The organism is Pseudomonas sp. TREG-RG-20F-10-E-6-01 (assembly GCF_022662455.1).
GTDB lineage: Bacteria > Pseudomonadota > Gammaproteobacteria > Pseudomonadales > Pseudomonadaceae > Aquipseudomonas.
Genome location: NZ_JAKNQP010000007.1, coordinates 1 through 56,763 on the forward strand (window position 1 = coordinate 1; position 56,763 = coordinate 56,763).

The 56,763-nt window shown below is 62.2% G+C and carries 51 protein-coding genes and 1 pseudogene (1 of these 52 only partly in view); 21 read left to right on the plus strand and 31 right to left on the minus strand.

Annotated elements, in window-relative coordinates; all coding sequences use genetic code 11:
- The 11 genes from L8K08_RS19885 to tssA all read right to left on the minus strand — a co-directional run.
- Positions 1–318 (minus strand): hypothetical protein (locus tag L8K08_RS19885; protein WP_242199540.1); only part of this gene is annotated, 318 nt, incomplete at its 3' end.
- Between the two features lie 12 nt (positions 319–330).
- Positions 331–765, minus strand: coding sequence for a DcrB-related protein (locus L8K08_RS19890; protein ID WP_145158212.1), 435 nt, complete (start codon positions 763–765; stop codon positions 331–333).
- Positions 766–780: 15 nt separating this feature from the next.
- Positions 781–2,721 carry a type VI secretion system Vgr family protein gene (locus L8K08_RS19895; protein ID WP_242199542.1) on the minus strand — a complete coding sequence of 647 codons (1,941 nt, stop codon included), beginning with the start codon at positions 2,719–2,721 and terminating at the stop codon, positions 781–783.
- Positions 2,722–2,879: 158 nt separating this feature from the next.
- Positions 2,880–5,543, minus strand: a complete 2,664-nt coding sequence (gene tssH / locus L8K08_RS19900; RefSeq protein WP_242199544.1) for a type VI secretion system ATPase TssH — start codon at positions 5,541–5,543, stop codon at positions 2,880–2,882.
- On the minus strand, positions 5,536–6,579 hold the full coding sequence (tssG, locus tag L8K08_RS19905) for a type VI secretion system baseplate subunit TssG (RefSeq protein ID WP_119737185.1): 1,044 nt from the start codon (positions 6,577–6,579) through the stop codon (positions 5,536–5,538). The genes tssH and tssG overlap by 8 nt, the downstream gene beginning before the upstream one ends.
- Positions 6,543–8,402, minus strand: coding sequence for a type VI secretion system baseplate subunit TssF (gene tssF / locus L8K08_RS19910; RefSeq protein ID WP_242199546.1), 1,860 nt, complete (start codon positions 8,400–8,402; stop codon positions 6,543–6,545). Before tssF ends, tssG begins: the two co-directional genes overlap by 37 nt.
- Positions 8,399–8,914 carry a type VI secretion system baseplate subunit TssE gene (gene tssE / locus L8K08_RS19915; protein ID WP_242199548.1) on the minus strand — a complete coding sequence of 172 codons (516 nt, stop codon included), beginning with the start codon at positions 8,912–8,914 and terminating at the stop codon, positions 8,399–8,401. The genes tssF and tssE overlap by 4 nt, the downstream gene beginning before the upstream one ends.
- Before the next feature lie 93 nt (positions 8,915–9,007).
- Positions 9,008–9,496 (minus strand): type VI secretion system tube protein Hcp, encoded by a 489-nt coding sequence (locus L8K08_RS19920; RefSeq protein WP_005792512.1) that lies wholly within the window; start codon positions 9,494–9,496, stop codon positions 9,008–9,010.
- Between the two features lie 171 nt (positions 9,497–9,667).
- A complete protein-coding gene (tssC, locus tag L8K08_RS19925) occupies positions 9,668–11,164 on the minus strand; it encodes a type VI secretion system contractile sheath large subunit (RefSeq protein ID WP_119737190.1) in 1,497 nt (498 codons plus the stop codon).
- A gap of 2 nt (positions 11,165–11,166) precedes the next feature.
- Positions 11,167–11,673, minus strand: coding sequence for a type VI secretion system contractile sheath small subunit (gene tssB, locus L8K08_RS19930; RefSeq protein WP_017135823.1), 507 nt, complete (start codon positions 11,671–11,673; stop codon positions 11,167–11,169).
- A 54-nt stretch (positions 11,674–11,727) separates the two neighbouring features.
- Positions 11,728–12,747, minus strand: a complete 1,020-nt coding sequence (gene tssA / locus L8K08_RS19935) for a type VI secretion system protein TssA (RefSeq protein ID WP_242199550.1) — start codon at positions 12,745–12,747, stop codon at positions 11,728–11,730.
- Between the two features lie 404 nt (positions 12,748–13,151).
- On the opposite strand from tssA, the gene tagH reads away from it, so the two are divergent.
- The 13 genes from tagH (at position 13,152) to L8K08_RS20000 (ending at position 30,682) form a co-directional block, all read left to right on the plus strand.
- Positions 13,152–14,516, plus strand: a complete 1,365-nt coding sequence (gene tagH, locus L8K08_RS19940) for a type VI secretion system-associated FHA domain protein TagH (RefSeq protein ID WP_242199552.1) — start codon at positions 13,152–13,154, stop codon at positions 14,514–14,516.
- 56 nt (positions 14,517–14,572) lie between these two features.
- Entirely contained in the window at positions 14,573–15,082 is a 510-nt protein-coding gene (gene tssJ / locus L8K08_RS19945) for a type VI secretion system lipoprotein TssJ (RefSeq protein WP_242199554.1), read from the plus strand.
- Between the two features lie 18 nt (positions 15,083–15,100).
- A complete protein-coding gene (gene tssK, locus L8K08_RS19950; protein ID WP_242199555.1) occupies positions 15,101–16,435 on the plus strand; it encodes a type VI secretion system baseplate subunit TssK in 1,335 nt (444 codons plus the stop codon).
- 6 nt (positions 16,436–16,441) lie between these two features.
- Positions 16,442–17,731 carry a DotU family type VI secretion system protein gene (locus L8K08_RS19955; protein WP_242199558.1) on the plus strand — a complete coding sequence of 430 codons (1,290 nt, stop codon included), beginning with the start codon at positions 16,442–16,444 and terminating at the stop codon, positions 17,729–17,731.
- Entirely contained in the window at positions 17,728–21,228 is a 3,501-nt protein-coding gene (gene tssM / locus L8K08_RS19960) for a type VI secretion system membrane subunit TssM (RefSeq protein ID WP_242199560.1), read from the plus strand. Before L8K08_RS19955 ends, tssM begins: the two co-directional genes overlap by 4 nt.
- Positions 21,225–21,878 (plus strand): type VI secretion system-associated protein TagF, encoded by a 654-nt coding sequence (tagF, locus tag L8K08_RS19965; protein WP_242199561.1) that lies wholly within the window; start codon positions 21,225–21,227, stop codon positions 21,876–21,878. Before tssM ends, tagF begins: the two co-directional genes overlap by 4 nt.
- The gene (locus tag L8K08_RS19970) at positions 21,879–22,598 is read left to right on the plus strand and encodes a protein phosphatase 2C domain-containing protein (RefSeq protein WP_106575876.1); all 720 of its coding nucleotides are present in this window, start codon (positions 21,879–21,881) and stop codon (positions 22,596–22,598) included.
- Complete coding sequence (locus L8K08_RS19975) at positions 22,595–25,582, plus strand: serine/threonine-protein kinase (protein ID WP_242199562.1); 2,988 nt, start codon at positions 22,595–22,597, stop codon at positions 25,580–25,582. The genes L8K08_RS19970 and L8K08_RS19975 overlap by 4 nt, the downstream gene beginning before the upstream one ends.
- Positions 25,582–26,286 carry an ABC transporter ATP-binding protein gene (locus tag L8K08_RS19980; protein ID WP_242199859.1) on the plus strand — a complete coding sequence of 235 codons (705 nt, stop codon included), beginning with the start codon at positions 25,582–25,584 and terminating at the stop codon, positions 26,284–26,286. Before L8K08_RS19975 ends, L8K08_RS19980 begins: the two co-directional genes overlap by 1 nt.
- Positions 26,286–27,470 carry an ABC transporter permease gene (locus L8K08_RS19985; RefSeq protein ID WP_242199563.1) on the plus strand — a complete coding sequence of 395 codons (1,185 nt, stop codon included), beginning with the start codon at positions 26,286–26,288 and terminating at the stop codon, positions 27,468–27,470. Before L8K08_RS19980 ends, L8K08_RS19985 begins: the two co-directional genes overlap by 1 nt.
- On the plus strand, positions 27,463–29,175 hold the full coding sequence (locus tag L8K08_RS19990) for an SUMF1/EgtB/PvdO family nonheme iron enzyme (RefSeq protein ID WP_242199564.1): 1,713 nt from the start codon (positions 27,463–27,465) through the stop codon (positions 29,173–29,175). The genes L8K08_RS19985 and L8K08_RS19990 overlap by 8 nt, the downstream gene beginning before the upstream one ends.
- Before the next feature lie 84 nt (positions 29,176–29,259).
- Positions 29,260–30,183: a type VI secretion system-associated lipoprotein TagQ gene (gene tagQ, locus L8K08_RS19995; protein WP_106575871.1), complete on the plus strand. Its 924-nt coding sequence runs from the start codon at positions 29,260–29,262 to the stop codon at positions 30,181–30,183.
- A 124-nt stretch (positions 30,184–30,307) separates the two neighbouring features.
- Positions 30,308–30,682, plus strand: a complete 375-nt coding sequence (locus L8K08_RS20000) for a helicase (protein ID WP_106575870.1) — start codon at positions 30,308–30,310, stop codon at positions 30,680–30,682.
- 131 nt (positions 30,683–30,813) lie between these two features.
- Here L8K08_RS20000 and L8K08_RS20005 read toward each other — a convergent pair whose 3' ends face one another.
- The 6 genes from L8K08_RS20005 to exbB form a co-directional block, all read right to left on the minus strand.
- Positions 30,814–32,214 (minus strand): aminoacyl-tRNA deacylase and HDOD domain-containing protein, encoded by a 1,401-nt coding sequence (locus L8K08_RS20005; RefSeq protein ID WP_242199565.1) that lies wholly within the window; start codon positions 32,212–32,214, stop codon positions 30,814–30,816.
- Positions 32,215–32,291: 77 nt separating this feature from the next.
- Positions 32,292–34,367 carry an ATP-dependent DNA helicase RecG gene (recG, locus tag L8K08_RS20010; RefSeq protein WP_119737210.1) on the minus strand — a complete coding sequence of 692 codons (2,076 nt, stop codon included), beginning with the start codon at positions 34,365–34,367 and terminating at the stop codon, positions 32,292–32,294.
- Between the two features lie 8 nt (positions 34,368–34,375).
- A complete protein-coding gene (locus tag L8K08_RS20015; protein WP_015886540.1) occupies positions 34,376–35,296 on the minus strand; it encodes a hydrogen peroxide-inducible genes activator in 921 nt (306 codons plus the stop codon).
- Positions 35,297–35,542: 246 nt separating this feature from the next.
- Complete coding sequence (locus L8K08_RS20020; RefSeq protein ID WP_106575867.1) at positions 35,543–36,292, minus strand: energy transducer TonB; 750 nt, start codon at positions 36,290–36,292, stop codon at positions 35,543–35,545.
- Positions 36,289–36,714, minus strand: a complete 426-nt coding sequence (exbD, locus tag L8K08_RS20025) for a TonB system transport protein ExbD (RefSeq protein ID WP_003195519.1) — start codon at positions 36,712–36,714, stop codon at positions 36,289–36,291. Before exbD ends, L8K08_RS20020 begins: the two co-directional genes overlap by 4 nt.
- A 6-nt stretch (positions 36,715–36,720) precedes the next feature.
- A complete protein-coding gene (gene exbB / locus L8K08_RS20030; protein ID WP_242199566.1) occupies positions 36,721–37,701 on the minus strand; it encodes a tonB-system energizer ExbB in 981 nt (326 codons plus the stop codon).
- A gap of 189 nt (positions 37,702–37,890) precedes the next feature.
- On the opposite strand from exbB, the gene L8K08_RS20035 reads away from it, so the two are divergent.
- Entirely contained in the window at positions 37,891–38,748 is an 858-nt protein-coding gene (locus L8K08_RS20035) for an SDR family oxidoreductase (protein WP_242199568.1), read from the plus strand.
- Positions 38,749–38,781: 33 nt separating this feature from the next.
- Here L8K08_RS20035 and L8K08_RS20040 read toward each other — a convergent pair whose 3' ends face one another.
- The 7 genes from L8K08_RS20040 to L8K08_RS20070 all read right to left on the minus strand — a co-directional run bounded on the left by L8K08_RS20040 (position 38,782) and on the right by L8K08_RS20070 (position 44,892).
- The gene (locus L8K08_RS20040) at positions 38,782–39,519 is read right to left on the minus strand and encodes a hypothetical protein (protein ID WP_242199570.1); all 738 of its coding nucleotides are present in this window, start codon (positions 39,517–39,519) and stop codon (positions 38,782–38,784) included.
- A gap of 77 nt (positions 39,520–39,596) precedes the next feature.
- The gene (locus L8K08_RS20045; protein WP_242199571.1) at positions 39,597–40,340 is read right to left on the minus strand and encodes a hypothetical protein; all 744 of its coding nucleotides are present in this window, start codon (positions 40,338–40,340) and stop codon (positions 39,597–39,599) included.
- A 56-nt stretch (positions 40,341–40,396) separates the two neighbouring features.
- Positions 40,397–40,777: a RidA family protein gene (locus tag L8K08_RS20050; protein WP_003176922.1), complete on the minus strand. Its 381-nt coding sequence runs from the start codon at positions 40,775–40,777 to the stop codon at positions 40,397–40,399.
- A 24-nt stretch (positions 40,778–40,801) separates the two neighbouring features.
- Positions 40,802–42,907, minus strand: a complete 2,106-nt coding sequence (gene spoT, locus L8K08_RS20055) for a bifunctional GTP diphosphokinase/guanosine-3',5'-bis pyrophosphate 3'-pyrophosphohydrolase (protein WP_083356111.1) — start codon at positions 42,905–42,907, stop codon at positions 40,802–40,804.
- A gap of 60 nt (positions 42,908–42,967) precedes the next feature.
- Positions 42,968–43,231, minus strand: a complete 264-nt coding sequence (rpoZ, locus tag L8K08_RS20060) for a DNA-directed RNA polymerase subunit omega (RefSeq protein ID WP_003176920.1) — start codon at positions 43,229–43,231, stop codon at positions 42,968–42,970.
- 166 nt (positions 43,232–43,397) lie between these two features.
- Entirely contained in the window at positions 43,398–44,018 is a 621-nt protein-coding gene (gene gmk, locus L8K08_RS20065) for a guanylate kinase (protein ID WP_106575862.1), read from the minus strand.
- Between the two features lie 10 nt (positions 44,019–44,028).
- A complete protein-coding gene (locus tag L8K08_RS20070) occupies positions 44,029–44,892 on the minus strand; it encodes a YicC/YloC family endoribonuclease (protein WP_242199573.1) in 864 nt (287 codons plus the stop codon).
- Positions 44,893–45,109: 217 nt separating this feature from the next.
- Here L8K08_RS20070 and rph point away from each other — a divergent pair, with 217 nt between their 5' ends.
- Together rph and L8K08_RS20080 are read left to right on the plus strand one after the other, a co-directional pair.
- Complete coding sequence (gene rph, locus L8K08_RS20075) at positions 45,110–45,832, plus strand: ribonuclease PH (protein WP_106575860.1); 723 nt, start codon at positions 45,110–45,112, stop codon at positions 45,830–45,832.
- Between the two features lie 22 nt (positions 45,833–45,854).
- Positions 45,855–46,223, plus strand: coding sequence for a DUF4870 domain-containing protein (locus L8K08_RS20080; RefSeq protein ID WP_145158149.1), 369 nt, complete (start codon positions 45,855–45,857; stop codon positions 46,221–46,223).
- A 58-nt stretch (positions 46,224–46,281) separates the two neighbouring features.
- On the opposite strand, the gene L8K08_RS20085 is transcribed toward L8K08_RS20080, so the two are convergent.
- Complete coding sequence (locus L8K08_RS20085) at positions 46,282–47,061, minus strand: exodeoxyribonuclease III (RefSeq protein ID WP_003195493.1); 780 nt, start codon at positions 47,059–47,061, stop codon at positions 46,282–46,284.
- An 82-nt stretch (positions 47,062–47,143) separates the two neighbouring features.
- Here L8K08_RS20085 and pyrE point away from each other — a divergent pair, with 82 nt between their 5' ends.
- Positions 47,144–47,788: an orotate phosphoribosyltransferase gene (gene pyrE, locus L8K08_RS20090; RefSeq protein ID WP_063033848.1), complete on the plus strand. Its 645-nt coding sequence runs from the start codon at positions 47,144–47,146 to the stop codon at positions 47,786–47,788.
- Between the two features lie 186 nt (positions 47,789–47,974).
- Here the strand turns inward: pyrE and argB are convergent, their stop codons facing one another.
- The 4 genes and pseudogenes from argB to coaBC form a co-directional block, all read right to left on the minus strand.
- Positions 47,975–48,880, minus strand: coding sequence for an acetylglutamate kinase (gene argB / locus L8K08_RS20095; RefSeq protein ID WP_017735763.1), 906 nt, complete (start codon positions 48,878–48,880; stop codon positions 47,975–47,977).
- A gap of 19 nt (positions 48,881–48,899) precedes the next feature.
- Positions 48,900–50,321 (minus strand): annotated as a pseudogene (locus tag L8K08_RS20100) (phosphomannomutase/phosphoglucomutase); the annotation flags it as partial.
- Positions 50,322–50,561: 240 nt separating this feature from the next.
- Positions 50,562–51,017 (minus strand): dUTP diphosphatase, encoded by a 456-nt coding sequence (dut, locus tag L8K08_RS20105; RefSeq protein ID WP_106575855.1) that lies wholly within the window; start codon positions 51,015–51,017, stop codon positions 50,562–50,564.
- 5 nt (positions 51,018–51,022) lie between these two features.
- Positions 51,023–52,231, minus strand: a complete 1,209-nt coding sequence (coaBC, locus tag L8K08_RS20110) for a bifunctional phosphopantothenoylcysteine decarboxylase/phosphopantothenate--cysteine ligase CoaBC (protein ID WP_145158141.1) — start codon at positions 52,229–52,231, stop codon at positions 51,023–51,025.
- A gap of 143 nt (positions 52,232–52,374) precedes the next feature.
- On the opposite strand from coaBC, the gene radC reads away from it, so the two are divergent.
- Entirely contained in the window at positions 52,375–53,049 is a 675-nt protein-coding gene (gene radC / locus L8K08_RS20115; protein WP_119737230.1) for a DNA repair protein RadC, read from the plus strand.
- Positions 53,050–53,076: 27 nt separating this feature from the next.
- Here radC and L8K08_RS20120 read toward each other — a convergent pair whose 3' ends face one another.
- On the minus strand, positions 53,077–54,669 hold the full coding sequence (locus L8K08_RS20120) for an ABC transporter substrate-binding protein (protein ID WP_242199576.1): 1,593 nt from the start codon (positions 54,667–54,669) through the stop codon (positions 53,077–53,079).
- A gap of 458 nt (positions 54,670–55,127) precedes the next feature.
- Here L8K08_RS20120 and rpmB point away from each other — a divergent pair, with 458 nt between their 5' ends.
- Together rpmB and rpmG are read left to right on the plus strand one after the other, a co-directional pair.
- Complete coding sequence (gene rpmB / locus L8K08_RS20125; protein ID WP_003176907.1) at positions 55,128–55,361, plus strand: 50S ribosomal protein L28; 234 nt, start codon at positions 55,128–55,130, stop codon at positions 55,359–55,361.
- Positions 55,362–55,372: 11 nt separating this feature from the next.
- Complete coding sequence (gene rpmG, locus L8K08_RS20130; protein WP_003176906.1) at positions 55,373–55,528, plus strand: 50S ribosomal protein L33; 156 nt, start codon at positions 55,373–55,375, stop codon at positions 55,526–55,528.
- Between the two features lie 71 nt (positions 55,529–55,599).
- Here rpmG and L8K08_RS20135 read toward each other — a convergent pair whose 3' ends face one another.
- Positions 55,600–55,962 carry a cupin domain-containing protein gene (locus L8K08_RS20135; protein ID WP_145158135.1) on the minus strand — a complete coding sequence of 121 codons (363 nt, stop codon included), beginning with the start codon at positions 55,960–55,962 and terminating at the stop codon, positions 55,600–55,602.
- A gap of 230 nt (positions 55,963–56,192) precedes the next feature.
- Here L8K08_RS20135 and L8K08_RS20140 point away from each other — a divergent pair, with 230 nt between their 5' ends.
- On the plus strand, positions 56,193–56,763 hold the beginning of the coding sequence (locus L8K08_RS20140; RefSeq protein WP_145158132.1) for an aldehyde dehydrogenase. 923 nt of this gene lie beyond the right edge of the window; only the first 571 of its 1,494 coding nucleotides appear in the window; the start codon lies at positions 56,193–56,195; its stop codon lies beyond the right edge, outside the window.

Here is a 56,763-nt window from a genome sequence, read left to right on the forward strand (position 1 = left end):
CCCGGTGAGAATATTCGCCTGCACCGTGGGCGGAAACAGGGCGTTACTGAAGGCATCGCATATCTTGGTCAGCCCTTTGTCCGCGCCACTCTTGCTCATGGCCAGGCCGACAATCGTGCCCACCACCGCACCCAGCAGGAAGCAGCCGAGGCCGCTGGTGGCCACGGTGATGCCGGTGGCCGCAACCACGGCAGCCGTTGCCACGGCAGTGATCGCGATATTGGCCGCCACTTCCAGCACACCGCCGAGGATGTCCGCCATCATCGAGGTGTGGGACAGCGCATCGCCCATCCGGGCAGCCCATAGAGCGTCAGACATGCAGGTTGCTCATCAAGAAACAGCGTCGAACGACAGCGAATTTTTTATCAATGCCCAATGCGCCGCCTCGGCATCCCCAAGCTTCTCCGCCTTCACATAACTCAAGGCGAGCATCTTGCGCGTGCCCGGCAGCACCAGCGCCAGCTGGTACTGGAACACCTTGTCATTGCCCTTGTTGAACTGGCTGCGCAGCTCGATGCCTTCCACCTCTTGGGCGGCGCCCAAACGCACGGTCACGCTCGGTTGGCAGCGCAAGTCCTGCACCTGTTTTTCCAGGCGCTTGAGCTGGTCATCGAAGTTGCTGTGCAGGGTCTCGCCTTCGGTGAGAAAGCTGCGGCTGATGATCAATGACGTGCCCAGTTCAGGGAACTTGAGGATATTGATCGACGCGTCCTGAAGCTCGGCGGCCGGCAGTTGGAACTGGAATTCGTTGATTCGGTACGTCATGGCAAACAGGTCTCGTCAGGAGCTTTTAGGCGCGGGGAATGCGGCGTTGATATTGGCGTCGATGCTGGCTTTCATGCCCTGGCCATCGGGCGTCGCGCCGGGGCCGCCGCCGTTGTTCAGGTGCAGCACGCCGCCGGTATTGAATTCGGCATCGCCGCTGGCGTGGAAGCTGATATTGACGCCGCTCAGGTTGATCTGCCCGCTGGCGTTCAACTCCAGGATGCTTTTGCCGCAGACCAGGCGCAGGTTTTCGCCCACTTCAATCACGTAGCTCTGGCTGATGCTGTCGGTCTTTCTCAGGCCCACCGAAAGGATGTCCTCGTGCTTGACGACCCGCACACGGTTATTCCCAATCGTCACCGTCTCGTTATGCCCAATGCTCTTATTGCGGTCATTCCCCACCGAGTGGCTTTCATCCACCTCCACCACGATGTCCTGATTGCGCTCGGCATGGATGTACAACTGCTCCAGCCCCTTCTTGTCCTCCATGCGGATTTCATTGAAGTTGGCTGGTGTGCCGCCCTTGCTCGAACGGCTTTTCATGCCGCTCTGGGTCGCGTTTTCCGGCAGGTCGTAAGGCACCGTTTGCTCGGCGTTGTACACCCGACCGGTGATGATCGGCCGGTCCGGGTCACCTTCCAGGAAGCTCACAATCACTTCCTGGCCGATGCGGGGAATCTGCATCGAGCCCCAGTTTTTCCCGGCCCAGGATTGCGACACGCGAATCCAGCACGAGCTGTTTTCGTTGGATTGGTCGTGGCGGTCCCAGTAGAAGTGCACCTTCACGCGGCCGTATTGGTCGGTCCAGATTTCCTCGCCTTTGGGGCCGACCACCAAGGCGGTCTGCGGGCCTTTGACGATGGGCCTGTGGGTGTTCGCCAGCGGGCGGAAGCTTTGCTGGGCGTCGATGCACGTGAGGCTGCTTTCGAATTGCGCCGAACCCGAGCCGCCGCCGCTTTCCAGGCTTTCCTGAACGATGTAATAGCGACAGCCGACGATCAGGTATTCGCGGTTCTGGTCCTGGCGGCTGAAGCCGGTGAGGCTGAACAAGTGGCCTGAGCCGAGGCCACGGGCGTTGCCGCTGAACTCGATCTGTTCATGCAAGGTTTGCAAGGCTTCGATGCGAGTGCGTGCGTAGTGTTCGCCGTCTTCGCTTTGCACATAGGTGCCGGGGTAGTCGTACAGCGGATAGTCACCGGCGGTGTGCGGGCGCGGCATCGCCGAGCGTACATCGATGCTGGCGCTGGGGCGCTGGAAGTCATAGTCGTTGAGCTCCAGTGAGCCCGGTTGCACTTCGTGCGCCAGGTGCCAGTTGTGCATGTGGTCGCGTTCGCGTTGCTGCTCGTCCTTGGGGTAATACGGAATCGACGCGTAGCCCGGCACCGTGGTGTGGGCGCCATAGGCGTCGGCCAGCACCAGCACATGGCGGTCCGGTTCATGGCGGAAGAAGTAGTAGATGCCTTCCTGTTCCATCAAGCGGCTGACGAAATCGAAGCTGGTCTCGCGGTACTGCACGCAGTACTCCCACTCGCGGTACGGCCGGCTCAGGGCATCTTCGAAGTCGGAAAAACCCAGGTCGCGAAACACCTGCTTGATGATCTGCGGGATGCTCAGGTTCTGGAAAATCCGGCAGTCCGAGGTGCGGCTGAGCAACCAGAACCACGGGCGCAGCGTCACCTGATAACTGGCGAACTGGCCTTGGTCGATGTTCTGGCTGCACCGCGCGACGATGCCGTGGAAGTGCCGCTCGCCACCGTCCGCCAGTTGCAGGCCCACGCTCATCGGCTTGCCCAGCAACTGGTTGAGGTCGATGTTGGCGTCCAGCGAGGTCAGTTGCAGCTCATAGTTGAACAACCTGCCCAGCTCTTCGCCGCCGCCCATTTCATTGAGCAGCAGCACATCCGGCCCCAGAGGGCTGGTGACTTTGGCCAGGCGTGAGGCTTGGTTGAATAGCATCGGTTAACCCGTAAATTGCCTAGTAACTGAAGAAACCAGCTCTAAATGTGGGAGGGGGACTTGCCCCCGATAGCAGTGTGTCAGTTGATGCATGCAGTGACTGACTCACCGCCATCGGGGGCTTGCCCCCTTCCACATTTGGACTGCATCTCGTCAGATCAATCGGCGTCGCTGAAGTCGTAGTGCAATTCATTATCCCGGGTGCTGATACGCACACCCGCCAGCGCCTTGCCTTCGAGCATGCGCGTGAGGAATTCACGGCTCATGTCCGGCAGCAGGCTGTTGGTCAGGATGGTGTCGATCATGCGCCCGCCGCTTTCGGTTTCGGTGCAGCGCGAGACGATCAAATCGACCACCGCGTCGTCGTAGTCGAAGGCGACTTTGTGCGTCGTCTCCACACGTTTTTTGATGCGGCCCAGTTGCAGGCGGGTGATCGCCTTGAGCATCTCGTCGCTCAGCGGGTAGTAAGGAATCGTCACCAACCGGCCGAGCAGGGCCGGCGGGAAAATTTCCAGCAATGGCTGGCGTAACGCCTTGGCGATTTCTTCCGGCTCGGGAACATTCGCCGGGTCTTTGCACACCTGGGAAATCAACTCGGTGCCGGCGTTGGTCGTCAGCAGAATCAGGGTGTTCTTGAAGTCGATCACGCGGCCTTCGCCGTCCTCCATCACGCCCTTGTCGAACACCTGGAAGAAGATCTCGTGCACGTCCGGGTGGGCTTTTTCCACCTCGTCCAGCAGCACCACGCTGTAGGGTTTGCGCCGTACCGCTTCGGTCAGCACACCGCCTTCGCCGTAGCCGATATAGCCCGGAGGCGCGCCCTTGAGGGTCGACACGGTGTGGGCTTCCTGGAACTCGCTCATGTTGATGGTGATGACGTTCTGCTCGCCGCCGTACATGGCTTCAGCCAGCGCCAGCGCGGTTTCGGTCTTGCCCACACCCGAGGTGCCGGCGAGCATGAACACGCCAATCGGCTTGCTCGGGTTGTCGAGGCCGGCGCGGGACGTCTGGATGCGCTTGGCGATCATCTGCAGGGCGTGGTCCTGGCCGATGATGCGTTTTTTCAGGTGCTGGTCGAGGTTGAGCACCGTCTCCAGTTCGTTGCGCGCCATGCGGCCCACCGGGATGCCGGTCCAGTCGGCGACCACCGAGGCCACCGCCTGGTAATCCACGGTCGGCAGGATCAGCGGGGTTTCGCCTTGCAGGGCGGTGAGGCGTTGTTGCAGGTTCACAAGCTGTGCGCGCAACTCATCGTTGCCGCTGTCCACAACACCGGCTTTCTCGCGCAGGGTTGCACGGGTGGCGAGCAGCTCATCGACCAGGGTTTTCTCTTCGGCCCAGCGGCTTTCCAGGGTTGCCAGGCGTTCACGTTCGGCACTCAGCAAGGCTTCGCTGTTGCTCTGGCGTGCGCCGATGGCGATGCCGATGGCATGCTCGCGGGCGATGATTTGCAGCTCGGTTTCCAGCGCTTCGATGCGACGGCGGCTGTCGTCGACTTCGGCCGGCACGGCGTGCAGGCTGATGGCGACGCGGGCGCAGGCGGTGTCCAGCAGGCTCACGGATTTATCCGGCAGCTGGCGCGCCGGAATGTAGCGGTGCGACAGCTTCACCGAAGCTTCCAGGGCTTCGTCGAGGATCTGCACCTGGTGGTGTTTTTCCATGGTCGAGGCCACGCCGCGCATCATCAGCAGCGCCTTGTCTTCCGACGGCTCAGCCACCTGCACCACTTGGAAACGGCGGGTCAGGGCCGGGTCTTTTTCGATGTGTTTTTTGTACTCGGCCCAGGTCGTGGCGGCCACGGTACGCAAGGTGCCACGGGCGAGGGCTGGCTTGAGCAAGTTGGCGGCGTCACCGGTCCCCGCGGCGCCACCGGCACCGACCAAGGTGTGGGCTTCGTCGATGAACAGGATGATCGGCTTGGGCGAGGCCTGGACGTCTTCGATGACCTGGCGCAGGCGCTGTTCGAACTCGCCTTTCATGCTGGCGCCGGCTTGCAGCAGGCCCACGTCGAGGCTGCGCAGCTCCACGTCTTTGAGCGCGGGCGGCACGTCACCGGCGACGATGCGCAAGGCAAAACCTTCAACCACGGCAGTCTTGCCCACACCGGCCTCGCCAGTGAGGATCGGGTTGTTCTGGCGACGGCGCATGAGGATATCCACCAGTTGGCGGATCTCTTCATCACGCCCGACGATAGGGTCGAGCTTGCCGCTGCGCGCCTGTTCGGTCAGGTCCACGGTAAAACGCTTGAGGGCTTCCTGCTTGCCCATCGCGCTCGGTGCCATGGCGCCGCTGGCTTCGCCGGGTACAGCGCCGGCATTGAAGCCGTCGCTGGCACTCAACGCATTTTCGGGCGAGTCGCCGACGTATTCGTCGAAGCGTTCGCTCAGTGCTTCAGCTTTGATTTTGTCGAACTCGGAAGACAAGCCCAGCAGCGCGTGGCGCAGGCTCGGGGTCTTGAGAATGCCGAGCACCAGGTAACCGGTGCGCACCTGGCTTTCGCCGAACATCAGGCTGCCATAGACCCAGCCGCGTTCCACGGCTTCTTCCACATGGGACGACAGGTCGGTGATCGACGTCGAGCCCCGTGGCAGGCGGTCCAGCGCTTCGGTCAGGTCTCGGGCCAGGCGCGCCGGTTCCACGTTGAACTGGCGAATGATGCGGTGCAGGTCCGAGTCCTGCAGTTGCAGCAACTGGTGAAACCAGTGGGCCAGTTCCACGTACGGGTTGCCCCGCAGTTTGCAGAACACAGTGGCGGCTTCGATGGCCTTGTAGGCCACGCTGTTGAGTTTGCCGAACAGTGCGGCGCGACTGATTTCACCCATGCTCTGGATTCCTTGAGGTGGTGGCGTGGTCGGCGTAATGCCGAGCCAGGATTAGGTCGTTGGCGTCATGCTCGGGTCGGCCGAGCCAGGTGTTGAAGCCCAGGCGGAACTGGCCATTGAGCTGCAGCGCCGGTACTTCGGGTTGTTGCAAAACCAGGTTCAGGTCCCAGTCCAGTTCATGGCCCAGGTACTCGGCCACCCACGCCACCAGCTCATTGAACGGCTGGCTGCCGGGCAGCATGCCCATGTAGTCATCCAGCGTGAGCGGGCCGAGGCGGATGCGGAATTTATGCTGGCGGTCCCACACGTGGCTGCCCAGGCAGAAGTCCACGCCCAGTTGGTTGGCGCTGACACTCACGCGGCTGCGCTCGGGCAATTCCAGCCATTGGCCGACGTATTCTTCGATCTCCACCGGCAGGCCGAAATACTCGCTCAGAATCGCCTTCAGGCCATCCGGGTAGCGGGTTTGCGCTGACAGGTGGCCGCTGTAATGCAGCTTCGCGGTGTCAGGAATCAGCCCCTGATTGAGCAGGCTTGGCATGCCCCGGCCGCTCAGCGCAGCGAGGCGTGCGGACCAGTAATCATCGTCGGGGCGGTCGTGGCTGACCGTTGGCCGCGCCTCGGCCCAGGCCCGGTAAAACAAGCTGAGCAGGCGATGGTGGAACACGTCCAAAAACTGTTTGCTGGTGCTGTCGGCGTTGTTGCGCTGGCGCTCGCGCACGTACTCGGTGATGTGCAGCGGCAACGGGCCGTTGGGGCCGCCGAGGCCGAAGAAGAACTGCTCCAGCCGCGCCGGTTTGCCGTCGCCACCGGGATCGACCGAGGCCAAAGTGGCCGGGGCGAAGGTGCAATCGGCCTGTTGCCCCAGGCGCAACGGGTCATCCGCCAGGCGCAGGGAATGGCCCAGGCGCGGCAGCTGCGGCGATTCGCACTCGATACGCCGCAGCGCCTGGAAGAAATCGTATTCCCAGGGCTCCTGATGCATCGCATCCAGTGTGTTCACAGGGTCGGACGCCGCCCGGGCTTGGCTTTCCATCGCATGATCTCGCCGCGTTCGGTGGTACGGATCACCGTCTCGGTAAAACTGTTGATCGACACGTAACGTGCCAGGAAGCGCTCCAGCACCGCACCGAGCAGAAACACGCCGGTGCCGCGAAACGCGTTTTCATCGAACTCCAGGGTAATTTCCAACCCGCGACCAAACACAATCGGGCCAGGCATCGGCAGGCGCCGGGTCACGGCTTTGCTGCTGACTTCGCGCAGGCCTTCGATCTGCAATTGCAGCGCCGCGTCGTTGCTGTCGCCATACAGGCGCAGCAGTTCACGCAAGGCGCCGGCGCCCTGGCCCTGTTCGCTCAGCGACAGGTAATTGAGCGACAACTGGCTGATCAGGCGCCAGGCCTTGGCGTCATGCGCGTGGCTGGCGCGTGGGCGGCTCGGGCCCGCGACGCAGCGCACTGACAACACGGGCGCGCTGTCGGCCAAGGTGAAGTCGGTCTTGCCGTTGCCCACGCTCATGAACAACGGCAGATCGCGGTTAGTGCACAGCGCGGTCACGCCGAGTTGGCGCAGGTCGTGGCGGTAGGGCGCTTGCTGGCTGTCGACCAGGCTGACAAAGGTTTCGCTGCCCACGTAGGTAGAGCGCGGGCCGTTGCGGCGCTGGTCGCTGGACAACACGCGCGGCTCGCGGCGCAGCGTGTAGTAAGCCTGATCGCGGCCATAGCGTGACGGGTCGCGCACCGCGTAGAACGGCAGGAACGGCTGCTCCGGCCCGGTGCCGTGGCCGGTGATGCCGCTCAGCGAGTGAACCTCGAAATCCATTGGCCGCGTGCGGTCGGCAATCACGTGGTGTTCGTTGACGCGGTCAGACAAATGAATACGGTCCACGCGTTTGGGGAACAGGTTGATCGCCGGCGTGCAGAACGGCATGAACTGCGCCGCGCCAACACTGCCTTCCAGGCTCGGCTCGTGGCGGTCGAACAGCACGATCAGTTCCAGCTCCTGGCCGTCGCAGCGTTTGACCGCGCGGCTCAGTTCGGCGAATTCGACGAACAGGAAGCGGTGGGGCAGGGCGAAGTATTCCTGCAACAGCCGATAGCCCTGGAATGCGCGGGCCACCACCGGCATGGCCGCGTCGGCGTCGTCAAAGCCGCGCGAACGCAACGCGTCCTGCGGCAGGCGCTCGACCCAATCACCGCCAGGCTTGCGCGCAAACACCGCGCAGGCATTGCCCAGCAGTTGTTCGTAGAGGCGAAACGGCTGCTCATCGGCACCGCTGAGGTACAGCGGCAGGCTGTCGAGGTCGAGGCTGTTGAACGGCAATTCGGCGCCGGTGCGCAGGGTCAGGCGCAAACCGGCCTTGGCCTTCGGCTCGCTGGCGGCCAGGCGGCCGAGCACGGCGGCGGGGTTGCCGAAGTACTCGGCGCCGCTGACCTGCAACGGCCACAGCGTCACCGGGTGCGCGGTGCGGTACTCGCAGCAGGTCTGGGTTTCGCGGCCCAGTGCTGCGCGCAACACGATGTCGCGCGGCAGCGGGAAACCGCTGGCCAGCGAGCCTTCATCCGGGTCGGTCTGCAATTGCACCACGGTCATCGACGGCGTCGGCGCCAGGTAGTGCGGGTAGGCGATTTCCAGCAGGTTGTGGGTGAACGTCGGGTACTCGGCGTCGAACTTGAGCTGCACGCGGGCGGTGAGGTAGGCAAAACCTTCGAGCAGGCGTTCGACGTACGGGTCGGCGCAGTCCATACCGGACAGGGTCAGCCGACTGGCGATCTTCGGGTATTCCTTGGCGAACTCGGCGGCGCTTTCGCGCACGTGGTGCAGTTCCTGGTTGTACAGCTCCAGCAGGCGCGGGTTCATGGGCGCCTCCGCTGGTCGGCATTCACCACGCGCACATGGCCGGATTCCAGGTCGAGGTCAGTTTGCAGCAGCAGGCGCAATGGCACCGGCTGCGCCCACAGGTCGCCTTCGATCTCGAAGCTCAGCGCGTTGTGGTTCATCTCGCCGTGGCCGATGCGGGCTTTGACGCGCAACGTGTGGCGCAGAATACGCGGCTCAAAGGTGGCGATGGCCTGGTAGATCAGCGCTTCCAGTGCCTTGATGTCCACGCTGGACACGCTGTTGCCCGCCAGTGCCGGCAGGCCGTAATTGACCACCGACGTACCGGCCGGGGTATGCAGCGTTGCATCGGCGTCCAGCAACGACGTGGTGTTGAGCAGCCACGCCAGGTCGCGCAGCACCGAGGCTTTCAATTGGGTCAGGGACAGCACGCGTTTGTCGGCGCTTTCCTTGGGATTGGTTGGGTCGTCGTCGGTCAACCGGTCCAGCAGGGACGGTTGCAGACGGTCGCGGGAAGCGATTTCAGTTACCACCAAAGCAGCTCCACGGACGGGTTGTGAGAGGGACGGTTTCTGCGAGGGGCCGATGCCTGGGGCCGTGGCGGCGAGCCACGGCCACCGGGTTTATCAGCGCTTGGTGTTGGAACGGATGTTCCAGCCAAACTTGATCGCGCCGCCGTCTTTGGTGCCGTCGGCTTTCTGCGGCTGGTAGTCGACCATCACTTGGGCGAAGTTCAGGGTGACGTTTTCGGTCAGGCGATCATCGGTGCCCGAGCCGCCGGTGCTCAGGGACGTGACCAGCACTTCTTCCAGGTTGATCACCATGTACTCGACCTGGCTTTCGCCACCGGCCTTGCGCACGGTCAGCTTGACCTTGTCGATGTGCTTGCCGCTGGCGCAGTGCATCATCAGGTTTGGCGACGCCTTGTCGACGTACTTGGTCAGCGACAGGTCCTGAATATTCACCTTGCCCGCACCGCCGCCACCGCCAACGTGCATGTTGCCGGACTGGGCCATGCCCCAGCTCCAGTTCAGCACGTCGATTTCGTCCTTGTGGGCCTTGTCCATGGACTCGCCCTTGATGTCGCCGATCTTGATGAAAATATCAACAGCCATGTTTTCTCCCTGTGTGGCTCTTGCCACTGAATTTGAGTAACTCCAAATGGGCAGTGCCTTTGTGTGGGAGGGGGCTTGCCCCCGATGCAGGCACCTCGGTGTGTCAGTCACACCCCAGTGATGCTATCGGGGGCAAGCTCCCTCCCACAGAAGAGCCAGCTCATCCGTGGGTTAGGCGCTTTTCGCCGAAGGCAACTTCGATACCAGGCGCAACGACACGGTCAGCCCTTCGAGCTGATAGTGCGGGCGCAGGTAGAACTTGGAGTTGTAGTAACCCGGGTTGCCTTCGACGTCTTCCACGATCACTTCGGCGGCAGCCAACGGGTGCTGGGCCTTGGTGGTTTCGGTGGAGTGCGCCGGGTCGCCGTCGACGTAGTTGAGGATCCAGTCCTGCAACCAGCGCTGCATCTCGTCCTTCTCTTTGAAGGAACCGATCTTGTCGCGCACGATGCACTTCAAGTAGTGCGCGAAACGGCAGGTGGCGAACAGGTACGGCAGGCGCGCGGCCAGGTTGGCGTTGGCAGTGGCGTCCGGGTCGTCGTATTCGGCCGGTTTCTGCAACGACTGGGCACCGATGAAGGCGGCAAAGTCGGTGTTTTTCTTGTGCAGCAGCGGCATGAAACCGTTCTTCGCCAGTTCCGCTTCACGGCGGTCGCTGATGGCGATTTCGGTCGGGCACTTCATGTCCACGCCACCGTCATCGGTCGGGAACGTGTGGGCCGGCAGGTTTTCCACCTCACCGCCGGACTCGACGCCACGGATGCGCGAGCACCAGCCGTAGTGCTTGAACGAACGGTTGATGTTCACCGCCATCGCGTAGGCGGCGTTGGCCCAGGTGTACTTGGAGCTGTCGGCGCCGTCGGTGTTTTCTTCGAAGGCGAAGGCTTCCACCGGATCGGTCTTGGCGCCATACGGCAGGCGCGCCAGGAAGCGCGGCATGGTCAGGCCGATGTAGCGCGAGTCTTCCGATTCACGCAGCGAACGCCAGCCGGCGTATTCCGGCGTGGTGAAGATTTTGGTCAGGTCGCGCGGGTTCGACAGTTCCTGCCACGAGCCCATGCCCATCACGGTCGGCGAGGCCGCAGCGATGAACGGGGAGTGCATGGCGGCGCAGACTTTCGACAGCTCGCCCAGCAGTTCCACGTCGGGTGGCGACTGGTCGAAGTAGTAGTCGCCGACCAGGCAGCCGTAAGGTTCGCCGCCGAACTGGCCGTATTCTTCTTCGTACATCTTTTTGAAGATCGGGCTCTGGTCCCACGCGGTGCCCTTGAATTTCTTCAGGGTCTTGTGCAGGTCCGGCTTGGAGATGTTGAGCACGCGAATCTTCAGTTGCTCGTCGCTCTCGGTGTTGTTGACCAGGTAGTGCAGGCCACGCCAGGCGCTTTCCAGCTGCTGGAAATCCGGGTGATGGATGATCTGGTTGACCTGGGCGGTGAGCTTGGCGTCGATGGCGGCGATGATCGATTCAATCGACTTGATCGCGTCATTGGACACCAGGTCCGTCTGTGCCAAAGCCTGTTCGGCCAGGGTGCGCACGGCGGTTTCCACAGCTTCGCGGGCACGCTCGGTCTTGGGTTTGAATTCTTGCAGCAGCAGGTTGGCGAACTCGCTGGCTTCTTCGGTGGCACCCAGGATCTGGGAGCCTTCGCGGGCGGTGTTGTCGGTCATGATTACTGGTCCCCTGCAGGCTTAGGCGCGCTGGCAAGTGCCTGAAGCAATGCCGGGTCCTTGATCGCCTTCATGATGATTTCTTCAGCGCCAGTCTTGCCGTCCATGTAGGTCAGCAGGTTGGCCAGCTGGGTGCGGGCTTCGAGCAGTTGCTTGAGCGAATCGACCTTGCGGGCCACGGCGGCCGGGCTGAAGTCGTCCATGCTTTCGAACGTGATGTCCAGGCTCAGGTTGCCTTCGCCGGTCAGCTCGTTCGGTACATGGAACGCTACGCGTGGCTGCATGGCCTTGAGGCGCGAGTCGAAGTTGTCGACGTCCACTTCAAGGAACTTGCGGTCGGCCACGGGTGCGAGCGGTTCGGCAGGCTTGCCGGCGAGGTCGGCCATCACACCCATCACGAAGGGCAGCTGGACCTTTTTCTCGGCGCCGTAAAGCTCGACGTCGTACTCGATCTGCACTCGAGGCGCACGGTTGCGCGCGATGAATTTCTGAGAACTTTGCTTCGCCACGTTGCTGCTCCTGGTCGCTTGAGCGACGGTGTTGTTACTGCACAGCCGGGCGGCTTACTCGCCGTCCGGGCCGCGCAGGTTTTCAAATTGGGACATGCCGTCGGGAATCAGATTGCGCACGATGGCCGCGAAGTCGGCGTGCACCAGATTCTTCGCCCGGTTCAACAGCACCGGCAGCGGGCTCGAAGGCTCGTGACGGGTGTAGTACGCAAGGATCTTGTCGAGGCTGCGCAGCACGTCATCGCGGCTGGCGATGTCGCCAGTGGGGCGCGGTGCGGCGGGGGCAGCGGCGAAATCGACCGAGGGGGCATTGTCGTCACTGACGGCCTCGGGTTCGCTGCTGGTATCGCTGTTCGGTACAAATTGGTTGAGGACTTGCAGCGCCTGCTTGAGCGGTTGCTTCAACAGGCTGAGGTCCACGCCCTGGGCCGAACCGACCTGGTCGCTGACCTGTTGTTCGATGGCTTCGCAGGCGGCGCGCGCGGCGCTCAAGGCATCGCGCGTGGCTTGCAATTGTTCGGGATCGCTGTCCAGAAATGCGGCGTTGAGTTGCTGGGCACCGAGCTGTTCGTCGGGGAAACTCATCAAGCCGCTGGCGTTCAGCGCAGCACGCAGGCTCACCGGCCCGAACGTGCGCGAGCGCGTGAGGATGCTTTCGCGCAGCAGACGAATGGTCGCGTCGCTGGTCAGGCCAGATAAGGCATTGATGCGTACGGTGGGGTCATTATCGTCGTCGGCATCCAGGCGCGGGTGCAGGTCAGTCCAGTACTCGCGCAGCAGCGCGTTGATCAGCGTGAGGACTTCGGCCAGCCCGGCCACACCCTGAAGGGCGAGGGAGCTTTGCAACAGAAAATGGGTGATGCGCAGGTCTTTGCTGCGCTGCAACAAGTCGAGGCTTTGCTGCTGGATGCTGCGCCATTCCGGTGGCTCAGCCGGCAGGATAGCGTCGCCCATGCTGCGCTCGGGTTGGCCCTTGGCGTCACGCTCCAGTTGGAGAAATTGCGCGTCATATTCCATGTCTTCGCCACAGGGCGAAGTCGCGGAAACGGCGGCGAGCAGCAACGGCACATCCACTTGATTCGATCTCCCTATCAGCCCGTTAGATGCCGGGCAATGCATGCATTAGTTGCGCGATGAACTTTGCATGTTTTCTTGGTCATATAGCCAGAGTGCCACTACCGTGCCATCACTGATGTTCAAGAAGTTGTGCATTTTTGGTGTAGTAGTTACGCCTTGTCAAGGTAAGCTATTCGCCCTCTGTGACAGATGTGCGGTGCTTAACACCCTGCGCGACTGGCGGGTCGAACGGCGCACCAGGACAGGATTTTTGTCATAGAAGCCAGTTAAGATCACCGATCATGCTGGTAAAAGCCTATTTTTACGGTCGTTAACGCGACTGGCGGTATCTCTTGGGAAGCCTGGCTCCTTCAGGTAGACCCTTGGATAGACCGCGCGCGATGTATCAGCAAGGAGGCAAGATGTCGCTGTGCTTGACTATCACTAGTTATCACAAGATCACCCCTGGGCAATGCCCTGAAAAGTCCATGAATCAGGGCATGATGGCTATTGGCCGCAGTTCTGATAATGACTGGGTATTGCCAGATCCAGAGCGCCTTGTCTCCTCGCAACACTGCGTTATTCAATACAAAGATGGCCGTTACTATTTAACCGATAACAGCACCAACGGCGTTGAATTGGTTAACGCCGGTATTCGTATGCGCCGAGGGAACAGCGAACCGTTGCAAGACGGTGAATTGATCCGCATCGGCGACTACGAAATTCAGGCGCGTATCGACTTCAACGTGCAAGCCATCGATAGCCAGCCGTTTGCCGGCGATTCGCCGAACAGCTTCGAGGCGTTGATGGGCGCGGTGGTGAACGCGCCCGCGCCGACGCCGGTGATCGCGCCGCAGTTTCATGGCGCCTCGTCGATGGACACGCTACCGGACCTGTTCGATTTCCTCACCCCGACCGCCGTACCACCACCGACCGTGGCGGACCATGTGCCGTCCGAGCAACACGACTTTCGCCCGCCGACCCCCGTTGCCATGCCAGTGGTGGAGAAGCCGGCGCCGTCAGCCTCGGTGATTCCCGAAGACTGGGACGTGTTTGGCGACACACCCGCGCCCGTGGCCAGTAGCCCGACGCCCGTTGCACCGCCTCCCGTGCCGCCGGTCATCCAGTCGCCTCCCGCGCCGCCAGTCATGCAGTCGCCGCCCGTGGTCGAGCCCGTGCTCCCCGCGGCTGACAGCCAACAGCCCGACCTTTTGCAAGCTTTCCTGCGCGGCGCCGGCCTCGACCAGCTGCGCCTGGACAAGGCCGATGCCTGCGCGCAGATGGAGAGCATCGGCCGCAGCTACCGGTTGATGGTCGAAGGCCTGATCGACGTATTGCGCGCCCGCGCCAGCCTCAAGGGCGAGTTCCGCATGCAGCAGACGATGATCCGGCCCGCCGAAAACAATCCGTTGAAGTTTGCGCCCAATGCCGATGAAGCCTTACTGCTGCTGCTGCGTCATGGAAACCAAGCGTTTATGGCGCCGGACATCGCCGTGCGCGACAGTTTCGACGACCTGCGCGCCCATCAACTGGCGGTAATGGCCGGTGTAGAAGCGGCCATCAAGCACTTGCTCGCGCGCTTTGAGCCGGCGCAACTGGAAGAGCGCATGGGCAAGCCCGGCGGGCTGTCGAGCATTTTCAACGGCTCGCGCCAGGCCCAGTACTGGCAGCAGTTCACCGAGCTTTACAGCAATATCTCGCGCGAAGCCCAGGAAGATTTCCAGGACCTGTTCGGTCGCGAATTCAGCCGGGCCTACGAAGAACACAGCGCACGACAGCGTCGCTAAACCGCAACGCAGTAATGGATAAAACGGATAGCTAAGTACGTCATTGAGGACGCAGGATGATTCCCAGGTTTTTACTCGCAGTCGCCACGGCGCTGCTGCTGACGGCGTGTGCCAAGGATGCCGCCAAGCCCGAGGCGGCCACTGAAGCCGAAGCGGACACCGCCGCCATCGAACTGCATTTTCACGCCATTGCCGGGCTCAACCCCGGCGCCAACGGCCAGGCCGCTCCGGTTCGCGTACGCATCTTCGAACTGAAAAACGCCGCCACCTTCAGCCGCTCCGATTACTTCGCGCTGGCTGATCGCGCGCAATCCACGCTCGGACTCGATCTGCTGGACCAGGACGAAGTGATGGTGCAACCCGGCCAGCAACTGAGTATCCAGCGCAACCTCGACCCGTCCACGCGCCAGATCGGCCTGCTGGTGGGCTATCGCGAGTTGGACCGCGCGCAATGGCGCACGGTGCTCACCGTCCCGGCACGCCAATACACCGAATACCAGATCAGCCTCGACGTGCGCGCCGTACGCGCCGACGTCGTGGTTTCCCCATCCAGCCCTGCCCAATAAGAAGCAAACGGAGCTCCCATGTCCTGGAACAATCGCGTGGTCTGGTCGGAAGGCATGTTCATCGGAACGCAGCACTTCCAGCAGCATGACCGTTACCTGGAAAACCTGATTGACGCCCGCAGCCGCCCGTTGTCCGCCGGTGCCTGGGGGTTTTCCGAATTGCTCATCGACCAGGGCCTGCTGGCCCAGGGCAAGCTGGCGATTGTGTCGGCCCGTGGCCTGTTGCCGGATGGCACGCCGTTCAATATTCCCCAGGATGACCTGGCGCCGAGCCCGCTGAATATCGACGACAACCTGCGCGATGGCCTGGTGTACCTGGCCCTGCCGCTCAAGCGTGCAGGCGCGCGTGACACCGTCGATGACGGCGAAGACCTCGGCGCCGCGCGTTACGTCAGCCAGGTGCGTGAAGTGCGTGATGACAACGCCCCGTTCGAAAACCGCGCGCCCGTGGCCGTGGGCTCGCGTGCGTTGCGCCTGCTGACTGCGCAGGATGGCATCAGCGACTACGCCGCCATCGGCCTGGTGCGCATCAAGGAAAAACGCGCCGACCGCGCGCTGGTGCTCGATGACACCTACATCCCGCCGGTACTGGACGTGGCCGTCAGCAAACCGCTGACGGCCTTTCGCAGCGAGTTGCTGGGCCTGCTGCACCAGCGCGGCGAAGCCCTGGCCGGCCGCGTGGTCGCCTCGGGCGCCGGTGGCGCCTCGGAGATTGCCGATTTCATGCTGTTGCAACTGGTCAACCGCGCGCAGCCGCTGCTCCAGCATTTCAGCCAGTTGAGCCCGCTGCACCCGGAGCGTTTTTTCAGCGAACTGGTGAGCCTGGCCGGTGAGTTTTCCACCTTTTCGACGTCAGGCCGTCGCCCCCAGGAATACCCGCAATACCAGCACGATGACCTGTCGCTGAGCTTCACCCCGGTGATGGCAGCCTTGCGTGAGGCGCTGTCGATGCTGATCGACAGCAAAGCCACACCGATCCCGATTGTGGAGAAGGCCTACGGCATTCATGTGGCCATGCTCGCCGACAAAACCCTGCTCGACAGCGCCAGTTTCATCCTGGTGGTGCGCGCCGATGTGCCCGGCGAAACCCTGCGCGCGCGTTTCGGCCAGCAGAGCAAGGTCGGCTCGGTGGAGCACATCCGCGACATGGTCAACCTGCAACTGCCGGGCATCGGCCTGCTGCCGCTGCCGGTGGCGCCACGCCAGATTCCGTACCACGCAGGCAGCACCTATTACGAGCTGGACCGTGGCAGCGAGCACTGGCAGCAACTGAATAACTCCGGCGGCTTTGCCTTCCACATCGCCGGGCAATTCCCGGGTTTGAACCTGGCCTTCTGGGCGATCCGAGGATAATCCGCGATGCATCCCAATGATGATGACCGCACCCAGTTCATGCCGCGCCCGGGTGGCCGTGCGCCGGAACCTGCGCGTGCAGAGCCGGCGCCGCTGTCGGTGCCGGCCGCGCCGATCCTGACCGGCAAAAGCCAAGGCCTCAACCCGCTGGAAAGCGCCGCCGGCCCACTGTTGGCGCTGTTGACGCGGCTGCGCAACACCATCGCGCACCCGGCACCGGCCAGCCTGCGTGCGCAGTTGCTGGGTTACCTGCGCCAGTTCGAAGAGCGCGCCGAAGCCGCTGGCGTGGCGCGCAATGAAGTGCTGCTGGCGCGTTACGCGCTGTGCACCGCACTCGATGAAGCGGTGCTCAGTACGCCGTGGGGCAGCACCAGCGACTGGGGCAAGCAGAGCCTGCTGATCACGGTGCACAACGAAGCCTGGGGCGGTGAAAAAGTCTTTCAGTTGCTCGACCACTGCCTGCAAAGCCCGCGCGAGCGCCTGTACCTGCTGGAGTTGTTGTACCTGTGCATGTGCCTGGGTTTCGAGGGCCGTTACCGCGTGATGAACGACGGTCGCAGCCAGCTTGAGGCCTTGCGTGAACGCACCGCCGCCGCCATTCGCAGTGCGCGTGGCGAGCACGAGCGCGAGCTGTCGCCACACTGGCGCGGCGTGACCGTGGCGCGTGATCGCCTGGCGCAATTCATGCCGCCGTGGATCGCCGTGGCCATCGGCCTGGCGCTGCTGCTGGCCTTGCTGTTCGGCTTGCGCATGAAACTGGCGTCGGATGCCGAGCCGGTGTTCAAGAACATTCATGCCCTGGGCGAGATCCCGGTGCAGGCCATCGACCGTCCGGTGGCGCAGCCCAAAGTCATCGAGCGGCCACGCTTGGCTGGTTTCCTGGTGGACGACATCAAGGCTGGCCGCGTGGCGGTGGAAGACAAGGTCGACCGCTCCGTGGTGACGATCCGGGGCGATGAGCTGTTCGCCTCGGCCAGCTCCAGTATCGTCGATGACTATCAGCCGCTGATGCTGCGCATTGCCGATGCCATCCGCAAGGTCAAAGGGCAGGTGCGCGTCACCGGGCACAGCGATAACCGCCCGATTGCCACGCTGCGCTTCCCGTCCAACTGGGCGCTGTCCGAAGCCCGCGCCAAGTCGGTGCTGGAGATCCTGGCAGCCAAGACCGGCCAGGCGGATCGCTTCAGCGCCGAAGGCAGAAGTGACACCGAGCCTGTGGCCACCAACGCCACCGCAGAAGGCCGTGCCCGCAATCGTCGGGTTGAAATCACCGTATTGGCGGAGGGCGTCGAGTGAAGGCGTTTTTCAGTTTTATGATTCGCTGGGTGATTCCCGTGCTGGGCCTGATCGCCCTGAGCCTGATCATCTGGTTTGTGGGGCCGCTGCTCGATGTGCTGGTGCCAGAAGGGCGGCGCTGGGCGCTGATCATTCTGGTGTTTGCGGTGTGGATTGCGTATCGCGTGTTCCGCATTATCCAGGCCCGCCGCCAGGCCGCCGAAGTGATGCGCAGCCTGGCCGCGGAAACCCCGGCCGACCCCAACAGTGTCGCCACCGCCGAAGAACTCAGCACCCTGCGCCAGCGCATGGACGAGGCCCTGGCGCTGCTGAAAAAGGCCAAGCTCGGTGGCGATGAACGCCGCAACCTCTACGAGCTGCCGTGGTACGTGATCATCGGCCCACCGGGGTCGGGCAAGACCACGGCGCTGGTCAATTCGGGCCTGCATTTTCCACTGGCTGCGCAATTGGGCGCGGGTGCGGTGCGGGGCGTCGGTGGCACGCGCAACTGCGATTGGTGGTTTACCGACCAAGCCGTTTTGCTCGACACCGCGGGCCGCTACACCACCCAGGACAGCAACTCGACGGTGGACAAGGCGGCATGGCTAGGCTTTCTCGACCTGCTGAAAAAGCAGCGCTCGCGCCGCCCGATTGATGGCGCGTTTATCGCCATCAGCCTCTCGGATCTGCTGCTTGGCACGGACGCCGAACGGGCCGCCCATGCGGCGGCGATTCGCTTGCGCATCCAGGAGCTGTACACCCAGTTGGGCGTGCGTTTCCCGATTTACCTGATGCTGACCAAGCTCGACCTGGTGCCGGGCTTCATGGAGTTTTTCGACAATCTGAGCAAGGAAGAGCGCGCCCAGGTGTGGGGCATGACCTTTGCGCTCGATGACGGCAAGCACAGCGACAGCCCGTTGGCGACGCTGCAAAGCGAGTTCGCCGGCCTTGAGCAGCGCCTCAACGAACGGTTGGTGGAGCGCCTGCAACAGGAGCGCGACCCGGCCCGGCGCGATCTGATCTACGGCTTCCCGCAGCAGTTCGGCGCTTTGAAGGATTGCCTGCAAAGCTTCCTCGAAGGCGTGTTCAAACCCAATGCCTTTGAAGAGCGCGTGCTGCTGCGCGGCGTGTACTTCACCAGCGGCACCCAGGAAGGCAGCCCGATTGATCGCCTGATCGGCGCCATGGCCCAAAGCATGAACCTGGACCGCCAGCACCTGGCGCGCCAGAGCGGCACCGGGCGCAGCTACTTCATCGAAAAACTCTTCACCGCCGTGGCCTTCGCCGAGCGTGGGCTGGTGGGCGTGAACCCCAAAGTCGAGCGTCGACGCAAGTGGATCGCACGCGGCGTGCTGGCAGCCACCGTCGCCTTGGTGGTGGTGGTCAGTGGTTTGTGGTGGGTGAGTTATCGCGCCAACCAGGCGTATATCGCCCAGGTGGATCAGAAGGTCGCGCCGTTGGGCCAGGCCGTACAGAACCTCAGCCCGGCGCAGCGCGAAGTGCTCGCCGTGCTGCCATTGCTCAATGCGGTGAAGGGCCTCGCGGGTGATTCGCCAAGCTGGTCCGAAGGGCTGGGCCTGTACCAGGGCGACATGCTCGAAGCCGAATCTGCCAGCGTCTACCGCAAGCTGTTGATCGCCGTGTTTGCGCCTCGCCTGGTGACGCGCATCGAAGAACAACTGCACGGTGGCGGCAATTCCGACTTCCTGTACGAAGGCCTCAAGGCCTACCTGATGCTCGCCGATGCCGAGCATTACGACCCGTACTTCATCAAGGCCTGGATCGCTCTCGATTGGGACCGCAACCTGCCGCGCGACCTGCCGGCCGACCAGCGTCAGGCGCTGACCGAGCACTTGCAGGCGTTGTTCGAACGCCACCCGCCAAACGCGCGCCTGGACCCACGGCTGATTGACGACCTGCGGCGCCAACTGCAACAACTGCCGGTGGCCCAGCGCGTCTATGACCGGGTCAAGCGCCAGAAGCTGCCCGACGGCATCCCGGACTTTCGCATCAACGAAGCCGCAGGCCGCGATGCTGCGCTGGTGTTCAGCCGCAAAAGCGGCAAGCCGCTGGGTGAGCCGCTGAGTGGGTTCTTCACCGCCAAAGGGTATCGCCAGGCGTTCTTGCTGAGCAGCCTGAACCAGACCGGCACCCTCGCCGAAGAGCAATGGGTGCTGGGCCGTGAACAGGCCGACCAGCAGAACGTGGTCAGCCTCGCTGCGGACGTACGCCGCTTGTACTTCCAGGACTACCAGCGCCAATGGGACGCCTTGCTCGCCGACATCGACTTCGTGCCGATCACCAGCGTGGCCCAGGCGGCCGATGTACTGCGGGTGATTTCCGGCCCGACCTCGCCGCTGAAAAAACTGCTGGTGGCTGTGTCCAAGGAAACCGACCTGCAAGCCGAAGAGCGCCAATTGGCCGCCAAAGGCGTGCCGGTGGAAGGCGGCGTCGACAAGCTCAAGGAGCGTCTCGGCAGCCTGCTCGGCCAGGAACAACCGACCGCCAACGCGCCGCAAACGGCAGACGATCCGGTGACCGCGCACTTTGCCGAGCTCAACAGCATCGTCAGCAAGAATGAAGGCGAACCCGCCGCCATCGACGGCCTATTGGCAGACATGAATGCGCTGTACGTGCAGGTCAGTGCCATGGTCGGCGCCAGTGGCGACGCCTTGCTTGGCGAGGCCAAGAACCAGGCGGCGGCTGCGGCCACGCGGGTCAGCCTGAATGCCGAACGCCAGCCGCCGCTGGTACAGGGCATGGTCAAGTCGGTGGTCAACTCCACCACCAACAGTATGATGGGCGGCGTGCGTAACCAACTGAACGCGGCGTGGGTCAGCGAAGTGGTCAACGTGTACCGCCAGTCGCTGGCCGGGCGTTATCCGATGTCGCCGGGCAGCGCCCGCGACGCCACGCTGGATGACTTCGGTCAGTTCTTCGGCGTGGGCGGGGTGATGGACAACTATTTCCGCAAGTACCTGCAGCCTTACGTGGACACCTCCGCGCAGACCTGGCGCTGGCAGCCGGGCGCCGCGCAAAAGCTCGGGATTGCGCCAGGCGTATTGCAGACGTTCCAGCGTGCAGCGGCGATTCGTGATGCGTTTTTCCGCGCCGGTGGTACGCAGCCCATTGTGCGTTTCGAACTTAAACCGGTGTCGATGGACCCGACCATCACCCAGTTCCTGCTTGATCTGGATGGCCAGCAATTGAGCTACGACCACGGCCCAAGCCGCCCGGTCGCCATGCAATGGCCGAACCCCGGCAGCATCGGCGTGGTGCGTATTTCGATCATGCCGCCATCGGCCAGCGGTCGTTCGGGCGTGACCCTGGACGGTCCGTGGGCCTGGTTCCGCTTGCTGGAACAGTCGGACCTCACCGCCGGCAACTCGCCGGACCGTTTCAACCTGCGCCTGCGGGTGGACGGTGCGAGCATCGCCTACGAGTTGCGCGCCAACAGCGCCTTCAACCCGTTCAAGAGCCGCGTACTCAGTGGCTTCAGCCTGCCGGAGCGGTTATGACGACGCTGGGTTTCTACGGCAAGTTGGCCAGCCGCGGTGACTTTGTCAGCCGCGCCTTGCCCCAGAGTTTTATCGGCCCCTGGGACAGCTGGCTGGCGGCAGGTCTGCTGGCCAGCCAGAACAGCCTGGGCGGCGACTGGCTCAATGTGTACCTGGTCAGCCCGTTGTGGCGCTTTGTGCTGGCGCCGGGTGTGTGCGGGCCGGACGCGGCGGCGGGGGTGGTCATGCCGAGCATTGACCGGGTCGGCCGGTATTTTCCGTTGGCGGTGGTGGCGTTGCTCGATCACGACACCAACCCCGCATCCCTGGTGGGCGGGCCGGACACCTGGTTTGAGCAGGCCGAAGAGCTGCTGCTCAGCACACTGGATGCCGGCGCGACCTTTGAAGGCTTCAACGATGGCATCGACAAACTCGGCATCCCGGCCAGTGAGCAACGCGCGGTGGACAGCCGCTTTGCCGGCCTGCAACGCGTTGCCGCCACCGTGCCCCACAGCCGCATGATCGCGCTCGCCGAACAGGCCTGCGAGGGCGCGAGCCTGTGGTGGGGGCGGGGTTCGCAGGTGATTTCCCCAGGTTTATTGCGGTGTCAGGGTTTGCCTGCCGCCGGCGATTTTGCGCAGTTTTTGCTCGGACAAGAAGGTGTGGTGTAGATGGGGGCGACGTTCAAATCCGCGAGCAAAAGCCATGTGGGCATGGTCCGCCAGGTCAATGAAGACGCCTGCCTGGACCTGCCGGAAAACCGTCTGTGGGTGGTGGCCGACGGCATGGGCGGGCACGCGGCGGGCGACTACGTCAGCAGCCTGATCGTCGACAGCCTGCGTGCTGTGCCGGTGGGGCGTTCCCTCGACGAATATTCGGCGGCCCTGCGCAATGACCTGATCCGCATCAACGCAACCGTGCGCGAAGAAACCGCCAACCGTGGCGTGACCATGATGGGCAGCACCGTGGTGGTCCTGGCCGCACGCGGCTTGCGCGGCGTGTGTTTGTGGGCCGGCGACAGCCGCCTGTACCGCCTGCGCGACGGCGTGTTGGAAGGCATTTCCCGCGACCACAGCTACGTGCAGGACCTGCAAGACAGCGGCTTGCTCAGCGAAGCCGATGCCCGTGTGCACCCTCGCGCCAATATCGTCACCCGCGCGATTGGCGTGGAGGCGCAGTTGGAGGTGGCGGTGGTCGACCTGCTGATTGCGCCCGGTGACAGCTACCTGCTGTGCAGCGACGGCCTGAACAAGACCGTCGAGGATCATGAAATCCGCGAAGTGCTGGGCCATGACGCGCCGGATGAAATCGTGCGCAGCCTGGTGCACCTGGGCCTCAACCGGGGCGCGCCGGACAACATCACCGCCATTGTCGTGAAGGTTTCGCCATGAACATCGTGATTCCGGGTTATGACATCGAAGGCGAGATCGGCGAAGGCGCCATGGCCAGCGTGTACCTGGCGACCCAGCGTTCGCTGGAGCGCAAGGTGGCGTTGAAAGTGATGGCGGCGGCGCTGGCGGCGGACCCAAGTTTTTGCGAGCGTTTCCTGCGCGAGGGCAAGACCCTGGCGCGCCTGTCGCACCCGCACACGGTGACCATCCATGACATCGGCAACGTCGGTGAGCTGTATTACATGGCCATGGAATACCTGCCCAACGGCACGCTCAAAGAGCGCATTGCCGCCGGCCTGACACCGGAGCAGGGCGTGACGTTGATCCGCCAGATCGCCTCGGCGCTGGGCTATGCGCATGCCCAGGGTCTGGTGCACCGTGACGTCAAGCCGGCGAACATTCTGTTCCGCGCTGACGGCACGGCCGTGCTGTCGGACTTCGGCATCGCCAAGTCTCTGGATGACCGTACCCAGTTCACTCAAGCCGGGTTTGCCGTGGGCACGCCGAGCTATATGAGCCCGGAGCAGGCGCGGGGCCAGGAGATTGATGGCCGCGCTGACCTCTACGCACTCGGCGTGGTGCTCTATGAAATCCTCGTCGGCGAGTTGCCTTACAGCGGCACCGATGCACTGTCCACGGCGCTGGCGCACCTGACCGAACCGCTGCCGGAATTGCCGGTGCACCACGGCCGTTATCAGGAGGTGTTGCGCAAGCTGTTGGCCAAGGATCCGGCGGAGCGTTTCCCGGACGCGGCGGCGTTGCTGCGCGCGCTGGACCAACTGCCGGCCGACTCGCCGGAAGCCACGCTGGTGCGGCCGTTGCCGATTCCGCTGAGCTTCGACCTGGCGGGCATGACGCCGGTGTCTATCGACATTCCGACCGACAAACCCCAGCCGCAGCCGGTGCGCCAACCGGTGGTGACACCGACCCAACACAGCAACGTGTCCGAGCAGCGCCGTGGGCCGGTGCTGGCCTTGGCTGCAGTCGCGGTGGCTGTCGCGCTTGCCATCGGTGGCGCGAGCTACTGGTGGTTGAGCCGCGGCGATACGCCAGCGGCGCCGCCCGCTGCGGTGGTGCCGAAAACGCCCGCGCCTCCTGAAGTAAAAACGGCTGTGGCCGATGCGGACGGCGGCCAGCGCCCCTTGCTGATGGCGGGCAAGAAGACCCTGTTCCAGCGGGTGCTGAGCAAGCCGGGCGCCAAGCTGTCCCACGATGCCGGTGGTGCTTCCAACGAGGGGCTGCCGGCGTTTTCCGTGCTCTACGTTTACCAGCGCAAAGACGTCGATGGCAGCCCGTGGCTGCGCGTCGGCGCCGCCACCGATGGGCGCAGCGACGGCTGGTTGCCGGCCGCCCAGGTCAGCGACTGGAAGCAAAGCCTGGTGCTCAAATTCACCGAGCGCTCGGGCCGGGCGCCGGTGATGTTCCTGCGCCAATCCAGCGAAGTGGAAAAACTGTTGGCCGACCCTGCGGCCGCCAAAGGCGTTCTGGCCAAGGCGCAGAAGAACAGCGAAGACAATCAACAGGTGTTGGCGCTGGAGCCGACGGCCAGCGCGGTGCCGCAGGACCAGTTCTACCTGCTGCCGATTTTCGACTCCAAAGAGAGCTTCGACGAAAACGGCCAGCCGGTGCAGTTGCTCAATGTGGCCTCTATCGACCCCGGCAGCAGCGCGGCTGCCAAGCCGGCCGCCCGAGCGATCAACACCAGCGTCGACGCCTTCCGCACCGCCGTGGTGCTGGTGGTGGACACGACCGTGTCGATGCAGCCTTACATCGACCAAGTCCGCGACGTGGTGCACGAGCTGCAAACCCGTATCGCCGAGCGCGGTGAGCTGGACAGCGTCAGCTTCGGGCTGGTGGGTTTTCGCAACAGCATCAAGAAAACCCCAGGGCTTGAGTACGTCGCCAAGACGCTGATCAGCCTCGATCAGGGCCGCGACCCGCAGCGCTTTCTCGACATGGCGCGGCAGGTCAAAGCCTCCACCGTGTCCAGCCACTCGTTCAACGAAGACGCGTTTGCCGGGGTGATGCAGGCCGTGGATGGCATGGACTGGTCCGGCTACGGTGGGCGCATCATCCTGCTGGTCACCGACGCTGGCGCACTGCGCAAGAACGATCCGTTTGCCGCCACCCAGATGAACGAAGCCGAGGTGCGCCAGGCCGCGCTGGGCAAGCAGATCAAGATCTACGCCCTGCACCTGCGCACCGACGCCGGCAAGAAAACCCATGCCGGTGCCGAAACCCAGTACCGCGTGCTCACCGCCGACGCCAACCCGCAGATCGGCGACCTCTACACGCCGGTGCCGGGTGGTGATGTGCGCAAGCTGGGTGAGCGTGTCGATGAGATCGGCAGCGTGTTCGCCAACCTCGTGCACCAGGTGCGCAACAACACGCCGCAACCGGTGCCGCTGCTGAGTGCCGCGCCGACCTTGGCCGACAAGTCCGCGGCCGTCGGCTACGCCATGCACATGGATTTCCTCGGCCGCAAAACCGCGAGCCAGGCGCCGCAACTGGTCAGCGCCTGGACCGCCGACCGCGACCTGACCAACCCGGCGCTGCCGGCGTTCCAGGTGTGCGTGATGCTGACCAAATTGCAGCTCAACGACCTGCAGCAGTCGCTGAAACTGATCGTCGATGCGGCGCGCAAGACCCAGACCTCGCCCAAGGATTTCTTCCAGGAAATCGCCAGTGCGTCGGCCTACATGAGCCGCGACCCGCAAGCCCTGCGCAAGGGCGGCAACCTGGCCGACGGCGGCATCCTCGGCGAATACCTGGAAGGGCTGCCGTACCGCAGCAAGTCGCTGAACATGACCCAGGATTTGTGGTTGTCGTTGAGCGTGGCCGAGCAGGAAGACTTTATCGACGAGCTGGATTCGAAAATCCGCCTCTACGAAACCTTTCACAATGACGTGGCCAACTGGGTCCGTTTCGGCGATGCCGAGCCGGGCGATGCGTTGTACCGCGTGCCCTTGTCGACGCTGCCGTGATGCTGAACCTGAGCGCAGTGCACAAAAGCCGCGGCGTTGGCAGCCAGCGTTATAGCCTGGTGATTCCGGCGCTGGCGCTGCGCGCGGGTGAGCAGTTGGCAATCGTCGGGCCGAGCGGCTGTGGCAAAAGCACCTTGCTCGATGTGCTGGCGCTGGTGTTGGCGCCGGATCAGGTTGGCCGGTTTGAATTTGATCAAGTCGATGTCGGCGCTCTGTGGCGCGCCGATCAGCAGTCGACGTTGGCCGCGCTGCGCAGCACGCACTTGGGCTATGTGCTGCAAACCGGCGGCCTGCTGGGTTTTCTCGATGTGCGCAGCAATATCGCCTTGTCCCGCCAACTGCTGGGGCTCAAGGACGACGGCAGCGTCGCGCGTTTGGCCGAGCAGTTGGAGATCAGCGATCAGTTGGGCAAGAAACCGGCTGCGCTGTCGGTGGGCCAACGCCAACGCGTGAGCTGCGCCCGTGCACTGGCTCACGCGCCGCAACTGGTGCTGGCGGATGAGCCGACGGCGTCGCTTGACCCGCTGAACGCCGAACGCGTGATGCAGGCGCTGCTGGCCCAGGCCCGCGAACATCGCGCGGCCTGCGTGATCGCCACCCATGACGAGCCGCTGGCCCGCGCCAGTGGTCTGCAGGTGCGGCGCATCAGTTGCCGCCGTGACACCGACGGCGGCGTCACGGCCACCCTCGGGGAGGCGTGCTGATGCGCATCGGTCTGGTGGCGTCCCTGGCCTGGCAGGATTACCGCAACGACGCCTGGCTGTCGGCTTGTTCGGTGCTGGCATTGGTGGCCGTGATCGCGCCTTTGCTGGTGTTATTCGGCCTGAAATTTGGACTGGTTAGCAGTTTGACCGAACGCCTGGAGACCGACCCCGCAACCCGTGAAATTATTCCGTTGGGCGGCGGTCGATTCAACGCAGCGTTTATCGAGCAACTTGCCCAGCGTCGCGATGTGGCCTTCGCCGTGCCGCGTACCCGCCAGATTGCGGCGACCGCTCAGGTGGGCACGCTGACCCTGGAAATGCTGCCGACTGCAGCGGGTGATCCGCTGCTCGTGGGGTTGCCGATGCCTCGGGGCCTGGACCAGATCGTGCTGAGCCACACCGCTGCAGAAAAACTCGCGGCGCGGCCTGGCGATTGGCTGGAGACCAGCTTTGCGCGGCAAGTGGCAGGGCGCGTCGAAGCCCAGCGCACGCGGTTGCAGGTGATGGCGGTGCTGCCGCTGGAAGCGTTTGCGCGGGACGGTTTGTTTGCCGATTTGCGCCTGCTGGAAGCGGCGGAAGATTACCGCGACGGCCGCGCGGTGCCGGCGTTGAGTTGGGACGGTGACGCGGTCGGCGTGACTGAACAGCGGGTTTATCCGGCGTTTCGTCTGTATGCCCGCAACCTCGCCGATGTGGAGCGGTTGCGCGTGTTTTTCGCCGGGCAGAACCTGTTGGTGTCGACCCAGGCGAACGCCATTGCCCAGGTGCAGTCGTTGAGCCGCAACCTGTCGATCGTGTTCTGGATCATCGCCGGGTTGGCCTTGGCGGGCGCATTTGCGGCGATCTTCGCCGGCGTGTTGGCCGCCGTGGCGCGCAAGCGTCGGGAATTGTCGGTGTTGCGCTTGCTGGGGTTTTCCACTGCCGGGCTATTGCTGTTTGTGGTGGTGCAGGCGCTGTACAGCGCAGGGTTTGCCGCCGTGCTCAGTGCCGGGTTGTATGGCCTGGCCGAGGCGGGTTTGAATAAATTATTCGTGCAGGTGCCGGGCGAATACGCCAGTCACCTGTTGGCGCCTCATTACGCCCTGGCCCTGGCTGCAGTCCTCGGCGTCAGCGCCGTGGCGGCGGGTTGTGGCGGTTGGCGAGTGGCGCGTATCCAGGCTTCTGAAGGAATCAGAGATGTATAAGTTACTGGGCGCCGCGATGGCGCTGAGCTTGGCTTCAATGGCGTGGGCGGATGAGGCGAGCGACAAACTCGACAACCCCAAACCGTTGCCCGATGACGTGAGCCTGCCGCTGCCGTGCGAAGGCAACATGGTGTTCCGCTACGCCTATGTGCTGGCCCAGGGCACCCTGGATGACCGCGAGATCAGCCTCGGTTACCCCTTTGCCGAGGGTGAGGCGGGTTATCAGCAGTCGTTTATCTCCGGCTACCGGCGCGACTTTATCAACGGCCAGTTCACGCTCAAGGATTTGCCCAAGGACTGGAACGCAGTCATTGCGCCCTTGATGCCGAAGACCGACGCCAAAACTCCGCTCAAGCCGATGCTGTACTTCATCGGCAAGTACGAAGTCACCGCGCGTCAGTATGCCCAAGTGATGTCCCAGGCACAGTCGCTCGCCAGTGGCGAGCCGGCGCCAGCGTGCGATGCGCCGACCGGCATGGCTGCACGCTTGCCCAAGGTGAAACTCTCGCGCTTTGAAGCCGAGCGCTTCTCGGCGGTGTACAGCGCCTGGTTGATGAAATACCACCGCGACTTACTGCCGGTCAGTGGTCGTGGGTCTTCGGCCGAAGACGGTGGCCTCGGTTTTGTGCGCTTGCCCACCGAAGTGGAATGGGAATTCGCCGCGCGCGGTGGCCAGGCAGTGAGCCGTCAGGACCTCGAAGGGCGGCTGTTTCCGCGCCGTGTCGAAGGCAGTGAAAGCGACGGGCCGCTGGGTGATTACGCGGTGTTCAACCAAGTCGCCGGTGGTACCGGCCAGGCGGCACGCCTGATGCCCATCGGCACCAAGTTGCCCAACCCGATTGGCATGTTCGATGTGATCGGCAATGCGGCGGAAATGGTCCAGGAATCGTTCCAACTGGTGCACGCCGGGCGCCGCCAGGGCACCTACGGCGGCTTTGTGGTCAAGGGCGGCAACTACCTGGAAGGCGAGGGCACGCTGTTCACTGGCATGCGCCGCGAATACCCGCTGTTTGCCGCCGACGGCACCGAGCAGAGCAACGAGACCACCGGTTTTCGCGTGGCGATTGGTGCGTTGTCCGCGCCGCGTTCGCGCTACAAGGAGCTGTTCGCGCAGTGGCAGAAAGAAGGCCGTCTGGCCTCGCTGACCGACGCCATCGACGACGCCCAGGACCCGACCAAGCGCCTGGACAGCATCATCGCCGCCAGCGTCGATCCCAAGCTGCAAGCCGAACTGGGCCTGGTCAACGAAGAACTCAAGCGCAACGTTTCGCTGATCGCCCAGCAACGCGAAGAGGCGGCGGGCAACCTGATTCAATCGGCCGCGCTGGTGGCCGAGACCATCAGCAACTACAACATCCGCCTGATGAACTTGCAGAAGAGTCGCCAGCAGGCTCTGGACAACAAGGACGCGGCCAGCGCGCAGCTGTTTGCCACGGCCATCGACAATGGCCGCAGCGCGCTCGACGGCGCGGTGGCGATCTACATCGACAACCTGGCCACCGGCACGCGCTACACCGACGCGGTGATCCAGGCGCAGTTTCAACGAATCAAGGAAGAGTTGGATCGCAAGCCAGTGCTCGGCAAGAGCCTGGTGACGCGCGCGACACTGTTCGTTCGCCATGTCGGCAACTACCGCAAACAACAGCGGGCCGACCCGGCAACGATTTTGAAGGAATTGCTCGCAGCGAGCGGTCAGCGGTCTTGATCGCTGGTTGTATGGCGAGCTTGGAAGGGACTCAGGCGGCGGTGGGCCGTGCTGGGCAAGTCAAACTTAACAGAGAACACACCTATGCTTTTTTCCCGTAAGGCGGTTTCCAAGCGTCACTTGCTGCTGATCGCGGCTGGTTTCAGCACCGTGTTGACTGGCTGCGCCACGTCGCCGGCGTCCAAGGTCGCGTCGAGCACCAAGGTCGAGTACTACCCGAACTGCTACGAGCCAGTGCAGCACCTGCGCGCGACCGACTCGGACATGACCAAGTCGGTTGTTACCGGTGCGGCCATCGGCGCTGCCGGCGGTGCTCTGCTGGGCGCGCTGACCGGCGACTCCGACAAGCGCGGCCGTAACGCTGCCATCGGTGCCGCGGGCGGCGCCCTGGCGGGTGGCGCGGCGGGTTACTACACCGAGCGTCAGAAGCAGATCAGCGATGACAACCAGCGCATTGCGTCCTACGCGGCTGACGTCAACAAAAGCGCCTCGGACATCGATCGCAGCACCGCATACGCCAAGGCGTCCCAGCAGTGCTACCAGAGCGCATTCACCAAGCTGGTGGCTGATCGTAAAGCCAAGACCGTCAACGACACCGAAGGCCGCAAGCGCCTGGCGGAAATCGTTTCCGGCCTCAAGGAGTCCAATGACCTGATCGTCGCGGTCAACGGCAAAGCCAGCGAAGACCTGAACAACTACACCCAGGCGTACGAGCAAGACCTGCAACAAGTGGGTGTGCAGCGTGCCGACGTAGTGACCGTGGCTACCGCTGATACCACGCCGGTGGTGACGCCGGCCAAAGGCAAAAAAGCCGTCAAGCCGGCGAAAAAAGCAGCGCTGCCGACCGTGCCGAAAGAAGCGGTCGCCACCGAAAAAACCATCCAGACCGCGCAGACCAAGCAAGCTGAAAGCAAGCAGGTCGCCAGCGCCGGTAAAGCGCAGATCGAAGGCACTTGCCGCGATCCAAACCTGGCCGACTGGGCGCCGGTGCCTTGCCCTAACGTTTAAGTAACATGTTGCTATAAGCGTTAAACGCCAGCCGATCTCCCGCTAAAGCGCGAGATCGGTGGCGTTCCTCCAACAAATCGTTACACTGCTTCGGCCACTTAATAATGATACCGAGGCCGTGTGCATGAAATTTCGTCTTCTGCTGTGGGTGCTTGGCCTGATGATGGGCAAAGCCAGCCGCACCAATCCTGCTTTCCAGCAACAGCTGGGTGACAAAGACCTGGCGTTCCAGTTGCAGACCCTCGACGGCAAAGTTGCCCGTCACTTCATCGTCAAAGACCAGCGCATCACCAGCCGCTCAGGGGTTCACCCGCAGCCTGCGTTTGCTATCGCCTTCAAAGATGCCGCCTACGGCTTCGCCACGATGCAGGCGAAGAACAAGCAACTGGCGTTCATGACGGGGATTCAGGACAAGTCGATCCAGATCAAGGGCAACCCGGCGCTGGTGATCTGGTTCCAGGGGCTGACCAAGTATTTGAAGCCGAAGAAAAAGAAGTAAGTCTTTCAGTTCGACCGAGTTGAGTTCATCGCCGGCAAGCCAGCTCCCATATATGACTGCATTCCAAAGGTGGAACTCGGTCGAATGTGGGAGCTGGCTTGCCGGCGATAGCGGTTTTTCAGGCGAAGCAGTTAACCCTGGCTGAACTGCGATGCCAGCTCACGCAACAGCACCTCGGCATCCAGTACTTTGCCGACCACTTCCTCGGCCTTGTCACGGCTCAAGCCCAAACGCTCAAGCAGCGCATCCGGAATCGCCTCATCCGGCCCGGAGCCAATGCCACGGCTGCGCAACAAGCGCACCGCCAGGCACACCAGGTTCGGGTATTCGGCATATTGCCCGTCGTAGGTGGGGTCGTGCTGGAAGCGCAGGGCGGTGGACAGTTCGTCCGGCATGTCCCAGTAGCGCATCAGCCAGGCACCGATCTGCTCGCGGCTGATGCCCAGCAAGTGTTGCTCGACATAGCTGTGGCACAGGTGCGGGTTGACCTCCAAGTGACGGCAGATCAGCGAGAAGTGCGGCGGAAACACGTGGGCCAGCAGCAGATAACCGAAGTTATGCAGCAGGCCGGCGAGGTAGGTCAGGCCGGCTTCCGGGCGCTGGGCGCGTGGCATGGCGCGGGTCAGGCCCTCGATCACGGCGGCGGTGTAGATCGACTGGTGCCAGTACGGCGTGGACTGATGCGGGTGGTCTTTGGGCAGGCTCAAGGTTTTACCCAGGGCCAGGCCCAACGCCAGGTTGATCACCAGATCAAAGCCCAGCACGCGCACGATGGCGTCTTCAACTGAACGAATTTTGCCTGGCGAGGCGTAGTACGGCGACGCGGCCCAGCTCACCACTTGGGCGGCCAGGGCCGGGTCGGTTTCCACTACGCCAGTGATGTCATCGATGGTGGCGTTGGGGTCGACGCGCAGCTTGATGATCTTCTGCGCGGTATCGGCCAGCGGTGGAATTTCGATGGTCGCTTCCAGGCGTTGCTGGATGCGGCGGGCGGTGAACGCCTGCATCGCCTGAGTGATTTCCTCGCGGTCATCATTGGGGCGGTCGAGGTTCGGGCGAATGTTGCTCAACGGCTCGCCGAACTGCCCGGCGCTGGCTTTGGTAAGCATGATCTTGAAGTCGCTGCTGGCGATTTCCAGCAACAGCCCGGCTTCGCCTGAATGCACCAGCAGGCTCGGTTCGCTCAGCAGGCTGCCTTCGTACAGGCAGGGCGAACTGGTCAGGGCCGGCAGGCCTGGCAGCAGGCTCAACTCATGCTTGGCCAACATGCGCTCGATGCGATCCGGCGACACCGCGGTAAGGCGGCGGCCGGTGAGTTCGGCGAGTCGGTTGAGGTCGAGCAACTGGCTCTGCGGGAACAGCACCATGAGGGCGCCAACGGCATCTTCCAGCAAGACCGCCTGGACCTTTCGCGCGGGATTCAGGCCAGCCTGTTCGGCGACTTCCGTATAAGGAATGGCGAGCTTTGCGAGCAGAGCCCGAATGACCGGCGGGGCGGTCAGTGGGGCTGTGGCGAGGGCTACTTCTGACATGGCCTGATCCAATTTCTTACAGTCACCGAAGTATAACCAGCTTGATACAACTGTTGGTTGGATAAGTGAGTCAGGCGTCACACTTGGCCGTATTGCTGCCCATGCCGTAGCCAACGATCGAGCAACGGGCTGACGTGATCCGGCCAGCGTTCGAGCAGCGCTTGCGCCGCATCACGCACGGCGGGCAACAGGTCAGCGTCGCGCATCAGGTCGGCGACCTTGAATTGCAGCAAGCCGGTCTGGCGGGTGCCGAGCATTTCACCGGGGCCGCGCAGCTCGAGGTCTTTTTCGGCGATGACAAAGCCGTCGTTGGTTTCGCGCATGATGCCCAGGCGCTGACGACCGATCTGTGACAACGGTGGATGGTAGAGCAGCACGCAATGGCTGGCAGCGCTGCCCCGGCCGACGCGGCCGCGTAATTGGTGCAATTGGGCCAGGCCCAGGCGCTCGGGGTTTTCGATGATCATCAAGCTGGCGTTGGGCACGTCCACACCCACTTCGATCACCGTGGTGGCCACCAGCAATTGCAGGTTGCCCGCTTTGAATTCGGCCATCACCGCAGCTTTTTCCGCAGGCTTCATGCGGCCGTGGATCAGCCCGACCTTGAGTTCGCCCAGGGCACTGGTGAGGTCTTCATAGGTGGTTTCGGCGGCCTGGCAGGTCAGCTCCTCGGACTCTTCGATCAGCGTGCACACCCAGTACGCCTGACGGCCTTCGGCGCAGGCACCGCGCACGCGCTCGATCACTTCCACGCGGCGGGTGTCGGTGACCAGCACGGTATTGACCGGGGTACGGCCGGGCGGCAGTTCGTCGAGGATCGAGGTGTCGAGGTCGGCGTAGGCGCTCATGGCCAAGGTGCGTGGGATCGGTGTTGCGGTCATGATCAACTGGTGCGGACTCATGCGCCCGCCCACGCCTTTTTGGCGCAGGGCCAGGCGCTGCTGCACGCCGAAGCGGTGCTGTTCGTCGATGATCACCAGCGCGAGGTTCTTGAATTTCACTTCGTCCTGGAACAGCGCATGGGTACCCACCACCATCGGTGCGCCATTGGCGATCTGTTCCAGCGCGGCCGCGCGCACCTTGCCCTTGAGTTTGCCGGCCAGCCACGCCACTTCCAGGCCCAGCGGCTCGAGCCAGCGCTTGAAGGTGATGAAGTGCTGCTCGGCGAGAATCTCGGTGGGCGCCATCAGCGCCACTTGGTAACCGGCTTCCAGTGCCTGCAAGGCGGCGAGGGCGGCGACCACGGTTTTGCCAGCGCCCACGTCACCCTGGATCAGGCGCAGCATCGGTTCTTTCTGACTGAGGTCGTAGGCGATTTCATTGCCAACCCGTTGCTGGGCCCCGGTTGGCGCAAAGCCCAGGTTCGCCAGGTATTGCGCAGGCAGGCGCGTGGCCTTGGGCATCGCTGGCGCGCGCAGGGAGCGCATGCTTTCGCGCAGGCGCTGCTGGGACAGCTGGTGAGTCAGCAGCTCTTCAAAGGCCAGGCGATGTTGCGCCCAGTGATGACCCAGGGCCAGTTCGTCGACATCGGCATCGGCGGGCGGGTGGTGCAGATAGCGGATGGCATCGTCCAGCGGCGCCAGTTGGTAATCGCGGGCCAGTTCCACCGGCAGCCAGTCAGGCAGGCTTTTGGGGCCGAGCATGGTCAGGGTCTGCATGCACAGTTGGCGCAAGCGTTGTTGGGTCAGGCCTTCGGTCAGCGGGTAGATCGGCGTGAGGGTGGTATCCACCGGCGGCGGTTCGTCGCCGGTAATGGCGCGGTATTCGGGGTGGTAAATTTCCAGGCCCGACGCGCCAGGCCGTGCCTCGCCGTAGCAACGCACGCGGGTACCGCGTTTGAGGCCTTCCTTCTGGGCGTTGCTGAAATGGTAGAAGCGCAGGCTAAGGCCACCGGTGCCGTCCTGCAGGCGTACGACCAGGCTGCGGCGCTTGCCCATCACCACATCCGCGCCACTGACGGTGCCTTCGACCACCGCGTCCTGCCCTGGGCGCAGATGGCCGATGGGCACGACGCGCGTGCGGTCCTGATAACGCAGGGGCAAGTGGAACAGCACGTCCTGGAGGTTCTCCAGGCCGACCTTGGCCAACTTCTCGGCCATGGCTTCACCAACACCCTTGAGTGCGGTGACCGACACGTGCGACAGCTCAGTCATACCCTGGCTTAGCTCGCAGCAGGCGGCTTGGCCACCGAGCACAGACGGATCGAGTCGGCGAGGATCTCAATGGCTTTCGGGCGTGGGAAGCTGGCGCGCCAGGCGATCGCCACGGTGCGGAATGGCACCGGCGGCGTGAGTGGGCGCACTTCGATCACGCCGGGGGCGTAGTGATGACTGTCCACTGCTGAGAGCGGCAAGATCGAAATACCCAGGCCGGACGCGACCATGTGGCGGATGGTTTCCAGCGAGCTGGATTCCACCGTGGTGTGCTTGGCGCCGTCGTTGCCCTTGGTCAGGGTCGGGCAGGCTTCGAGTACCTGGTCGCGGAAGCAGTGGCCTTCGCCGAGCAGCAACAGGCTCTTGTCGTTGAGCAGGCCGGCGTCGATGGTGTCTTTTTGCGTCCACGGGTGGGAGGCCGGCATCAACACGTAGAACGGCTCGTCGTAGAGCGGCAAGGTCAACACGTCCGCTTCGTTGAACGGCAGGGCGATGATAATCGCGTCCAGCTCGCCGTTGCGCAGTTTGTCGCGCAGCACGTGGGTGAAATTTTCTTCGATATACAGCGGCATCTGCGGCGCGACGCGGTGCAGTTGCGGAATCAAATGCGGGAACAGGTACGGGCCAACGGTGTAGATGGCGCCGACTTTCAGCGGCGCAGTCAGCTGGTTCTTGCCGGCTTGGGCCAGCTCGCGAATGCTTTGGGCCTGTTCCAGCACCTTTTGGGCCTGGGCGACAATGCCTTCGCCCACTGGCGTTAGGCGCACGGCGCTCTTGCTGCGCTCGAAAATCAGCACACCGAGTTCGTCTTCAAGCTTTTTCACACCCACCGACAGCGTCGGCTGGCTGACATGGCAACGCTCGGCCGCGTGGCCGAAGTGCTGCTCTTGGGCGAGGGTCACGATGTAGCGTAATTCTGTAAGAGTCATAGCGGGCGTCCATGAGGTTGCGAGCCAAGCATACCGGCTGCAATCGATAGACGCACGTTATCAGAACTTTGCTGGGGATTGAGCGGGGAGTGGCTCGGATTTAACTGAAAAATGGATTTTTAGCGGCAACAAGCAAAATGTGGGAGCGCACTGGCTCGCGAATGTGCGGTGTCAGTGACGAATGTATCGACTGACACTGCGCTTTCGCGAGCAAGCCCGCTCCCACATGGGCCCGCTTCGCAAGCCTTAGCGGCGACGCTTCTCGATGTTGTAAACAAACGGCGCGACGATCTCGACGCTGCCGCCTTTCAACATGTCGGCCGGTGGCTTGGGCAATGGCTGGGCACGACGAATCATGTCCAGGGTCGCGCGGTCCAGGTCGGCGTTGCCGGAGCGGCCCACCAACTCGTAGGACAGCACATTGCCTTCGGCATCGACCACGAAGCGCAGGCGGTTAAGCCCCTCTTTGCCACGCTGTTGAGCGCCTGGTGGGTATTTCTTGTACTTCTGCAAGTGCGCCAGCAGGGTGCCTTCCCAGGACGCTTTTGCTGCTACCTGGGCTGGCGACGGGCCGGGCACGGGTTGAGCGGATTTTTCAGCCGGCGCATTGGTCGGTGGGGTTTCGCTCGGCGGCTCTTCGGAAGGCTTCTCCTTGGGCGGCTCGGGCTTTTTCTCCACAGGCTTGGGCGGCTGGGGTTTGGGCTTGGGCTTGACCGGCTTGGGCACCTGGATCGTTGGCTTGGGCGCCTCGGCCAGTTTCGGCAAAGGCAGCTCTTCCACTGGAGCCGGCGGCTGTGGCGGCGTGACCACCTTTGGCGGCGCGGGAGGCGGTGGTGCCGGCATCGGCGCCAGGTCGATGACCATGGCGGCCGGTGGCAGCGTCACCGGATGCGGCGCGGACCATTGAAGCGCGATGATGATCGCGACGGCATGCACGCCCAGCACGACGGCAAGGCTGGTGCCATAACGCGTCAGTTTGTGGCGCGTCGTGATCATTTCTTGGCTGCCGTCTCAAGTCCGACCAGGCCTACCTTGAGGTAGCCGGCTGCCCGCAGGGCATCCATCACGCTCATCAGGTCGCCGTAGTCCACGCCCTTGTCGGCCTGGAAGAAGATCGTCGTGTCTTTCTTGCCTTGGGTCTTGGCGTCGAGCACCGGGCCCAGGGTTTCAGCTTTGACTTCTTCTTCGCCCAGGAACAGGCGTTGGTCCGCCTTGACGCTGAGGAAGATCGGCTTCTCCGGACGCGGCGCAGGCTTGGCGCTGGAGGCCGGCAGATCGACCTTGATGTCCACGGTGGCCAACGGTGCCGCCACCATGAAGATGATCAGCAGCACCAGCATCACGTCAATAAACGGCGTGACGTTGATTTCGTGGTTCTCGACGAGTTCATCGTCGCCTTGATTCAAATGCAGGCCCATGGCCGATTACCCCACTTTCACCATGTGCGGTTGCGAGCTGCGCTCGGTAGGGGCGTGATCGAGGTCGCGGCTGACCAGCAGCAGGACTTCTGCCGACGCGTCCGATACCTGAGCCTTGTAGCCGGCAATCGAACGGGCGAAGACGTTGTAGATCACCACTGCAGGAATTGCGGCAACCAGGCCCAATGCGGTTGCCAGCAGGGCTTCGGCGATGCCTGGGGCAACGACGGCGAGGTTGGTGGTCTGGGTTTTGGCGATGCCGATGAAGCTGTTCATGATGCCCCACACGGTACCGAACAGACCGACGAACGGTGCGGTGGAACCGATAGTGGCCAGCACGCCGGTGCCGCTGCTCATGTTACGACCGCAGGCCGCCACCAGGCGCTCGAGGCGGAAGCTGACGCGTTCCTTGATGCCTTCTTTTTCGCGGGTGTTGACCGACAGGCGCATTTCTTCCAGCGCGTCGTGGACCAGCAGGTTGGCCAGGGTGCCCTTTTTGGTAGCGGTGTCGCTGGCTTCCTTGAGGGTGGTGGCTTTTTTCAGGTGGACGATTTCAGTGCGCAGACGACGCTTGGCGCCCAGCAGCTCGAAGCCCTTGGCGATCCAGATGGTCCAGGTAATGATCGAGGCGATGGCCAGGCCGATCATGACGGCTTTTACCACCACGTCAGCGTTCTGGTACATGCCCCACGGGGACAGGTCATGGGCCATGCCCAGGCTGTTGTCTTCTTCCAGTACAACACCGGAGTCGTCGGCAGGCGCAGGGGCTGCGGCCTGGGCCGGGTCGGTGGCCACAGGTGCTGCGGCAGGTGCTGCCGGCGTGGCTGCATTCTGCTGGGCCGCGGCCGGAGTGGCTGGGGCGGTCGCGTCAGCGAATGCGGCGGTCGGTGCCAGCAGAACGCTGAACAGCAGCGCAGCAATCGCACGCCAGGCGCGAGATGGGCTGAGAGGCTTGGTTGGCGAAGCGGGGTTTGTATTACGTGTCATGCTGGCCGGACCTGAGAGAAAAAAATGAGTGATCGTCCTGCCAGACCCTGATGGGTCGAGGACAAATGGGCGGTTATTATTGCAAGTAATTCTTGTTAACAAAAGTAATACAGTTACTTAATTTGTCCTTTTGCTGGCCGCTGGTCATCTTCGGCGGCTAATCTGCGCCTTTAAGAATGGAGTTTTGTGATGTCTGCGCCTTCTGTTGTGATTGCCGGTTGCGGCGATGTGGGTAGTCGGCTGGCTAGCCAATTGCTGGCCTCGGAATGGGAGGTTCATGGCCTGCGACGTGATATTTCACGCCTTCCAGAGGGTGTCATCGGCATCGCCGGTGACCTGTTCAAAAAGGATTGCCCTGACACTTGGCCAATCGGCGCAGTGGATTACCTGGTGTATTGCGCCGCTGCCACCGACCACGATGAGGCCGGCTATCGCGCGGCGTACGTGCAAGGGTTGCAGCATGTGTTGGAGTGGCTGAACGACTACGGCCAGGAGCCCAAGCATTTGCTGTTTGTGTCGAGCAGCAGTGTGTACGGCCAGCAGAAGGGTGAGTGGGTCGACGAAACGTCCGACACTCAAGCGAAAGGGTATTCCGGCCAGATCATGCTGGAAGCTGAGCAAGTGGCGCTCAATAGTGGCATTCCGGCGAGCATTGTGCGGTTGACCGGTATCTATGGGCCCGGCCGTGAATGGCTGCTGACCCAAGTGCGCCAAGGCTATCGCGTGGCGGTTGATCCCCCTTTATATGGCAACCGGATTCACGCGGATGACGCTGCCGGATTGCTGGCCTTCCTGCTGCGGCATGTGGAGCAGGGCGGTTCGCTGGATAGCATCTACATCGGCGTTGACGATGCGCCCGCGCCCTTGGCAGAAGTGGTGGGTTGGTTGCGCGACTACCTGGGCGTGACCGAATGGGCTGACGACGCCAGTGTGCGCCGCGCCGGCAGCAAGCGATGCAGCAATGCCCGAGCCAAGGCGTTGGGTTGGGTGCCGACCTACCCGACTTATCGCGAAGGGTACGCGGCGATCCTTGAAGGTAAGTGCTAGATGTGAAAAAGGAGCCGTGAGGCTCCTTTTTTGTTACTGCTTTTCCAGCAGCCATTGGCGTGGCCCTGGGCTGAGCTGGGGGATTTCGTCTGGCTGGGAAAGGTTGATCGCCTGCAGAATTTCCAACTGTTTGCCGTAGCGCACGAAAATCCAGTCCTCGCCGACAGCATCTTTACCCAGATAGACGACGTCATTGCCGGCACCTTGAGTGGCGCAATCGCCTCCCAGGCACAGTTCGTAGCGGTCATTATTGCCCAGGCCGGACACGCCGCCATCGGCGCTGAACCTCACAAGGTCGCCTGTGCCTTGGCCTTCAATAATTTTCCACTGACCGCCCATGTAGGCTGAATTCAGGGCTTGCCTGAACGTTGTGCCCCACTTGGCACCTGCGGCAGCGGGTTGGATGGGGCGGCTAAACGTTTGGCCTGCGTGAATCTTGCTGGTCTGTTGGACCAGTTGCTCGCCGTTCAATTGCAATTCGTCGCTGCCATGGCCGTTGTAATCCACCGACCAAATGCCAGGCGCCTTCGGCAACAGCTGGCCTTCACCCACCTCGAACGCAGTGCTCAATTGCGCTTTGCCGGTACGGGTGTCGATGTTCCATTCCAGGTTCATGCCGTTGGCGTCCAGGGCTTTAAGCAGCGGCCGCCCCTGAGCGGCGGTATCGATGGCGGCCTGGTTGATCCATAGCCCGCTGATGTCCGCGGTTTGCTGCTGTATCTGCGTGCAGCCGCCCAGCAGGATCAGGCTGATGAGGAGTAGCGTGTGCATGGAGTGGCCCGTCTGCCGGTGAAAAAACCATGGCGCAGACTAAAGAAAAAGGAGCCGGTGGGCTCCTTTGTTCTGTATCACTGTTTTTCCAACAACCACTGCCGTGGCCCCGGCGTAAACGAAGGCACTTCATCCGCCTGCGCAGTGTTCACGGCCTGGAAGATTTCCAGCTGCTTGCCCTTGCGCGCGAAGATCCACGGGTTGCCCTGGCCGTTGAGTTGCAGCCAGATACTATCGTAGCCGCCGCTCATTGAGGCGCAGTCACCCGCCAGGCACAGCGAGTACCGATCGACACCGGGCAAACCGGCGACTTTGCCGTCAGCCTGGAACTGCACCGTGGCGCCGTCGCCGTTCCCGTCGGTGATCTTCCAGTCGCCACCCATATAGGCGGCATACAGGGCGCGCTCGAAGTTGGCGCCCAGTGGCGCGCCTTCGGGGGCTGGGTCATTGGCACGGGCGAACAGCTGCTCAGGCTCATTGTCGTTGGCCACTTGCAGCAGTTGTTTGCCTTTGCGCTTGAGTTCGGTGGCGGAGCTGCCGTAGAAATCGACGCTCCAGGCGCCGGGTTTTTCACCGAGCAGCTTGCCTTCGGCGACTTCAAAACCGTTGTAGTAACGCGCCTGCGAAGCCTTGGTGTTGACCTCCCATTCGAGGTTCGGACCATAGGTTTGCAGCGCTTCACGCAAAGGGCCGCCCTTGGCTGCCGCGTTGATGGCGGCCTGGTTGATCCAGGTGCCGCTCACATCCAGGTCGGCGGGGTTGCTGGCGCAGCCGCCGAGAAACAAGGCGAGCAACGAAGAGGCTACAAGCGCTTTGCGCATCACGAAATCCTTCTGAAACGAAGTCGGCGCAGCCTGTGGAGGTTGCGCCGGGTGTTTTACTCGATGACCAGAATCGCGTCCATCTCAACCTGTGCGCCCTTTGGCAGGGCGGCAACGCCGATAGCGGCGCGGGCTGGGTACGGCTGTTCGAAGTACTTGCCCATGATCTCGTTGACCTTGGCGAAGTGGCTCAGGTCAGTGAGGAAGATGTTCAGCTTGACGATGTCTTTGAACGAACCGCCAGCGGCTTCGGCCACCGACTTGAGGTTTTCGAAGACCTGGACGGTTTGTGCTTCAAAGCCTTCAACCAGCTCCATGGTCTTTGGGTCCAGTGGAATCTGGCCAGACATGTAGACGGTGTTGCCTGCCTTGATCGCCTGGGAGTAAGTGCCAATGGCGGCAGGGGCTTTGTCGCTGGTGATAACAGTCTTGGTCATGAGTGACTCCTTGTAAGAGATCGGCTATGCGCGCATGCGGGTGATGCGAATCACCCCGGTCAGGGCGCGCAGTTTCTTGATCACGCGGGCCAGGTGCACGCGGTCGTGCACGCTGACCACCAGCTGGACCACGCTGATGCGGCCATCGCGCTCATCCATGCTGATTTTCTCGATATTGCCGTCGGCCGCGTTGACGCTGCTGGCCAGCAGGGCGATCAGGCCGCGCTGATGCTCCAGCTCAACGCGCAGTTCGACGTTGAATTCGCCGGTGACGTCCTTGGCCCACGAGAGCTGAATGCATTTCTCGGGGTTGTGGCGGATTTCAGTGATATTGCGGCAGTTGTCCAGGTGCACGACCATGCCTTTACCAGCCGACAAGTGGCCGACAATCGGGTCGCCCGGGATCGGCGTGCAGCACTTGGCGTAGCTGAGCACCAGGCCTTCCGTGCCGCGAATCGCCAGCGGGCCTTCGGGGCTTGGCAACTGTTCGCCTTCGCCGAGCAGGCGCCGGGCGACCACATACGCCATGCGGTTGCCCAGGCCGATGTCTTCCAGCAGGTCTTCGATGGTTTCCTGGCGATACTCGTGGAGCATCGCTTGCACGCGCTCGGCCGGGATCTTCTCCAGGGCGCTGTCGAAACCATTGAGCACCTTGTTCAGCAGGCGTTCGCCAAGGCTGATGGACTCGGAGCGGCGTTGCAGTTTTAGGGCGTGGCGGATGTGTGTGCGTGCCTTGCCGGTGACCACGAAGTTAAGCCAGGCCGGGTTCGGGCGCGCGCCGGGTGCGCTGACGATCTCGACCGTGGAGCCGCTTTGCAGCGGCTCGGACAGCGGCGCGAGACGACGGTTGATCCGGCAGGCAATGCAGCTGTTGCCCACGTCGGTGTGTACCGCGTAGGCAAAGTCGACCGCCGTGGAGCCTTTGGGCAGCTCCATGATCCGGCCTTTGGGCGTGAACACGTAGACCTCGTCCGGGAACAGGTCGATCTTCACGCTTTCGATAAATTCCAGGGAGTTGCCGGCACGTTGCTGCATTTCCAGCACGCCCTTGACCCACTGGCGGGCGCGGGCATGCGTGCCTTTTGGCTGCTCGTCGCCGCTGGACTTGTACAGCCAATGCGCGGCGATGCCGTTGTTGGCCATCTCTTCCATTTCCCGCGTACGGATCTGGATTTCGATCGGCACCCCGTGCATACCGAACAGCGTGGTATGCAGCGACTGATAGCCGTTGGCCTTGGGAATAGCGATGTAATCCTTGAAGCGGCCTGGCAGGGGTTTGTACAAATTATGTACAGCGCCCAGCACGCGGTAGCAGGTGTCGACCTTGTCGACGATGATCCGGAACGCGTACACGTCCATGATCTCGTTGAAGGCCCGACGCTTGCCGCGCATTTTTTTGTAGATGCCGTAGATGTGTTTCTGCCGGCCGCTGACTTCGCCTTCAATCTCGTCGATCGCCAGGCAATGGCTCAGCGACTCTTCGATCTTGTTGACGATTTCCTTGCGGTTGCCCCGGGCGCGCTTGACCGCCTGATAGATGCGCGCAGAGCGCATCGGGTGCATGGCCTTGAAGCCGAGGTCTTCGAATTCGATGCGGATGGCATGCATGCCCAGCCGGTTGGCGATGGGCGCATAGATTTCCAGGGTTTCCTTGGCGATGCGCCGGCGTTTTTCGCCGGACAGCACTTCCAGCGTGCGCATGTTGTGCAGCCGGTCGGCCAGCTTCACCAGGATGACCCGAATGTCTCGGGCCATGGCCATGGCCATCTTCTGGAAGTTTTCCGCCTGGGCTTCGGCCTTGGTTTCGAAGTTCATCTGGGTCAGTTTGCTGACCCCATCGACCAGTTCGGCCACGGTTTCGCCAAATTGCGCACTGAGCGCTTCCTTGGCGATGCCGGTGTCTTCGATCACGTCATGCAGCATCGCAGCCATCAAGCTCTGATGGTCCATGTGCATGTCGGCAAGAATATTGGCCACGGCAAGAGGATGCGTGACATACGCCTCACCACTGCGGCGGCGTTGGCCGTCGTGGGCTTGTTCGGCGTAGAAATACGCTCGGCGGACCAGGTTGACCTGGTCTGGGCCGAGGTAGGTCGATAAGCGATCGGCGAGGGCGTCTATGCTCGGCAAAGTGTTAACTCCTGCCGTTGGCTGTGACCCCGCGCCGTGCTACGTCGACCAGGCATAGGCTTAGACGGCCTCGTTGGACTCGTCCTCGAACGCTGCAAACAGCGGTTCGTCTTCAACGATTTCAGCGTTGGCGATGAACTCGTAGCTCATCAGGCCTTCAGCGATTTCACGCAGGGCTACAACGGTAGGCTTGTCGTTTTCCCACTGGACCAGGGGCTCTTTGCCGCCAGTGGCCAGTTGACGGGCACGCTTGGTAGAGAGCATGACCAGCTCAAAGCGGTTATCCACGTGTTCTAGGCAGTCTTCAACGGTTACGCGGGCCATGGTATTCCTCGGAGCGAATGCAAGATGCGCGCTGCCCGGTTGGGCGAGCGGACTGAACAGTTTAAAAAATCACCAGCGTTTAGGGAAGCGCTGATTTTCCCGCGGCCTCGCAAAACGGCTACAAGTGCCAATGTAAAGCCCTTGCAGCGGTTTTGGGAAGGGCCAATCAGCCGAGCAGTTCGGCGAGTAATTTGCCGAAACGCTGCTGTTGGCGTTTTTGCTGGAGCTGATTGGCGCGGAAAATCGCCTTCAAATCGTCCAGGGCGCTGGCGAAATCGTCATTGATGATCAGGTAGTCGTAGTCGACGTAGTGGCTCATTTCGCTGACGGCTTCACGCATGCGGCCTTCGATGATCTCGTCACTGTCCTGGCCACGGTTGGTCAGGCGCTGGTGCAAGGCTTCCAGCGACGGCGGCAGGATAAAGATCGAACGCGCCTTCGGCATCAGTTGGCGCACTTGCTCGGCACCCTGCCAGTCGATTTCCAGGATCAGGTCGTGGCCTTCGTCCAGAGTCTGCTGCAGGTGGCTTTGCGAGGTGCCGTAGAGGTTGCCGAACACTTCGGCACGCTCCAGGAAGTCGCCGTGCTCGATCATCTTGACGAACTCGGTGCGCTCGACGAAGTGGTAGTGCACGCCGTTCACTTCGCCCGGGCGCATGGCGCGGGTGGTGTGCGAGACCGAGATGCGGATCTGCTCGTCAGCGTCGGTCAAAGCCTTGACCAGGCTGCTCTTGCCCGCGCCCGAAGGGGCGGAAATGATGTAAAGGGTGCCGGTGCTGTGGGTCATGGAAGTTGCCTTACTCAATATTCTGTACTTGTTCGCGCATCTGCTCGATCAACACTTTGAGGTTGACCGCAGCTTGTGTGCTGCGCGGATCAAACGCTTTGGAGCCCAGTGTATTGGCTTCGCGGTTGAGTTCCTGCATCAGGAAGTCCAGGCGCCGACCAGCGGCGCCGGCAGACTTGAGCACGCGGCGCACTTCGAGAATGTGGGTGCTCAGGCGGTCGAGCTCTTCGGCCACGTCACTTTTCTGCGCCAGCAGCACCATTTCCTGCTCCAGGCGCGTCGGGTCGAGGTCGGCCTTCATGTCGGTGAAACGGTCCAGAACCTTCTGGCGCTGGGTGGCGAGCATCTGTGGCACCAACTCGCGCAGGGTGACCACGTCTTCCTCGATCGCGCTCAGGCGCTCGCTGATCAGGCGCGCCAGTTCGGCGCCCTCACGCTCGCGGCCGGCCTTGAGCTCCTGCAGACCCTGGTTGAACAGGGCGAGGGCTTCGGCATTAAGGGCCTGCGGGTCGGTGGCGTCGGCCACCAGTACGCCGGGCCAGGCCAGCACTTCCAGCGGGTTCAGTGCGGCGGGTTGCTTGATCAGGCCGGCGATGGTTTCAGCGGCGGCGACCAGTTGCGCGGCGCGGTCGCGGTCGATCTGCAGCGGCTTGCCGGTGGTTTCTTCGGTAAACCGCAGGGTGCATTCCAGCTTGCCGCGGGAAATGCCCTGGCGCAGCGCTTCACGCACGGCGCCTTCGAGGTCGCGGAAGGATTCCGGCAGACGCAGGTGCGGCTCCAGGTAACGGCTGTTGACCGAGCGCAGTTCCCAGCTCAGGGTGCCTTGGGCGCCGGCTTTTTCGACGCGGGCGAAGGCGGTCATGCTGTGCACCATGGAGGTACCTCGCGATGCAGTCCCGCAAATACGGGCTGATGGGTAAATTGAAGCCGACAGGCTGCGAAGGCGCAGGATTGTAGCGCAGTGAGGCGAACGCGCCCAAACAATGGGCGCCAGGCCCGCCATTCGTAACCGAATTTTTTAGAAGTGCCCCGAATCGGCTGGCGGCTCTATAATGCTCGGCAGTTTTTCGTCCTCCGTACAGGTATCCCCTATGAAACGTCCAAGTGGTCGCGCTGCCGATCAGCTCCGCTCGATCCGCATCACCCGCAACTACACCAAACACGCCGAGGGATCTGTACTGGTCGAGTTTGGCGATACCAAGGTGATCTGCACCGTCAGCGTCGAAAACGGCGTGCCGCGCTTCCTCAAGGGCCAGGGTCAGGGTTGGTTGACCGCCGAGTACGGCATGCTGCCGCGCGCCACCGGCGAGCGTAACCAGCGTGAAGCCAGCCGTGGCAAGCAAGGCGGCCGCACCCTGGAAATCCAGCGCCTGATCGGCCGTTCGCTGCGCGCAGCGCTGGATATGTCCAAGCTGGGCGACGTGACCCTGTACGTCGATTGCGACGTGATCCAGGCTGACGGCGGCACCCGCACTGCCTCCATCACCGGCGCCATGGTGGCCTTGGTTGATGCGCTGAAAGTGATCAAGAAGCGTGGCGGCCTGAAAGCAGGCGACCCGCTCAAGCAGATGATTGCTGCCGTGTCGGTCGGCATGTACCAAGGCGAGCCTGTATTGGACCTGGACTACCTGGAAGACTCGGCTGCCGAGACCGACCTGAACGTGGTAATGACCAGCAGCGGTGGTTTCATCGAAGTGCAGGGCACCGCCGAAGGCGCGCCATTCCAGCCGGCCGACCTGAACGCCATGCTGGCCCTGGCCCAGAAAGGCATGACCGAAATCTTCGAACTGCAGAACGCCGCACTGGCTGACTGAAACGGCCGCAAGGAGCAACGCCATGAGTGACCACCAACTGCCTGTGCCCACGCCTCCTTACGAAGTGCGTCAGGGCGCGATGTTGTGTCACCTCGCGGCGTTCCTGGGGTTTGTGTTTCCCTTCGGCAGTGTCGTGGGGCCGCTGATCCTGTGGCAGATGAAGAAGGAAGTGGACCCGTTCATTGATGATCAGGGCAAGGAGGCCTTGAACTTCCAGATCACCGTGGCCATTGCCTGGCTGGTTTGCATCGTGCTGGCCTTTGCGGTGATTGGTTTTTTCCTGATGACTGCCCTGGCAATCGCCACGGTGGTGCTGACGATCATCGGCGCAATCAAAGCCAGCAAGGGGATTGCCTATCGCTATCCCTTTACCTGGCGATTGGTCAAATAGTGAGCGCCCACAAAAAAACCGACAGCGATGTCGGTTTTTTTGTGCCTGGAAAAAGACCTTAGATGGTCAATGTCCAGTCGTAGTCCACGATCAGCGGCGCGTGCTGCGAGAAGCGTGGCTGACGCGGCAGGCGTGCGCTGCGAACAAAGCGGCGAAGCCCCGGGGTCAGCAACTGATAGTCGAAACGCCAGCCCAGGTTAAGCATCTCGGCCTGTTCGTTATCCGGCCACCAGCTGTACTGGTCGCCTTCGCGGCTGACTTCGCGCAGGGCGTCAACATAGCCCATGTTGCCGACAATCTCGTCCATCCAGGCCCGTTCCGGCGCCAGGAAGCCCGGGGATTGCTGGCTGTCGCGCCAGTTCTTGATATCCAGCTTCTGTTGCGCCACGTACAGCGAGCCACAGTAAATGTACTCGCGACGTTTGCGTCGCTGTTTATCCAGATAACGGGCGAAATCGTCCATTAGCTTGAACTTCTGGTTCAAGTCTTCATCGCCGTTCTGCCCCGAAGGGAGCAGCAAGGTCGCGATGCTGACCTTGTCGAAATCGGCTTGCAGGTAGCGCCCGTAGCGGTCGGCTGTCTCGAAGCCGAGGCCGCTGATGACCGCCTTGGGTTGCAACCGCGAGTACAAAGCCACGCCACCTTGGGTGGGCACTTCGGCATCGCAGGCATAAAGGAAGTAGCCATCCAGTTGGAAGGCTGGGTCGTCCAGTTCAAAGGCGGAGGCGCGGGTGTCCTGCAGGCAGATGACGTCGGCATTCTGTGCTTGCAGCCAACTGAGCAAACCACGCTCGACTGCAGCCTGAATACCATTGACGTTCACACTGATGATCCGCATAAATGGCCCCAAAAATCGCGTGCGTGTATGATACACGCCGTCTACCTAATTAGCTAAATCCGTGGTATCTGAGGCTTTTTTCATGCAGGCGTATCAACGCGATTTCATTCGTTTTGCCATCGATCGCGGCGTTTTGCGCTTCGGTGAGTTCACTCTGAAGTCCGGGCGCACCAGCCCGTACTTCTTCAATGCAGGCTTGTTCAACTCGGGTTCGGCCCTGGCTCAGCTGGGTCGTTTCTACGCGGCAGCCATCGTTGAAAGCGGCATTTCCTTCGATGTTTTGTTTGGCCCAGCCTACAAGGGCATCCCGCTGGCAGCCGCGACTGCCGTGGCGTTGGCTGAACATCACGGGCTGGATCTGCCGTGGTGCTTCAACCGCAAAGAGGCCAAGGCACATGGCGAAGGCGGTAGCCTGGTTGGGGCTCCGCTCAAGGGCGACGTGCTGATCATCGACGACGTGATCACCGCCGGTACCGCCATCCGTGAAGTGATGCAGATCATCGCTTCCCAAGATGGCGCCAAGGCCGCCGGCGTGCTGATCGCGCTGAACCGTCAGGAGCGCGGCAACGGTGAGTTGTCGGCCATTCAGGAAGTGGAACGTGATTTCGGCATTCCGGTGGTGAGCATTGTGTCGCTGAACCAGGTGTTGCAGTTCCTGGAAGACGATCCGCAGCTCAAGCAGCATTTGCCGGCGGTTAAGGCTTATCGCGAGCAATTTGGTGTCTGACACTGATTTCTCTGTGTGAGAGGGGGCTTGCTCCCCATAGCGGTGTATCAGTTGATTGATTCAGCACTGATCCACTGCTATCGGGGGCAAGCCCCCTCCCACATTTTGATCTGCAGTGTTTTCAAATCCTGCAAACAAAAAGGCCCCGCTCAATTCGATTGAGCGGGGCCTTTTTGTTTCTAGTGCTTAAGGACGCTTGCGATTACTGATCAGCGTGCCCACACCGGTATCGGTGAAGATTTCCAGCAGGATTGCATTTGGCACGCGGCCATCCAGAATCAGCGAGCTACCCACGCCGCCTTGCACGGCTTCCAGCGCGCAACGGATCTTGGGCAGCATGCCGCCGTAGATGGTGCCGTCGGCGATCAACTCGTCCACCTGCTGGGTGGTCAAGCCCGTCAGCACCTTGCCTTCCTTGTCCATCAGGCCGGCAATGTTGGTTAGCAGCATCAGCTTCTCAGCCTTCAGCGCCTCGGCCACTTTACCGGCTACCAGGTCGGCGTTGATGTTGTACGACTCACCGTTGGCGCCCACGCCGATTGGCGCGATCACCGGGATGAAGTCGCCTTTGACCAGCAGGTTCAGCAGGTCGGTGTTGATGCCGATCACTTCGCCTACCTGGCCGATGTCGATGATTTCCGGCTGGGTCATCTCCGGCGTCTGACGGGTAACGGTCAGTTTTTTCGCGCGGATCAGCTCCGCGTCCTTGCCGGTCAGGCCGATGGCGCTGCCGCCATGACGGTTGATCAGGTTGACGATGTCTTTGTTGACCTGGCCACCGAGGACCATCTCCACCACGTCCATGGTCTGCGCGTCTGTAACGCGCATGCCATCAATGAAGTGACTCTCGATCGACAAGCGCTTGAGCAGGTCGCCGATTTGCGGGCCGCCACCGTGCACCACCACCGGGTTGATCCCGACAGCTTTCATCAACACGATGTCGCGGGCAAAGCCGGTTTTCAGCTCTTCGCTTTCCATGGCATTGCCGCCGTACTTGATCACCAGCGTCTTGCCGACGTAGCGTCGAATGTAAGGCAACGCTTCGGACAGGACCTTGGCAGTATTGGCAGCGGCTTCGCGTTCGAGGGTCATTCAGGGCTCCGGTAAAAAATCAGAACGGTAATTGGAGATCAGGGGCAACACGTTTCAATTGGGCGTGGAACACGTCCTTGATGCGCTGCAACTCAGCCTCGGTATCCGCCTCGAAACGCAGGACCAGCACCGGTGTGGTGTTGGACGCGCGAACCAGGCCCCAGCCTTTGGCGTAATCGACTCGCACACCATCAATGGTGGTCAGGTTGGCGCCTTCACCCCATTGCGCATCGTGCAGTGCGTCAATGATGCTGAATTTGCTCTCCTCGGTCACATGGATATTGATCTCTGGCGTAGAAATATCATTCGGGAAGGTCTGAAACAGCTCCTGCGCCGTGGATTTTTCCTTGCTGAGGATCTCCAGCAGACGGGCGGCGCTGTAAATGCCGTCGTCGAACCCGAACCAGCGCTCTTTGAAGAACACGTGGCCGCTCATTTCGCCGGCCAACAGCGCGCCGGTTTCCTTCATTTTCTTTTTGATCAACGAGTGGCCGGTCTTCCACATTAGTGGGCGACCGCCGTATTCCTTGATCAGTGGGGTGAGGCGGCGGGTGCACTTCACGTCGAAGATGATTTCGGCGTTGGGGTTACGGGCCACCACATCACGGGCAAACAGCATCAGCAGGCGGTCGGCGAACACGTTCTCGCCGGTGTTGGTCACCACGCCGACACGGTCGCCGTCACCGTCGAAGGCCAGGCCCACGTCGGCGCCGGTTTCCTTGACCTTGGCGATCAGGTCCACCAGGTTTTCAGGCTTGCCCGGGTCCGGGTGGTGGTTAGGGAAGTTGCCGTCAACGTCGCAGAACAACGGAATCACTTCGCAGTTCAGGGCTTCGAGCAGTTGCGGGGCAATCACGCCGGCCGCGCCGTTGCCGCAGTCCACCACCACTTTCAGGCGGCGGGCGAGTTTGACGTCGCCCGTGATCTGGTCAGAGTAGCGTTGAAGAATATCGACTTTGGTGATGCTGCCGGTGCCGGTGGTCAGATCGTTGGTCTTCAAGCGCTCGTGCAGCGCTTGAATCTGTTCGTTGGCGAGGGTGTCGCCGGCGATGACGATCTTGAAACCGTTGTAGTCCGACGGATTATGGCTGCCGGTGAGCATAACGCCGGACTTGCCAGCCAGTACGTTGGCTGCGTAGTACAGCGCAGGAGTCGGCACCAGGCCCACATCGCTGACGTGGCAGCCGCTGTCGGCCATGCCCTGGATCAGTTGCTCCACCAGCTCCGGGCCGGACAAGCGGCCATCGCGGCCTACCGATACATTGGGTTCGCCCTGGGCCAGGCTTTGGGAGCCGATGGCACGGCCGATCCAATAGGCGGTTTCGGCGGTCAGGGTCTTGGGCACGACGCCACGAATGTCATAGGCGCGAAAGATGCTGTCGGGAAATGTCGGGGCTACTCGGGCTGCGGTACTCATCGCGGGGGGAAACTCCATCTGAAGGGGGCAAAGCTGGCCTTAAAGTGGCTGACCGGCAGGCTCAAACTGAAGGGTATGACGGCGTTTTCGGCAGAGAGTTCGTGGTGCAAAAGTGCCATCGGAGCTGGCACTCCGTGCTTATGGCTGCGTAATGTGTTGATTTCAATGATGAAATCTCGCTGATTAATTCCGCGCATTCTTCGTCCTGAAAAGCCTTGCGGTGGCATCGGGCCGGACAAAAGCGTCCGGCCTGATTCAGCTTAGTCAGTGGCTGCCGGAATGCCCAAAACCGCCTGCGCCGCGTTGAGTCTCATCGAACTCCTGAACCAGTTCGAAGTGCGCCTGCACCACCGGCACCAGCACCAGTTGCGCGATACGCTCGCCAACAGCAATGTTGAAGGCGGTCTGGCCGCGGTTCCAGCACGACACCATCAACTCGCCCTGGTAGTCGGAGTCGATCAGACCGACCAGGTTGCCCAGCACGATGCCGTGTTTGTGGCCCAGGCCGGAGCGCGGCAGGATCAATGCCGCCAGGCCGGGGTCGCCAACGTAAATCGACAGGCCGGTAGGGATCAGGAGGGTCTGGCCGGGTTCAAGAACAGTGTCTTGCTTGAGCATGGCGCGCAGGTCCAACCCGGCGGAGCCTGGGGTGGCGTAGGCCGGCAGTGGGAATTCGTTGCCGATGCGTGGGTCGAGAATCTTGGCTTGCAAAGCGTGCATGTCAATTAAACCTGGTTCAGCCGTTGGGCGATAAATGAGATCAGTTGGCGGGCAATCTTGCCTTTGCTGGTCTGGGCGAAAACGGTGGCGTGCAACTCGCGGTCGATCACGCTGATGGCATTTTCCTCGCTGTTGAAGCCGATGCTCGGGTTGGCGACATCATTGGCAACGATCAGGTCGAGGTTTTTGTCTTTCAATTTGCGTGCCGCGTAGTCCAGCAGGTGCTCGGTTTCGGCGGCAAAGCCGACGCTGAAAGGGCGGTCCGCACGCGTGGCGATGGTTGCCAGAATGTCGGGGTTGCGCACCATTTGCAGGAGCAGGCCGTCGCCGCTTGTAGGGTCTTTCTTAAGCTTTTGCGGGGCTACGACTTCCGGGCGGTAGTCTGCAACCGCCGCCGAGGCGATAAACAGGTCGCAGGGAATGGCTGCCTCGCAGGCCGCCAGCATGTCCCGGGCGCTGACTACGTCGATTCGCGTGACCCGATCAGGCGTCGGCAAGTGCACCGGGCCGGTGATCAAGGTGACACGTGCGCCTGCCTCAACCGCCGCTTCGGCCAAGGCAAAGCCCATTTTTCCTGAGCTATGGTTGGTGATGTAGCGCACCGGGTCGATGTTTTCCTGAGTCGGGCCGGCGGTGATCAGCACGTGTTTGCCGGTGAGGGCCAGGTGCTGGAAACACTCGGCGGCGCACAGCGCCAGGTCGTTGGCTTCGAGCATGCGGCCCATGCCGACGTCGCCGCAGGCCTGGCTGCCGGACGCCGGGCCGAACACCTTGAGGCCTCGGCTTTGCAGGAGCTGGGTGTTGGCTTGGGTCGCCGGGTCGCGCCACATGGCCTGGTTCATGGCCGGGGCGATGGCGACGGTGGCGTCGGTGGCCAGCACCAGGGTGGTCAGCAGGTCATCGGCGATGCCTTGGGCCAGGCGGGCGATCAAGTCGGCGGTTGCCGGGGCGATCAGTACCAGATCGGCCCATTTGGCCAGCTCGATATGGCCCATCGCGGCTTCGGCCGCCGGGTCCAGCAGGTCCAGATGAACCGGGTGGCCGGACAGGGCTTGCATGGTCAGCGGGGTGATGAACTCGCTGCCGCCGCGGGTCATGACTACGCGCACTTCGGCGCCCTGGTCCAGAAGCCTGCGAACCAGCTCTGCGCTCTTGTAGGCGGCAATGCCGCCGCCGACGCCGAGAACGATGCGTTTCCGATACAGACGCTGCATTGGTTTGCCTTTCCAGTTCAGTGATGCCAGTTCAGTGACGCCTGCGATCCCCCCTCCCCAGGAGAAATCGCACGCAAAAAAGAGGGCTTAAGATAACACAGCGTCCGCCGGGCAACAGCGGCGCACATGCACACGGAGGTGGGATGAGTATTCGCGATTGGCCTGTGGCGGAACGTCCGCGGGAGAAGCTTTTGGAATGGGGCGCGGCAACGTTGTCGGACGCCGAACTGCTGGCGATCTTCCTGCGCACCGGGGTGTCGGGCAGAAGTGCGGTCGACCTGGCGCGTCATTTATTGGCGCAATTTGGTGGGCTTCGCCCGCTGTTGGAGGCCAACCAGACGCTGTTCAGCCAGCATTTGGGGTTAGGGCCGGCAAAGTTTGCCCAGTTGCAGGCCGTGCTGGAGATGTCCCGGCGGCATATGGCCGAACGCCTGCGCGCGGACTCGGTGCTGGAAAGCCCGCTGGCCGTGCGTGATTACCTTAAGGCGCTGCTGCGCCATGAGCCCCACGAGATCTTCGGTTGCCTGTTTCTCGACTCGAAGCACCGCGTTCTTGGCTTTGAGGCGCTGTCCCAGGGCACCATCGACACTGCCATTGTTTACCCGCGGCAAGTGGTCAAGCGTGCGTTGGCGTACAACGCGGCAGCATTGATTCTGTGTCACAACCATCCTTCGGGGAGTGTCGAGCCGAGTGCGGCTGATCGAAAATTGACCAAGTTGCTGCAAAAGGCGTTGGAGGTCGTGGATGTGCGGGTGCTGGATCACATCATCGTCGGCGATGGTGATCCATTGTCGATGGCGGAATACGGGTGGATGTAGCCCCGCCCACAAGGGCGGGGCAGGTCATCAGGGCTTGACGCTGACTTTCGAGAAGTCCTGGCGCCCGAACGGGCTCACCTGATAGCCCTCGACATTCTTGCGTGTCAGGGCAAACGCGGTCGGATGCCCCAGCGGCAGCCACAACGCCTGCTGCTGGATCTGCGCCTGGGCCTGTTGATACAGCTTGGTGCGCACGCCTTGCTCGCTGGTGGTCTTGCCGGCGCTGATCAGTTTGTCCAGCGCGGGGTCGCAGTAGCGGGCGAAGTTGGTGCCGGATTTCACCGCCGCGCAAGAGAACTGCGGGGTCAGGAAGTTATCCGGGTCGCCGTTATCGCCGGCCCAGCCCATGAACAGCAGGTCATGTTCACCGGCCTTGGCGCGGCGAATCAGTTCGCCCCATTCGATCACACGGATCTCTGCCTGGATGCCGATCTTGGCCAGGTCTGCCTGCAACAGTTGTGCGCCCAGGTTAGGGTTGGGGTTCAGCAAGCTGCCGGTTGGGCGTGTCCAAATGGTGGTCTTGAAACCGCCTTTGAGCCCCGCGCGGTCGAGCAGCGTCTTGGCCTTGGCGATGTCCTGTGGATAACCCGGCAGGTCTTTGGCATAGCTCCAGGTATTGGGTGGATAAATACCATTGGCCGCCTCGGCGGTGCCTTCAAACACAGCCTTGAGGTAGCTGTTCTTGTCAAAAGCCAGGTTGATTGCCTGGCGCACTTCCGGCTTGTCCAGCGGCGGATGCTGGCTGTTGATGGCCACGAATGCAGTCATGAAGGCGGCGGTTTTCTCCACCTTCAATGCCGGGTCATTTTCGGCCTCGCCTACATCCAGCGGCTTGGGCGAAAGGGCGATCTGGCATTCGTCGCGATGCAATTTCTGCAGGCGCACGTTGGCGTCCGGGGTAATGGCGAACAGCAAGTTATCCACAGCCGGTTTACCGGCGAAATAGTCCGGGTTGGCTTTGTAGCGAACCACGGCATCTTTCTGGAACCGTACGAAAACAAACGGGCCGGTGCCGATCGGTTGGCTATTGAGTTTCTCCGGGGTGCCGGCCTTGAGCAGCTTGTCGGCGTATTCGGCCGGGTAGATCGAGGCAAAGCCCATGCTCAGCGCGGCGAGGAAGGTCGAGTCGGCGTGATCGAGCGTGAAGCGCACGGTCAGCGGGTCGAGAGCGTCGATCTTCTTGACCAGCGTCGGCAACTGTAGCGACTGGGCATGCGGGAAACCACTTTGGGCGATCTTGTGCCATGGGTTGGCCGGATCGAGCATGCGCTCGAAACTGAAGCGCACATCTTCGGCGGTGAGGGTGCGGCTTGGGGTGAAGTATTCGGTGCGGTGGAATTTCACATCCGGGTGCAGCTTGAAGGTGTACGTCAGGCCATCTGGCGAAACGTCCCAACTGTCCGCAAGGCTCGGCACCAGCTTGCCGCTGGCGGCGTCGTAGTCCACCAGGCGGTTCATCAGGACGTCGGCCGAGGCATTGGTAGTGGTCAGCGAGTTGTATTGCACCACATCGAACCCTTCAGGGCTGGCTTCGGTACACACGCTCAAACTGGTAGCAGCCAGGGCCGTCGGCGTAATAAATAGAGGGGCTAGCAATAGCGGTAGGGCAGCGAGGCGCATGTTCGGTTTCCTTTGCAGATCGAAGGCCCATCTGCGAGTGCAGTCTGGAAAAAGCCTACCGTAGTGGTCTGATTGATAAATGACCAGTCCATTTTTGCCTGTGCTTTTGGCGCAAATGCTGTTTTGATGGCGCCTCAGCGCGTTTCGCCGCGCACTTCATCGTGCGTGCGGGCGCTGTAAATCATTCTGTGCGACGAGCGGTCGGCTGTGACAGCGGCCACTCCTGGCAACGGTTCAGGCGTCTGTCGCCAAGATTTACGCCGGTAAAAACACACGGGCTGTTGTTGCACCTTGGTCTTTCTGGTATAAAGCAGCGCTCTTTTCTAGGGGCCCGGTTCCTTCACTGTAGGTGTAGCCGGTAAGACCCTTAAAGAAACGCGGCGCCTGGCGCCAAATGACTGAGAGATTAAGCGGCCAACCCATGCCGGGTTGGGCATGTGGTTTTAGAGGGCTGAGGCATGTCGAGAGTCTGTCAAGTTACCGGTAAGGGTCCGGTGACTGGGAATAACATTTCCCACGCAAATAACAAAACCCGTCGTCGTTTCCTGCCGAACCTGCAGCATCACCGCTTCTGGGTTGAAGAAGAGAAACGTTTTGTTCGCCTGCGTGTATCTGCCAAAGGCATGCGTATCATCGACAAGCGCGGCATCACTGTCGTGCTGGCCGAAATCCGCGCCGCTGGCAAGATCTAAGGAGCTTTATCATGCGTGAATTGATTCGAATGATCTCTAGCGCCGGTACTGGTCACTTCTACACTACCGACAAGAACAAGCGTACTACCCCGGACAAGCTCGAAAAGAAAATGTTCGACCCGCGCGTTCGCAAGCACGTGATCTACAAAGAAGGCAAAATCAAGTAATTGATTTTCTTCCTTGTGAAAAAAAGCCCGTCTCTCACGAGTCGGGCTTTTTTTTGCCTGTGATTTGCTGATCAGGCTTTCTGTTCGAACACCACGTAGATCTTGCGGCACGGTTCCAGCACTTCCCAGGTGCCGCTGAAACCTGCGGGGATCACGAAACGGTCGCCCGCACGCAAGGTCTTGGCGTTACCGTCGGCATCGCGCAGCACCGAAACGCCCTGCACGATTTCGCAGTACTCATGCTCGCTGTAGTTGACCTTCCATTGCCCGACTTCACCTTCCCAGACCCCGGCGCTCATCTGGCCGCACGGGCTGTTGTAGTGGTTGTAGAGGGTTTGCTCGGGATCGCCCTTGAGGACTTTTTCGGCAGCAGGCCGGTAGCGTTCGGGGGCGGTATTGGCTTGGCTGAAGTCGACGATGTCCTGGATGCTCATGTGCGTGTCCCGTCTGGCCTGCGGTTGGAGAGTCCAAAGTCTATGTTTATTAAAATGAACATCGCAAGGGCGTTTACCGGCGTTGTGTCAAATATATTGAAACACCCCCAGCCGCTGGTTTAGGGTGGCAGCTGCCTTGAGCCGAACAGCAGGCTGGCCGGGCAAGAATTCTTTGAGGCTGCCGGGGGACATCACCTGGCCCTTGTATTCAATAAGAGGAGGACACTCGCATGACCACCCTGACCCGTGCCGACTGGGAACAACGCGCCAAGGATCTGAAGATCGAAGGCCGCGCCTACATCAATGGCGAATACACCGCCGCTGTTTCCGGTGACACGTTCGAATGCATCAGCCCGGTCGATGGCCGCCTGCTGGCAACCGTCGCCAGCTGCGACGCCGCCGACGCCCAGCGCGCTGTAGAAAATGCCCGCGCCACCTTTAATTCCGGCGTCTGGTCACGTCTGGCACCGGCCAAGCGCAAGTCCGTCATGATCCGTTTCGCCGCGCTGCTCAAGGCCAATGCCGAAGAGCTGGCCCTGCTCGAAACCCTGGACATGGGCAAGCCGATCAGCGACTCCCTGGGCATTGACGTGCCTGGCGCAGCCAACGCGCTGAGCTGGAGCGGCGAGGCCATCGACAAGATCTACGACGAAGTCGCCGCCACGCCGCACGATCAATTGGGCCTGGTGACCCGCGAGCCGGTCGGCGTTGTCGGCGCGATCGTGCCGTGGAACTTCCCTCTGATGATGGCCTGCTGGAAACTCGGCCCGGCGCTGTCCACCGGTAACTCGGTGATCCTCA

What these genes read in the sequence shown, in the direction of transcription:
- L8K08_RS19890 (WP_145158212.1), bottom strand. Translation starts at nt 765, where the DNA reads ATGACGTACCGAATCAACGAATTCCAGTTCCAACTGCCGGCCGCCGAG.
- L8K08_RS19895 (WP_242199542.1), bottom strand. Translation starts at nt 2,721, where the DNA reads ATGCTATTCAACCAAGCCTCACGCCTGGCCAAAGTCACCAGCCCTCTG.
- tssH (WP_242199544.1), bottom strand. Translation starts at nt 5,543, where the DNA reads ATGGGTGAAATCAGTCGCGCCGCACTGTTCGGCAAACTCAACAGCGTG.
- tssG (WP_119737185.1), bottom strand. Translation starts at nt 6,579, where the DNA reads ATGGAAAGCCAAGCCCGGGCGGCGTCCGACCCTGTGAACACACTGGAT.
- tssF (WP_242199546.1), bottom strand. Translation starts at nt 8,402, where the DNA reads ATGAACCCGCGCCTGCTGGAGCTGTACAACCAGGAACTGCACCACGTG.
- L8K08_RS19920 (WP_005792512.1), bottom strand. Translation starts at nt 9,496, where the DNA reads ATGGCTGTTGATATTTTCATCAAGATCGGCGACATCAAGGGCGAGTCC.
- tssC (WP_119737190.1), bottom strand. Translation starts at nt 11,164, where the DNA reads ATGACCGACAACACCGCCCGCGAAGGCTCCCAGATCCTGGGTGCCACC.
- tagH (WP_242199552.1), top strand. Translation starts at nt 13,152, where the DNA reads ATGTCGCTGTGCTTGACTATCACTAGTTATCACAAGATCACCCCTGGG.
- tssJ (WP_242199554.1), top strand. Translation starts at nt 14,573, where the DNA reads ATGATTCCCAGGTTTTTACTCGCAGTCGCCACGGCGCTGCTGCTGACG.
- tssK (WP_242199555.1), top strand. Translation starts at nt 15,101, where the DNA reads ATGTCCTGGAACAATCGCGTGGTCTGGTCGGAAGGCATGTTCATCGGA.
- L8K08_RS19955 (WP_242199558.1), top strand. Translation starts at nt 16,442, where the DNA reads ATGCATCCCAATGATGATGACCGCACCCAGTTCATGCCGCGCCCGGGT.
- tagF (WP_242199561.1), top strand. Translation starts at nt 21,225, where the DNA reads ATGACGACGCTGGGTTTCTACGGCAAGTTGGCCAGCCGCGGTGACTTT.
- L8K08_RS19970 (WP_106575876.1), top strand. Translation starts at nt 21,879, where the DNA reads ATGGGGGCGACGTTCAAATCCGCGAGCAAAAGCCATGTGGGCATGGTC.
- L8K08_RS19975 (WP_242199562.1), top strand. Translation starts at nt 22,595, where the DNA reads ATGAACATCGTGATTCCGGGTTATGACATCGAAGGCGAGATCGGCGAA.
- L8K08_RS19980 (WP_242199859.1), top strand. Translation starts at nt 25,582, where the DNA reads ATGCTGAACCTGAGCGCAGTGCACAAAAGCCGCGGCGTTGGCAGCCAG.
- L8K08_RS19985 (WP_242199563.1), top strand. Translation starts at nt 26,286, where the DNA reads ATGCGCATCGGTCTGGTGGCGTCCCTGGCCTGGCAGGATTACCGCAAC.
- L8K08_RS19990 (WP_242199564.1), top strand. Translation starts at nt 27,463, where the DNA reads ATGTATAAGTTACTGGGCGCCGCGATGGCGCTGAGCTTGGCTTCAATG.
- tagQ (WP_106575871.1), top strand. Translation starts at nt 29,260, where the DNA reads ATGCTTTTTTCCCGTAAGGCGGTTTCCAAGCGTCACTTGCTGCTGATC.
- L8K08_RS20000 (WP_106575870.1), top strand. Translation starts at nt 30,308, where the DNA reads ATGAAATTTCGTCTTCTGCTGTGGGTGCTTGGCCTGATGATGGGCAAA.
- L8K08_RS20005 (WP_242199565.1), bottom strand. Translation starts at nt 32,214, where the DNA reads ATGTCAGAAGTAGCCCTCGCCACAGCCCCACTGACCGCCCCGCCGGTC.
- recG (WP_119737210.1), bottom strand. Translation starts at nt 34,367, where the DNA reads ATGACTGAGCTGTCGCACGTGTCGGTCACCGCACTCAAGGGTGTTGGT.
- L8K08_RS20015 (WP_015886540.1), bottom strand. Translation starts at nt 35,296, where the DNA reads ATGACTCTTACAGAATTACGCTACATCGTGACCCTCGCCCAAGAGCAG.
- L8K08_RS20020 (WP_106575867.1), bottom strand. Translation starts at nt 36,292, where the DNA reads ATGATCACGACGCGCCACAAACTGACGCGTTATGGCACCAGCCTTGCC.
- exbD (WP_003195519.1), bottom strand. Translation starts at nt 36,714, where the DNA reads ATGGGCCTGCATTTGAATCAAGGCGACGATGAACTCGTCGAGAACCAC.
- exbB (WP_242199566.1), bottom strand. Translation starts at nt 37,701, where the DNA reads ATGACACGTAATACAAACCCCGCTTCGCCAACCAAGCCTCTCAGCCCA.
- L8K08_RS20035 (WP_242199568.1), top strand. Translation starts at nt 37,891, where the DNA reads ATGTCTGCGCCTTCTGTTGTGATTGCCGGTTGCGGCGATGTGGGTAGT.
- L8K08_RS20040 (WP_242199570.1), bottom strand. Translation starts at nt 39,519, where the DNA reads ATGCACACGCTACTCCTCATCAGCCTGATCCTGCTGGGCGGCTGCACG.
- L8K08_RS20045 (WP_242199571.1), bottom strand. Translation starts at nt 40,340, where the DNA reads ATGCGCAAAGCGCTTGTAGCCTCTTCGTTGCTCGCCTTGTTTCTCGGC.
- L8K08_RS20050 (WP_003176922.1), bottom strand. Translation starts at nt 40,777, where the DNA reads ATGACCAAGACTGTTATCACCAGCGACAAAGCCCCTGCCGCCATTGGC.
- rpoZ (WP_003176920.1), bottom strand. Translation starts at nt 43,231, where the DNA reads ATGGCCCGCGTAACCGTTGAAGACTGCCTAGAACACGTGGATAACCGC.
- gmk (WP_106575862.1), bottom strand. Translation starts at nt 44,018, where the DNA reads ATGACCCACAGCACCGGCACCCTTTACATCATTTCCGCCCCTTCGGGC.
- L8K08_RS20070 (WP_242199573.1), bottom strand. Translation starts at nt 44,892, where the DNA reads ATGGTGCACAGCATGACCGCCTTCGCCCGCGTCGAAAAAGCCGGCGCC.
- rph (WP_106575860.1), top strand. Translation starts at nt 45,110, where the DNA reads ATGAAACGTCCAAGTGGTCGCGCTGCCGATCAGCTCCGCTCGATCCGC.
- L8K08_RS20080 (WP_145158149.1), top strand. Translation starts at nt 45,855, where the DNA reads ATGAGTGACCACCAACTGCCTGTGCCCACGCCTCCTTACGAAGTGCGT.
- L8K08_RS20085 (WP_003195493.1), bottom strand. Translation starts at nt 47,061, where the DNA reads ATGCGGATCATCAGTGTGAACGTCAATGGTATTCAGGCTGCAGTCGAG.
- pyrE (WP_063033848.1), top strand. Translation starts at nt 47,144, where the DNA reads ATGCAGGCGTATCAACGCGATTTCATTCGTTTTGCCATCGATCGCGGC.
- argB (WP_017735763.1), bottom strand. Translation starts at nt 48,880, where the DNA reads ATGACCCTCGAACGCGAAGCCGCTGCCAATACTGCCAAGGTCCTGTCC.
- dut (WP_106575855.1), bottom strand. Translation starts at nt 51,017, where the DNA reads ATGCACGCTTTGCAAGCCAAGATTCTCGACCCACGCATCGGCAACGAA.
- coaBC (WP_145158141.1), bottom strand. Translation starts at nt 52,231, where the DNA reads ATGCAGCGTCTGTATCGGAAACGCATCGTTCTCGGCGTCGGCGGCGGC.
- radC (WP_119737230.1), top strand. Translation starts at nt 52,375, where the DNA reads ATGAGTATTCGCGATTGGCCTGTGGCGGAACGTCCGCGGGAGAAGCTT.
- L8K08_RS20120 (WP_242199576.1), bottom strand. Translation starts at nt 54,669, where the DNA reads ATGCGCCTCGCTGCCCTACCGCTATTGCTAGCCCCTCTATTTATTACG.
- rpmB (WP_003176907.1), top strand. Translation starts at nt 55,128, where the DNA reads ATGTCGAGAGTCTGTCAAGTTACCGGTAAGGGTCCGGTGACTGGGAAT.
- rpmG (WP_003176906.1), top strand. Translation starts at nt 55,373, where the DNA reads ATGCGTGAATTGATTCGAATGATCTCTAGCGCCGGTACTGGTCACTTC.
- L8K08_RS20135 (WP_145158135.1), bottom strand. Translation starts at nt 55,962, where the DNA reads ATGAGCATCCAGGACATCGTCGACTTCAGCCAAGCCAATACCGCCCCC.